The following is a 56,856-nucleotide window of genomic DNA, read 5'->3' as shown; positions in this document are numbered from 1 at the left end:
GCCTCAGGTTTGTTGCATCAACCACAGTTGCTGGTGTTGGATGAGCCCACCGTTGGTTTGGACATCGAGAGTCGTTCAGCGATTTGGCAATTGTTGCGTGAGTTGAGGGCCCAAGGCACCACCGTGCTCCTTAGTAGTCATTACCTTGAGGAGGTTGAGGCCCTTGCTGATCGGATGGCGATCATTGATGACGGGCGAGTGATCGCAGAGGGAACTCCTGATCAGCTCAAGCAGCAACTTGGAGGTGATCGGGTGACTCTGCGTGTGAAGGAATTCAGCGATGATCGTGAGGCCGAGCAGGTCAGGCAGCTTCTCCAAGGTGTGGATGGTGTGCGACAGGTGGTGGTCAATCGGGTACAGGGTTTTTCCCTCAACCTTGTTGTAGAGAATGAACAGGTTGTGCCTCGTTTGCGTGAGCAACTTGATGGTGCTCAGTTGCCTGTCTTTGCCCTCGCTCACAGTCGCCCGAGCTTGGATGATGTTTATTTGCAGGCCACTGGCCGAACCCTGATGGACGCTGAGTTAGCTGTAGCTGGTCAACGAGACTCAAAGCTGGAGCGTAAAAAAGCGATGCGTTGATCCCTTTCGTTCGTTTTATTGAGTTGGATCTGCCTTAATCCACCCTTTTCTCATTCGTTCTGCTGACAGTCACTCCATGACTAGCCCTGTTGCCGCTGTTACTACCCGTGCTGCAGAGCAGGGGCCATTGGTTGATCTTGTGCAGGAAACTTTGGCCCTCACTCGCAGACTTTTCTTGCAGCTGTTGCGACGCCCTTCGACCTTGATTGCTGGCATCCTTCAGCCCTTGATCTGGTTGGTGTTGTTTGGTGCTTTGTTCTCTAATGCTCCGGATGGTTTGTTGCCAGGAGGCATGAGCTACGGGCGGTTCTTAGGGGCTGGTGTGATTGTGTTCACCGCGTTCAGTGGTGCACTCAATGCTGGATTGCCAGTGATGTTTGATCGTGAATTTGGTTTTTTAAACCGTCTTCTGGTGGCTCCGCTGCGCAGTCGCAGCTCGATCGTGCTTGCTTCTGTGATCTACATCACATCTCTAAGTCTTCTGCAGAGCCTGGCGATCATGGCAACGGCTGCCTTGCTGGGTTACGGCTGGCCAGGTGTTTCGGGACTGGTCTTGGTGTTGTTCACCTTGTTGTTGCTGGTTTTTGCGTTCACTGCCTTGAGCCTTGGCCTGGCTTTTGCTCTGCCAGGTCACATTGAATTGATTGCGGTGATCTTTGTGGCCAATTTGCCTTTGTTGTTTGCGAGCACGGCTCTGGCGCCGCTTTCTTTTATGCCTGGTTGGCTTGGCTGGCTTGCGGCCCTAAATCCTCTTACTTTTGCGATTGAGCCCATACGAGCTGCCTATGCCGGTCCGCTTGATCTTGGTGCCGTTCTGCTTGATGCTCCTTACGGGACTGTGAGTGGTTATGGATGTTTGACCGTGTTGATGGTGGTCACCGTTGGCTTGTTCCTGATGATTCGTCCTTTGTTGAACCGTAAACTCGCCTGATTTAGTGCACCACTCCACTGCTTGCCATGCTTGACGTCCAGCAGGGGTATCGCTATTGCGTCACGACATTGCTGAGCCTTTGGCAGATGCAAGGGTTCTTTGATTTTCAGGACTGTTTAGAGGTTTTCGTTCAAGGGCAGGAGTCTCTGTCGGAGCAAGTCCCGACGGTCCTGAACTCGTTGTTAGTCCTACCTTCTCCTGCTTTTGCTCTAAACCATTTGCCGCATCATTGCTCGCCAATCACGAATGCACAGTTATTGAAAGCATCCTGAGCATGTCTTTGCCTGCTTTTGAAACTCTCAGACGGGGGTTGATTATCTCTGTTCAGGCGCCTGAGGGTTCACCGATGCGTCATCCTCAGGTGATTGCGGCCATGGCTGAAGCCAGTCTTTGCAATGGCGCGGTTGGGGTGCGTTTGGAAAGTCCGGAACACATTGGTGCTGTTCGACGCCGTTGTCCGGACGCCTTGATTATTGGGCTTTGGAAGCGTTCCTTCCCTGATAGTGCTGTCTACATCACGCCAGGATGGGAGGAGGTTCAGGCTGTCTGGTCGGCGGGAGCAGATGTCGTAGCTCTCGATGCTACGCAGCGTCATCGGCCAGGGGGGATCACTCTTGAGCAGCTGGTGAGTCGGGTTCGGGAAGATTTGGGAGCTCCTCTGATGGCAGATGTCGATACGATCGAAAATGGTTTACGTGCAGCAGAGCTTGGTTGCAGCCTGGTAGGCACCACTCTTTATGGCTATACCGAAGAAACTGCTGTTAAGCGGCCTCCAGGTTTGTGTTTGTTGGGGCCGTTGCGGCAGCAACTTGATTCAGATGTCAAGCTCATCTGCGAAGGCGGGCTTGATTCTCCTCAGATAGCACTAGAAGCACTTTCTTCAGGTGCAGACATGGTGGTAGTCGGTACAGCGATTACCGGTGTAGACCTGCAGGTGGAAAACTATTGCCGAACATTGGCGGCTTAACTTCCAAAGCTTTTTGGCATCAATCGAATTGTGGGACGTGACTTGTCCAGGTAGAGCCACAACGCATGAGACTTGTCCATGCGTTGTGACGGCGTTCTTTTTGTAGCCCTAGGGAAAGCTTTGGGCCGGACTACATCATGCCTGGCATTCCCATGCCACCCATGCCACCCATGCCACCCATGCCACCCATGCCACCCATGCCACCCATGCCACCCATTCCACCCATCGGGTCTCCACCGCCATCGCCGGCGGGAGCAGGAGGTTCGGGTTTGTCTGCAATCACGAGCTCTGTGGTCACCATCATCGAAGCTATTGAGACTGCGTCCTGAAGTGCCAGGCGCACCACTTTGGTGGCATCGAGAATACCTGCTTCCAAAAGGTCTTCGTAGGTGCTGGAGATGGCGTTAAAGCCCTTGTTAAGGCGTTGCATCTCAGAGATCACTACATCACCATTCTCGCCAGCATTGATAGCAATCTGGCGTGCAGGTGCGGAGAGTGCTCGCTGCACAATTTCTACGCCGGTGCGTTGATCGCCGTTGAGCTGTTCGGCCAGTTTGCTCAGCCCTTTGCTTAATCGCAGGAGCGTGGTGCCACCACCTGCCACAATCCCCTCTTCAACTGCAGCACGGGTGGCGTTGAGCGCATCCTCAATTCGCAGCTTGCGGTTTTTGAGTTCCGTTTCGGTAGGGGCCCCAACCTTGATGACGGCTACACCACCGGCCAGCTTGGCAATGCGTTCATTGAGTTTCTCGCGGTCGTATTCGGAGTCAGTTTCATCTAATTCTCTTTTGATAGAGGCCACGCGGGCATTCACGGCATCGCGGTTCTCATCCTTGGCGACAATGGTTGTGTTGTCTTTGCTGATTGTGATTCGTCGGACCTGCCCTAGATCGTCTTGGCTGACTTTCTCAAGGGTCATGGCGCGGTCTTCACTAATGACAGTTCCCCCAGTTAGAACTGCGATGTCGGCCAGGGCAGCTTTGCGGCGATCTCCGAAGGATGGTGCACGAACAGCTGCTACCTGCAAGACACCTCTGTTTTTGTTGACGACCAGGGTGGCAAGGGCCTCACCCTCTACCTCCTCAGCAATGATGACGAGAGGGGAGCCACTTTTCTGCAGGCTTTCCAAGATGGGCACAAGATCGGAAACTGAACTGATCTTGCGGTCTGTGAGCAACAGCAGGGCATTCTCAAATTCGCAGATCTGACGGTCTCCATCGGTAACAAAGTAAGGGGAGCTGTAACCGCGGTCGAAGGCCATGCCTTCAGTGACTTCTAGTTCAGTGGCGAGGGATTTGGATTCCTCAACGGTGATCACACCATCGGCGCTTACTTTGTCCATGGCTTCAGACACCATCCGGCCCACTTCCTGGTCTCCCCCTGAGCTGACAGTGGCGACCTGATGGATGGCATTACCTCCAACAGCTTGACTGAGCTGGGCAAGCTCTTCTACCAATTGGGCCACGGCCTTTTCCATGCCACGACGCAGTTCGATTGGGCTCGCGCCAGCGGCCACATTGCGTAAGCCTTCATGCACCATCGCTTGGGCAAGCACGGTGGCGGTTGTGGTGCCATCCCCTGCCTTGTCTTTTGTCTTGGATGCGACCTGTTGAATCAGCTTGGCACCAAGGTTTTCAAATGGATCGTCAAGTTCGATCTCTTTGGCGATGGTGACGCCGTCATTAACGATGTCTGGGGCGCCAAATTTTTTCTCAAGCACCACGTTGCGGCCACGGGGGCCGATGGTGACGCGCACGGCATCGGCTAGGGAATTGACACCGCGCTCAAGCGCACTGCGGGAGTCATCCGAAAAACTGAGGAGTTTGGCCATGGTCTGCTGGTACCCGTCCGTCAATGTCCCATAGGACGTTCACTGCGGGCGAGGGGGCATAAGTGGGGAAAGCCGAATCCTTGCTGTTATGGGTGTGCTTGCAGGGGATTGGCTGGGTATGGTCCAGCTATGAATGACACTGGGGCGCTGTTTTTCGTGATCATGGCCGGCCTGGCCGGAATCATGGCTTTGGTGTATGTGCCCTTGCGTCTCTTCCTGACAGCCACTGCCAGGAGCAGACGTTTAAGACTCCTTCAGCGCATTCGGCGCTTGCGAGATGAACTGGGACAGCCGCTGGAATCCTGAAAGTCTGATCCAGCAGTAGCTTTTCAGCCCATCAGCATGCCGCCATCAACTTGTAGCACTTGTCCAGTGATGTAAGCCGCTCCAGGGTCGGCTGCCAAGAAGCGCACAGCTGCAGCGACTTGCTCTGGGGTGCCAAAGGAGCCCAAGGGGATAGCGGCAAGAATCGGTTCTGAATCCAACTCTTTTGTCATGTCTGTTGTGATGAAACCTGGGGCTACTGCATTGACAGTGATTCCTCGGCTGGCAAATTCTTTGGCTGTACTTTTCGTGAGGCCCACCACTCCAGCTTTGGCTGCTGCGTAATTGGCTTGGCCTGCATTGCCCATCAGGCCCACCACGGAGGTGATATTGATAATTCTGCCGCTTTTTTGCTTAAGCATCGTGCGAGCAACAGCCCGCGTGCATAGAAACACTCCTGTGAGGTTGAGATTGACCACGGCTTGCCAGTCTTCTGTTTTCATTCGCATCAACAGGCCATCGCGAGTTATGCCTGCATTGTTGATCAAAATATCCAGGCTGCTGCTGCGTTCAAGCACGGTTTTGATCAGTTGGTCTACGGCGTCTTCTTCTGCCACATTGGCTTTGATGGCATAGGCAGAGCCACCGTTGCTGGTGATCGTTTGAACAACTTCTTCTGCTGCATCAGCTGAGCTTGAGTAGTTCACGACCACTTCTGCGCCTGCCTCTGCGAGGGCAAGGGCTACAGCACGACCGATCCCGCGACTGGCTCCTGTGACCAGGGCGGTTTGGCCAGTTAGTGGAGTAGGAGAGGTCATGGCGTGATTCGTTCTCGCAGGATCGTACGGACCCATTGCAGTTCTTCTCAACTAGCCATCCTTTCGATGGTGTCCAATGCTTCGCCGAGTAATTCACGTAAGCGGATGAGTTGAGCTTTGCTGCCTAGGACGACAAGTAACTGACCTGGGGCCAGTTCGACTTCGCTACTGGGGTTGGCCATCAGGGAACAGCCGTCTCGGATGGCCAGCACCATTGCTCCACTGCGTCGGCCCAGTTGAAGTTTTGCCAGGCTGCGGTGGCTCAGTTTGTTGAACTTCAGTGGGTCTTGGCTGAGTTGGAATTCTTCGATTTCATAATCCGATCCAGCCAACAGATCCATGAAGTCCACAGCTAGGGGGCGTAGCGCTGTGGCAGCCATGGTGCGGCCTGCGGCGACATAGGGGCTCACCACCACGCTGGCACCTGCCAGTTTCAGCTTGACGGCAGCTTCTTCACTATCGGCCCGTGAGATCAGTCGACAGTGGGGTCGCATGCTTTTGGCACTTAAGACCACATAGAGGTTTGCTGCATTGCTGGGTAAAGCAGCTACCAGGCTGCGGCAATGGTCTAAGCCAGCTTCAAGCAACGTTTCATCCAAGGTGGCATCAGCTTGTAAAACGTTCAGGCCTTGTTCTTCTGCTGCTTGTTTGTTGGCTGGATCTATTTCCACGACAAGCACTGGGACCTGCTCGAGTTGCAGTTTTGAGGTGATTTCTTGGCCGATGCGGCCGTAACCGCAGACAATGACGTGATCACGCATACGCCGCAAGACCCTGCGAAACCTCAGCTCCCGCAGCTGGCGGAAGTAGCCGGATTCTGTCAGCCGTAGTGCCCGTTGAATCGTGAGCTGAACCACGACCACCCCCCCGGCAATGATCAGCACAGTGACCAGTCGCCCAGCTTGCGAGAGCGGCTCCACCTCCCCATAACCGATGGTGCTGATGGTGATGAGCACCATCCAGAGACAATCTCCCCAGTCCCATCCTTCGGTGAGGCGATAGCCCAAGGCTCCTACCAATATCACCACCGCCAGGGCCAGGATTGGCCCTAGCCAGGGTTTGGCGAGTACTCGCAACGGCAGGCTTGCAAGCGGACCTCGTCTGAATGGGTACCACCAACTTTTCATTGGAAGCCAAGTGCGATGAGAACCTCCTGCTGGTTGATTGAGTTGATGTCTGCATGACTGGCACCCAGGCAACGGATTTCATCTCTTTTCGGTAAGGCGTCGGCTGGAGTGCCTAGGGCAACTAAAGGAACGCCTGTATAAACAGCAAGCAGTTGGGTGATTGGACAGCTGCTGAGTACGACATCAGCGCAGGCCACTTCAGCAGCGCGATGGATTAGGGGTGCTTTTAAAGGCAGCGTGATGCTTCTGAGATTGGGTAATTTGCCTTTGATTGTCTTTGGAAGGGTTAACCATTGCTGAGTTGGCCAGTCTCCATCGTTGCCATTTGGAGCCAGCAGTAGGAGGGGGCCCTCTCCAGTCGGGTGTTGATCCCGAACCTTCTGAAGGCTGTCGTCTGGCAGGAACAGCCGGAAGCTATCGGCGTCAAGAGTGAGGCCAATCGCTTGGAGGTAGCAGTCCAATTGTTGGGCAGGCCAACCTTTGCTGGGCTCAACGAGGACTGTGCGTGCAAAGCCTTGTTCCGCAATCCTGATAGGGATGTGGCTCATTGAGAGCATCAAATTCACTTGTTGCCCTTGGGCGAAGTTGAAGCAAACTTGAAAATCGCCTTCTCTTACAGATCCGAGCAGATTGGTCCAGTCGGCGAGGGATGGGCTGGAGTCAAAAGCGATTGGGATTACCTTTTCTATCGCTGGCAACAGACTCCACAAAGCTTGATGGGTGGGATCGCAGGCCAGCTGCAGTTTGCCTTGCAGCTGGTTGGCTGCGGCTGCTAGGGCTGGAAGCCTCTGAAGCTGTTGGATTAAAGGACCCGGACTGAGGGCGAGAACACGCATCGATCCAGAGGCAGAGGCGTTGCGAGCTGATTGTATGGAGGAGGTTTCAGCCTGCTTGCGGCAGGAGGCGCATATGCATCTGTTGATTGTCGCTGCAGGAAGCGGAAGCCGTATGGGAGCGGATCGCAACAAATTGCTTTTGCCTCTGGCAGGACGCCCTGTTCTTGCTTGGACGATTGATGCGGTGATGGAAGCCGATTCGATCACTTGGGTTGGCATTGTTGGCCAACCTGTGGACCGAGAAATGATCATGGAGTTGTTGGCTGAGGCAGCCAAACCCGTTGTTTGGATTGAGGGGGGCAGCACAAGGCAGGAATCCGTAGAGCGTGGATTACAGGCTTTGCCTTCAATTGCGCAGCATGTTCTTATTCATGATGGGGCTAGATGTTTAGCTGAAGCGGCTTTGATCAATCGCTGCGCTGAGGCGGTGGTGGCTGGCGAAGCTGTGATTGCTGCAACTCCGGTTACCGACACGATCAAGCGCGTTGATGGTCAAGGGATCATTACGGGCACACCAGATCGTGCGGAACTTTGGGCAGCCCAGACTCCGCAGGGCTTTGCTGTGGAGCAGCTCAAGCAAGGTCATGCTGAGGCTCAGGCCAAGGGTTGGACAGTGACTGACGACGCCTCTCTTTATGAACGCCTGGGATGGCCGGTGCAGGTATTGGAGGCCAGTCCTGCCAATATCAAAGTCACAACTCCGTTTGATCTCACCGTAGCCGAGGCAGTGATTGCACTGAGAGCAAAATAGGAATCTGTTTGTGATCAATAGGCGATGGCTTCAATATTGGATTGGCTGTCAATAATTTTGCTTTTATTGCCTTGAGACAGATTAAAACTGCAAAAACTTTTAATTGCTCAGCCAACTTTTCAATGGGTTGGTGTTTCACTTGATCTAAGCTCCTTGTCATTGTAAAAGCAGTTAATTCCCCACCTCTAACAAATGTCTATATCTCTTTAGTTAACCAACAAAAGCTGAACTGAAGATCACCATTTCGAATGCCATTAGCCCTGCGGAACTTGATGGCAACTTGATGCCACTCTTCTGGAATTTGATTGAGGCGAACATCCCAAGCCCATGGCAGTCACTGTTTACCTGGTGAGATCGATTACTGCAGGTGATGTGGGCTGATAGCTGAACCAAAAACATCTTAAAAAATGAGTGATCTATTAAGCGTTCAATCCCATTGCAGCGTTCGATTCGCCTCTCCTTATCGCTCACTAGTGCTGTTGCACTCGCTATAGCCAATACTCCCATCCAGCCTGTGGCTGCTCAAGAAGAAGACGGCAATGCAGATGATCTGGGGGTGATGGAGATCAGCCTCAAAGACGCTATGCGCTTCAACTGGGGCTTTCAAGGTGCATTGCAAGGAGCAGGCACACCCAATCAAGCTGGTATTGGAGCGTTTTTACAATTGCTGTTGGGGAGAACAGTGTTTGGCTTATTGATGCCTTAGCCAAAGCCAAATTCTAACTACGACGGCACCAGCAGCAGCATCAACACTGATGTGGCTGGCACAACCGTCAGCACCTCCTCACGGCTTGGTTATCGCTGGCTGAATAGCGACCGCAGCTGGATGTATGGCATCAATGCTAGCTATGACAGCCGGCCGATAAATACAGGTAATGCTGATTCAGGCGTCACTCTCTACGACAAGGAAAGTGCCTTCTTCCAGCAGATCGCAGCAGCTTTAGAAGCTGTATCCGATACCTGGAACTTCAATGCCTATGCCCTCATGCCTGTTGATTACGACTACCAGCAAGGTGATCTTGATGAGGCTGATGGTTCGGGCGTGCAAGTCGAGCTGGATTGTCTGATCGCCGATGGTTTAACCGCTGGGGTCAATCTCTCCTATGAAGAAGCCTTTGAGACCAGAGTTTCAGGGAATATCAGCTATCGACTTGGCAACAATAGCTCAGCATTTGTCAGTGAAAAGAAAGCTTGGCAAAAGTCAACAAATAAAGCGTTAAAAACAGGAATATCCGAGTTCATGATGCAGCCGGAAAGATATGCAAATGTTTCGATCCTAAGGATGGTCAAACCATCCAGACCTTCAAGTAAGCCTATAAAGGATCCCATATTTTCAATTCCATTGCCTCCATAGATTATTGTACTGGAGATCCAAGAAGTAATCCAGGTGACTGGGGTCCCGTAAATTAGCTTGAGTGTTGGGCGAATCGATTTTTTCTCTGCTCAGAATGCCCCTAAAAGCAGAGAGATGGCTATTAAATAGCTGACATATTGTTTGTCATTAGGTGCTTAGATAGGCAAGTAAATAATAGAAGCGAAGTCTGGCAATATCTGCTCTACATTGCAAGGTCAGACATCAACTTATTAGCCCTAGCCAATATTCTTACCCCCTCAATTAGCCAGCATAAGCCCAGCTCAAGATCGCAATCTTCAATGCCATTAAATTGTTTAAGGCTCATGGCATAGCGGGGCAAGCCTTGATCAATGACAGGCGCTGGTTTTCAATCTAGTTCTCATTCAATGGCTGCTTCATGCCACAACTAGAGCTGCTGCATGCCTGGCCAGTCCATCCCTTGCGGATCAATCACAGCGTGAGCGCACTACTGATTGATGGCCAGCTTTGCTTTGTTTAGCTCAGCAAGCTGAGCCGGCCATGGCTGCCGTCAAGCTGAGCTTGTCGTCCAAGCGGTAATGCAGCATTGCCGCAGCAATGACCAACTGGGAGTTGGCCGACGACAGGAATACCGAGATCACTACTGCGTTCTTTTAATACTTCCTCCAGTTGGAAGGTTTGATCCCCGGGAATCTGTTCAGGTGCTTCACACCCCTCAAAGCTGCCGAATCCGAGGCCGGCCAGTCTTTGTAGTAGGCCTGCGAGGCGCCAGTGGGTCAGCATGCGGTCGATGCGATAGGGCGCTTCCTCAACATCTTCCAGGATCAAGATTGCACCCTTGAGATCGGGTACATGGCTACTGCCTAGCAAATGGGAGGCCACAGTAAGATTGGCGACCACCAAGGGCCCGCTAGCCACTCCACCCATCCAGGACTGCCCTTCAAGGTCTGGGATGTGTTTGCCGAAGAGAAGATCATGCAGCCGGGCTTGGCTCCAGGCTGGTTCCTTGGCAAGTGTGGTGAGCAAGGGGCCATGCACGCAGCCGTCGAACCCGGCCGCCAAGCGTGCCCAGAGCAGGGCGGTGACATCTGAAAACCCCATTAGCCAGCCTGGTTGCCAGGTTTGCTTGTGTTCCAGTAAACGTGCAGCTCCCCAGCCGCCACGAGCACACGCCATCAGAGCAGCAGGGGACTCAGAATTTAGATCGCGCTGGCGGCTGGCATCTTTGCCCGCTAGGTAGCCCCAGCGGCGTTCACTCACTTGCTGAGGCCGGCTGACTAATCCCCATTCTTCAAGGACTTTGAGGCCTTCAAGCAGTGATTGTTCATCCTCCAGCGCTGAACTCGCAGCCACTGTCACCACCTCGTCGCCACGTTGAAGCGCTGGTGTGAGCAGGTCAGATCGGAGCTGCGCCATGATTCAGCTGATGCGCCCCAGGATCAAACCGAGCAGCAACATTGCGCCTAGCAGAACTTGATGCTGAAAGTGCTGCCCGTAGGTCGTCATTGGTTGATTGGAACCTCGCAGGGTCCACGTTTCTTTTTGCATGCCGATGCTGGCGATGAGCCAGAAGGGCCAAAAGGCCCAGCCCACTCCTGCGCTCACTGCTGCACTAGCCAAAAAGGTGCAGGCCAGTGCATAACTAAACGCGACAGTTTTAAGTGCATGGCTCCCCAAGCTCAAAGCACTGCTTTTTAAGGCCAGGTTGGCGTCGTCACGACGATCCGCCATGGCGTAAACCGTGTCAAAGCCGAACGTCCACATCAGAGTGGCCAACCAGCAGCCCAGCAGTGGCCAGCCTCCGTTGAGATTGGCCTGGCTTGCTGCCCAGGGGATCAGTACAGCAAACCCCCAGCAGAGGGCAAGCACCGCTTGTGGATAGGCAAACCAGCGCTTGGCCGAGGGGTAGAGCAGGATCGGTGGCAAGGCCAGGATGGCTAGGGCAAGGCATAGGCGCTGGCTTGGCGTTGGCAGGGAGGCCACGACCAAAAGACTGAGCAGCAATAACACAATCAATAAGCCCACAGCAGTGGAAATTCGAATGCTGCCTTTCGCTAGTGGCCGTTCCCTGGTGCGCTCCACCTGGCGATCAATGCGTCGATCCCAGAGATCATTGGCAATGCAACCGGCGCCGCTCACCATCAGACCTCCAACGACGATCAGACTCACAAGCCCTGCTAAAGGAGGTGCATCTGGAGTGAGCCAAAGGCTCCAACCTGCTGGCACGAGAAGGATGAGCCGACCACTGGGTTTGTGCCATCGCAGCAGCTCTAGCCATTGCCTTAAGCCATTGGAGACGGATCTGATGGTCACGGGCTTCTGGCTTTGAAGAACCCTAGTGAGGGACCTCCAGACATCGTTGACTGATGGCAAAGTGGTCTTGTTCCAGGCTCCTGTACTTCATGCCAGGTGTCGAGCCATTGCCTTTCGGTGTGGTTGATGTCGAGCAGGAGGAGGCCAGGTACGTCAGTGCTGGTCAGCTCCGTTCTGAGCGAGAGCTCCGCAACGTTGCCGCGATTGATATTGGAACCAATTCCACCCATCTCTTGGTGGCGTCGGTTGATCCTTCTCTGCACACCTTCAGCATTGATCTTGCAGAGAAATCAACCACCAGACTTGGTGAGCGAGACCCTGACTCTGGAGAGCTCACGGGTCCTGCTATGGAGCGGGTATTTGAGACACTCAAACGTTTTAAGGAGCTAGCCGCCAGCCATCAGGTGGAGCAGGTGGTTGCGTCGGCGACTAGCGCAGTACGTGAAGCTTCAAATGGGCGAGATTTTTTGCAACGAATTCAGGATCAGCTCGGCATTGAGGTGGATCTGTTGAGCGGTGCTGAGGAAGCACGACTGATCTATTTGGGTGTTTTGTCTGGCATGCCTTTTGGGGAGTGTCCCCATCTTTTGATCGATATCGGTGGCGGTTCCACAGAGCTCATCCTCGCGGATGGTCGCGATGCTCGTGCTCTGACAAGCACGCGGGTTGGTGCGGTTCGGCTACAGAGGGATTTTGTCAAGCATGAACCAATCCCCCCTCAACGGCGTTCCTTTTTGCAGACATTTATCCAGGGTTCTTTAGAGCCAGCTGTTGATAAGGTCTGCCGTCGCATCAAGCCTGGGGAGAGCCCTGTGATGGTTGCCACTAGTGGAACCGCCATGGCCATCGGTGCTTTGTTGGCTAGCGAAGACGATCGCCCTCCGTTGAGATTGCATGGCTATCGAATCACCCGGCAGCGGCTTGATGGCCTGGTTGAGAAGCTGATAGCGATGACGCCTGAGCAGCGTCGCATCCAGACGCCTATTAATGATCGCCGTGCCGAAATCATCGTTCCGGGTGCGTTGATTCTTCAAACCGCCATGCAGATGCTTGCTGCTGATGAGCTGGTGCTGAGTGAAAGGGCTCTGAGGGAGGGCTTGATCGTTGACTGGATGCTGCGACATGGCCTACTGGAGGATCGCTTTAGTTTTCAGAGCAGTATTCGTCAGCGCACCGTGATTCATCAGGTGCAGCGTTTTGCAGTGAATCACCGCCGTGCAGAGCGTGTAGCCAGCCATGCGCTCAGCCTTTACGACCACACACATGGTGTTCTTCATCAAGATGATGGAGGTGGTCGGGATCTGCTTTGGGCATCGGCAATGTTGCATGCCTGTGGTCAGCACATCAATCTCAGTGCTTATCACAAGCATTCCTGGTATCTGATTCGTCATGGCGAGTTGCTCGGCTATTCGGAAGCGGAGCATTTGATGGTTGCGGCTATTGCGCGCTATCACCGCCGCAGTCTTCCCAAGAAGCGTCATCTGGAATGGCAGGCTTTAGCCACCCGGGAGCATCGTCGTCTCGTTGCCGAGATGGCTTTGTTGCTGCGATTAGCAGCAGCCATTGATCGCCGTCCTGAGCCAGTGGTGGCTGCAATAAGAGTGGAGTCCGCTGATGATGATCAGGTTGTCTTTGAACTAGTGCCGGAAGGATTGAATCAGAATCTCAGCCTTGAACAATGGAGCTTGAAGAGCTGTGCTTCGGTTGTGAAAGAAGCAAGCGGCGTAACCATGAAAGTTGTCGTTAAGGAGTGAACTTAGTTCAGTATTAGGTTGTTGTTGGTTAATTGATGCCAGCGGATCTTTCTGATTGTGCTCAGAGTAGTAGGCGGTGTTCGATTATGAGTTATATGAATCAGATCAGGATGCCCTACATAGATTTCTAGGCCTTCCTCTAATGGATAGCTGAACGGCTGGCTAAGGGCGCCTTCAAAAATAATCTCAGCTTCACTGTTGGGGGTTGGGGTTGCCACCTGGCTGTGTTTTTGGCTGTACAGTTGAAGCTGGTTGATTATTATTTGTTTTTTTTAACCCTGATGGAGATGTTGATGGCAAATTTTGGGTAGGTGTTGCATCTGCAGGCTGAGAGATTAGCTTGGTGTCCTTAGGCTCATCTTTTACATCATTGGATCGAGTTGAAGACCCAAAGATCATGCCTTCGGCTGTGTTGTTGATGTAAATGATTGCGTTATTGACGCTTCTTTGGATGCGGGTAAAGGTGTTGGGGTTGCTGTAATAAGTGATGGCTAGTCCTGCTGCAGTCAATCCAATTAATCCTCCCAAAAAGGCCAATGCAGGTATCACTTTTAGCTTTGGACGAGACGCTTTGCTTTTTGATTCGTGTAGGGCTTCGGAGCTTGAGGGAATGAAGACCTGAATTTGCTTTACAAGAGCAGTCGCATCGAGGTTGAGTCGCTCGGCGACCCGGCGCACCATGGCTCTGATAAAAACCGGCTCAGGTAGTAGGTCTTTGTTTCCATTCTCCAGGGCTATTAGTTGCTCTTTGCCTATTCGAAGACTTCCCGCGATTTCTGCTATTGAAAACCCCCGTTTTTCGCGGGCTTCTCTAAGCAAAGCGCCAACTTGAATCAATGGTGTGGAGAGTTGCTCTGAGTGGGATTGGTCACTCAAGAAGTCCTGAGGGTGCTCCGGCATTAAGGGAGAGGAGTGTTGACCTGCATGCATTTGACCTTAGTTGGAAGCACTGAGCTTGTCAGGCATCATTTGATCCCATGTATATGTGATCAAATGGTTTTGATGATGAACAGATCAAGCAAATACTTGGCATTAACACTTATGGGCGATGGGGATTCGAGCCATCGAACCCTTCCGTGTGAAGGCAGGCTCTCGCCTGTGATTGCAACCACTTTAGCAGCTAGTGCATAAAATCTGCATAAAAGAGCATGTACAAGGCACACCCGCTCTTTTCCAGTAGCAACGAAGATCTCAGGTGCTGCCCGCAAGCACTCTTGGCCTGTTACTAAGTGGTATTTTTAGCAACGGCCTTCGGATGAACCCGCAACGCACCCTGCGATCGGATTAGGTGGAAGCAGCGCGCAGCAGAGGCCTTAGCGAGAAGCAAGTCATTATCCGCCATGCTCTACCCAATGCCCTGCTACTTGTTCTGACCATTGCAGGCATCACCGTGGCCTCGCTAATAGGCGGAGCCTTGCTGATTGAAGTCAACTTTTCATGGCCTGGTATCGCTTTACGCTTACAAGAGGCGATCAGCCAGCACGACTAACCAGTTCTGCAAGGGATTATTGTTTTTTTTGGCGCCTTAGTGGTTCTAATCAGCGTTGCGGTTGATCTTCTTGTGTGTGCACTTAATCCACGAATTAAATACTAAAGCAATTATAAAAAACAAAGCTCACATCGATTGTCGATTTCCGCAATAAAATCTTAAGAGGATCAACTGTTCACCTAGGGTACCAGCTATAAAGAAGTACGGAACAAAGTTCCGAATAAATCAGGGCCAGGAGATCCATGTCCGTACATCCCGCACCAGCAACAGTCAATGAGCTGTTTTCAGTCGAAGGAGGAGAAGGTTGGCTAGGTATCGAAAAAGCTCTGTGCAATGCGAAGTCTTCACAGGAATGCGTCGAGATCGCCAAAAAAGCTGGCTACAATTTCACAGCAGAACAGTTTGAGACATACTTCTCAGAACACATGACACCTGAACAGCTTTCGGCTGCAATGGGCGGAGGAAATGCCTGCTGTTGCTGTTGCTAATCGGCAACAAAATACTGTATTCAAGCATGATTAGATCAGTACAATAATATGCTTGAATACAGTCCAATAATAGCTTGACAACTAAAAAACAATGCGAAAATAAAAGCCAAGAAACTACCGGATAAATACAAATAGAATGAACCTACTTGCCTTAACAATCAGATCAAATACAATAAATAAATTACAATATCTCCAATATCACATCGCGAACACAACTACTGCGTGAATTCAAGGTAATAACCTCAAGAAAAGAGAAGTGTAAAAGCATCTGTTTAGATTTTTTACATAGGGACAAAGCAGGGAGAGCCGAAGTAAAAATGCTCTGCATAAATCAAAAAACTGCTTATAATCATAACAGCAATAATCTTACAGATTGGCACTAGCAGAAGAAAATTTGTATGCATTAACTCAAAATACATATGGATACGCACTTGACGAAGATGTACTCTACTTGACAACAGAAAAAGAAGAGTACATTTTCAATGATTTAGCAGCAAGATTCATAGAAGAGCTAATAAATAGCGATCTATCAATAGACAAATTAAATTGCTTGAGAGATTTCGATTATCAAGTCCAAGCATACATACTAAAAGATTGGCTAATTAAAAAGAACTTAATCGAAGGTAAGCAAAAAGCAAACAACAAAAACAAGGATCGCATAGAAGACCTGAAAACAAATGGAGGAGAAAGAAGCGCACTAAAAATCAGCTCCCACTCAAGGGAGTTGCATGAAAGCAGAAGGTTTGTTTTAGAGAACTACAGTTTCAGAATCCATGAAAAACAGGAAGAACTTGATAAGTGCGATTGGATTGCAGATACTCTGTCAACAGAACTGAGAGAAAATTGCCCAACGCTAATTCATAACAGTCACAAATCAATATGTATAGAGTTAATGGAAAGCAGACTTCAAGGGCTAGGCAAAGAATCCCTCGATATAGACAGTTTGTACATGCCAGTAATTGTAGGGAAAGACCGAATAGAAATCGGACCTATACATGACTCGAACAACAAAGAATACAGAACAATCATGAATCAAAGGCAACTAATAAGAGCTGGCGCAACACATCTAATATCAGAAAATATACCATTCACTGTGCCAAATAGAAATAAATACAACAAAACAAAATGGCAGAAAATAATGAAAGGAATAATTCACATAATAGAATACGAAATTGAGGATTTGGACAACCTAAGTGAGAGCCAGAAAATAGTTTGGACAATGATGAATAAATTGATAGATGACGAAGAAATCAATGAATCAAGTGAAATAATCAGGAAACATAAAATCCACAAGTTAACTTTAAAGGAAGAAGCCAGCAGTATGACGAACAATGAGGTTGAACAGAAGATTTCTTTTTATTCACAGCTAACGAAATCAGAAAAACAACAGAATTACCTTAAAGTCCCTATTTTGGAAAAGCTAAAAAAAGTCAGATGTCAACCAAAATGTTCAGAGAATGATGGCGGACATAGAATATGCTCAGTTAATGATACGAGAAGTAGAATCAAGCCGTTTATAGATTCAGTCACAGGAATAGTGGACAAAGTAGAGCTAACATCAATAAGTAAGGAAATTTTTGAATATCGAGCAGGGAGAGTATTTGGTGCGACAAATAAGGCTCAACGAAACACTAAGAATTCAGCTCGAGCTACTGGATATCCCGTTAGTGCGGCAGGCAAAGGTAGGACAGCATACCAATCACAAGTCAGCTGCATTGCTGAGGCAATTGAAAGGTATTCTGCTAACCATCCAGTGCTTCAGCTTCCTACTATAACCGCTAGTTACAGTGACATACAAGAAATAGCCATTGATCCAAATAAAATTAACTTATTTAGTGAATATCAGTATAACAATCGAGAAGAAATAAATGAGAATGTACTTGGTATTATGCACATGGTACCAAAGAAACTGGACCAATATGAAGCAGAGAATTGGTCTCCTATAGTAAACATGTTGGATCCCAATTGCAGCAAATTGATTCCAACATCGATGATGGGCTACAACTACAAAGAAGCATTACAAAAGGATTCGAGATTAGCCTGTAGCAATGGCTTGTCTTCTGGCAATTCAGTATCGGAATCAATAATACAAGGCATATATGAAATAATTGAGAGAGATAGCTGCGCAATGTGGTGGTATAACAAACTAATATTAAAAAAGGTTCCTATACCAAAAAGCATTAGTGAGTATGTAAGTTCAGTCAGATGTTCTCTAAATGGTATGCAAAGAACATTAGAATTATTAAAGCTGCCAACTGATCTGGATGTATCAATTATCGGAGCTATAAGCCACCGCCAGAATGGGAAGTGTATATGTGTTGGATTGGGTTGCCATGCAAGTTACACAGTTGCGGTATCGAGAGCAATTACGGAAATGTACCAGATGTTACTTAGCGAGAAATACTACCTAGCAACAGAAAAGCCAGGTGAAGGCAATGGAGGCGTTGAGAGAATCATGAAGGATTGGCTACTTACACAAAGTATTGAAGACCATAGTTACCTTAATGGTAAAGAATTAAGCGAGGACGATATCGAGAAAGAAGAGATAAAATTTAAGTACATAGAGGAAGAATTGGAATGGCTATTAAACTCTCTTAAACAAGCAGGGATGACAACTTATGCTAGTAACTATACAGTTAGTTCAATTGGTTTTCCAGTGACCAAAGTATTCGTACCAGGGATGAGACATTTTTGGCCAAGATTTGCAGAAGGAAGGCTATACGATATGCCGGTTAAGTTGGGATACATGCAAAAAAAGAAGAGAGAAAGTGAATTGAATAAAATAGGTTTTTTCTTCTAAATGGAATTGTCAATTAAAAAGCAGAAAGAGTTCACTCTCTCCTACCAAGAATCAGAAATAAAGGTAACAACAAATTCATCAGCGACAAGGTTGACTCTACCTAACTGGAGCATTGAAGAATTTAATCAACTATGCAATTTATTAGATAGAGAATCAAACTATGAAGAGATAGTTAATACCATTGAAAGTTATCCAATCATGAAGCGTTATCAATACAGAAATACAATTAACTACCTATTTGGCAATGGAGTTGTCTACATCGATCTAAGCGATAATGGTAAGAAGCTTGGGAAAATCAAGGCATCGTCAGTAAAGGGGAAATGCTTGACTGCTTCAAAGCATCCTAAATCTAAAAGCATAAACAAGACAACTACAATCAGGAAAGAAGGTGACAATTGGGTCATAGAAGATTCTCATGGCTATTTAAGATTGGAATGGGAGTCAAAAGATAAGTGTGAATTCTTCAACCTAGCATCTAGCTTACTGAATGAGGAAGAAGATTGTTTAGAGAGCAACTCATCAGGATCGTATGATTACATTTTGAGGAATTTACTGAAAGAAAATAAGTTCTTCAGCCTGGTCAATAGTGAATGGCAGAAATATTGGGATTATCATGATTTGATCTTTGATGCAATGACGAGGCATCATGCAGATCATATTAAAAGAGGAGGAGATTACAGATTTAAGCCATTAGAATGCGAAGAGAAGGCAGACATGGAAGTGCTAACAGAGACAATTGCATATCACAATCAATCGAATGCTCCTCCATATTCGCAGAGGATCACGATAAAAAGAGGGGCCATGATTAAAGAGAAAGAGTTGACTGAATTATTCAGAAGATCGTTTGTAAATATCAGAGAAGATGGTATTGGGAAAGATATTAATTATGGAATGGTACATCGCCCATATCCAAGCGCTGGAAATGTACATGAACTTAGATATTTTCTAATGCATATAGTGGATGGAATAGACAATAGGATAAAAATGAAGGAATTTTCGCCTTCAACAGGTAGCTTCAAAGATGAACAATTGATGCCAAGTGTGGCCTACGAAAATTTCGATTATATGAAAAAATGCTGGCAAGAAAGTGAAGTGCCAAGATACATGTTGATAATAGTCTCAGACTTTCCTTTAATAAGCTACAAATACAGAAGCATTGCTTACAGGCTTACATTGCTAAATACAGGTTGTGCCTTAGCTAGTTTTTATAAAGCATGCAAAAGTATGGATATAGGGTGTTGCGCAGCAGGAACAGGATTGTCAGAAAACATTGTTGGGCTACTCAATTCGGATAGATACAAGTTAGTACCAACAATGGAGGTTGGTTTTGGCAAATCAATCTAATAAAAAGAGAGATAGCCGTGAAAGAAGCTTCTGGATGGAATATGAAGGGATAGGGTGTCCAGAATTAGTGCATATAAAGGAAGAAAAACCATGTCAATTAGTAGGTATTTTAAGAAAAGAACTCCTAAATTCGAGCCTATTACCTGGTATAACAAATGAAAAGATTAAAGCATCAATAAGCAAAGTCTCAACCAAGAGAAGAAAAGAAATTGAAATACAGCCTCTATTTAATATTCTGAAAGAATCAATAATACTCTACTGGGAGCAAACTGAATGCAGTTTAAAAGAGAACATGGGCATTATGAGTAAAGAGCAAAATAATATAGAAGGACATCAAAGAAGCCTCGGTGACAAGAGGGTTCTATATTGGTCAAAATCAAGATTGAATGAATTGAATGAAATAATAAAAAAAGATATTATGAATGGGCACCTATCTACTTGCATAGAATACTGGATACTAGAAATATTAACAAGCAAATTTCATGGTCTTAAGGATATTTCCGCGAATATCGATCAGCTAAGTAACTTGCTTGTAGATGTACAAGAGTATTCGTTACTTAAGGCACTCAAAAATTATTTATATGCGAACACGCACTCATATCATACCGAGTATTTGATTGATTACGTAAATACCATAACAATAAAAGACGAGTTCAATGCATTCATGGCAATGAAGACGATCACAAAATATGTACCGCTGGCGACTACAAATACTAATGATTGGAGAAGTTTATTAATACTTAACCAAGCAGCATTTTGCTGTATGGTGTTAAATGACTCTGATAAAGCTGCAGAATATGAATCTAGAATCATGAAAGTTGCTAGCCTTAATTTTCACAAATACATTTCATGCATAAATATGGCAAGGCTATACATGAGAGGAGGCAACCATTTAGCTATTTTGCCAATATTGATAGCGATTAATTATGTGAGTGAACTGGAGAATAATGAAAGTTATCACACAATTTTACTGACATACCTTATGAATTGTTGCCCACAATGGATCTCTTCTCTGAGAGGTCTGAGAGCAAGCGTAAGAAGAAACTTGAATGAATATTATGGAAACAACTGGAGATTAGCGCAGGCTATAAAGACATTTACAGAGCATACGAACTATCTTATTCCAGATAGCCGGTGGTGCGCTTATGGCAAAGATGACGAATCTTATGAATCAATTGAATGCAAGAGAATTGATATGTATCTAGAGAAAGAAATGGACTCTATCATCCTTAAGCCATACCTAGACAAAGTATTTAATAGCAGTGGCAGTGATTATATAGCTAAAATAAAAGATGTAGAATTCAGGCTAAGTCTAATATCGGAAAATAGATTAAGTTGCAATTTAATAGTTGTATCGGGTATTTAATTAGAATAGCAGAAGCAGGCTTAATACCTGTATCTACGTTGTTAAGAATTTATTTTGCAGAGTGATAGACCTATCACAATAATCAACGATGTCGGCTCGATTGCTAACTAGAAGAATGATCGCATCATCACCTAGGTAACTTCTGATCATTTTAATACGGTTCAAATCAGTTGAGTATAAAGAATCATCTGCTATAAAAACATCAGGTTTTGATAGCAAGGAACGCGTTAACAACAAAACTTCTCTGAAATCCGATGGAAAGTTAACACCATTGAATGCTACAGGAGTATTAAGGCCTAAAGGATATTTTGAATACATTTCATAAGCTTCGATTGCTTTTAGTATCGTGATCAAATGTTGTTCTTTATATTGGCCTCCATTTAGAAGAAAGTCTTTAAGAGTGCCTGGAAGTATATCTCTAGTTTGCATTATACAACCAAATCTTGATCTGATATTATCTACATTCAGGTTGAGAATATCAATGCTATTAATTTCAAAGGATCCTAAGTGTGGTGATTGAAAACCTAAGATCAACCTTATTAAGGTAGTTTTTCCTGAAGCGGTATCACCTTTAATATTAACTGATTCACCCTTTTTGACGTCTAAATCAAATCCCTCGAAAAGATAAGTTGTTTGAGAAGGATATTTAAAATGAACATTATTTAATTTAATACTTGAAATTTTATTCTTGAACTGAAATTCATTTGATCTTGACTCATCTGACTCATGAAAAATAGGATACGCCCTTTCCCACAAAGCAAATGCTGTACTGCCATTTTTGGACAATGACCGTGTCAATTGATATAAAGAGGCAACATAAACTGAATATAGACTAATAAACCCTACAAACATTCCTGTGGAGAAAGGTATAATTTCCTTGCTTGTTGTAGTCGAACTAATTAAGGAGTGTCCAATAATGAATAGAAAAAAAAGGCCAAATGATTTAAGGATTGTATCAATAAGATCTGCTGTTTGTCCATAAAATTCTGCTCGAAATGATTTTCTAAGTTGTCTAAAAATAAGAGTAGAAAATTGTGTAAGAAGTAACGGCTGTCGCTTCTCTGATCGAAATTGCAAAACCATTTTTAAAGCGGTGAAAATATAACCTATATTTAAACCCTGTAAGCGTAATTGTTCTACTGTTTGCTTTGATTCTAGAATTCCCAAAAAGACAGTAGAAATAATATATAATAAGGTTATTATTGCCACTAGAATTGTAAGCTTCCAACTTATTATCAGCATCACAAGAAAGCTCGTAATTAGAATAGAGCTGTGGACAACCGTGTCTATAAATGATCCACTTAAGATAGCTCTTATTTGAGAAATCGCTTCGGCCCTTGCCATCAGGTCTCCACTTCGATATTGCTTAAAGAATTCAATTGGCATCTTGAATAGACGCATAAATACACTTGTTTGGAGACGAACATCTAATACCGTGTCAATGAATATAAAAGAGAACACTGCGGCAAACTCAGAGATAAGAAATGCGATTGATATTAATAGATAAAAAAGAGATAATCCTATAACTATATTTGTTAGTCCTTGAGGGATCGCTGTCTCAATAAGGGAGGATAAAATGAGGGGATAAGCAAGCCCTAGAGTCGCCGCTAGTGCAAGAGTCAAGAAGAGTATTATAAAATTAGTCTTCAGCCTGGATGAGGCAAATTTAAGAAGGCTGGTCAGGCTCTGTCCATTACTAGAATCAGAATATGATACATATAGAGCCTGAGGCTTAATATTGTAGTTTGAGACACTGCTAATTGGAGAGATAATACCTAAGTTGGGATCAAAGACTTTTGGCTGAAAGCCTGAATTATCGAATAATAGCAACGGGGTATTATCGTCTTTAAATATTACCAGCAACTGTCCATTAGACAATCGTCTATCGTTGGATTTGTAGATTGTTGGTTTTACAATAAAATTGTTCTTGCGTAAAACAGACATATAGACATCATATGGGTTTTCATCTATTGCAAGTTGCTTTAAGCAACTCTCGTCTATTTGATAATTATCAACCTTGAAGAAAAAGAATAAGTACCTAAGCGTGATATAGTCTAAAGATATTTGCCCTGTAGGTTTAATCTCTAGTTCGAGATCACTGCCCAGGAGATCAATATATTTTCGTTGGTCGATGCCAACATCTTTAGCTACGTTGTAATGGAAATTGGTCATTGGTTTATTTGGTTAATAAAATGGGTTTAAGCCTAGATGTTATGTTTTCGTTACGTGTAACGACAAGGGAAAGTGCATGAGGGGCCGCTTCGATATGGTCTAATACTTTATTGACAAAAATTTCTTCAAGATTATCTAATGCATAATCGAAAATGATTATATTAGGGTTAATAGCTAAGGCCCTAGTAATTTCAAGCATCTTCAATGTACGCGCACTTATGTTAGTTCCTGTTGCATTGAGTTCGTAACTTAGCTTCCCAGGTATATTGTCAGTCAATTTATCAAGTCCAAGAGAAGTCAAAAGTTCTGTATAATACTCGACGTTATTAATCTGAGAGAAGTAAGTTATAGAATCAGACAAAGGTCCTGGGAAAAATCCACTGGATTCATTTAAATAAGAGCAAAGCACACTATCATGAGATACTTTTTCGGATCTACCACCACCAACCAACATGAAATCTAAGCTTCCAGATATACAAGACAACTCAGATAGTAATAATTTCGCGAATGTGGTTTTGCCACAACCAGCTTCTCCAACCATTTGGTAATTAGTTCCTGAGGTTAAAGTTACCGCTTCAGGAAAAGAGAGTTTGAAGTCCAAATATTTATCATATTTGAACGTAGTGTCTTTTGATATCTTTACAATAAAATCAGTATCCTTAGCAGATTTTGGGGTATGGGCAAGGCTATCAGAACTAAGCATTGGCTCAATTCTTAGCTGTTTAACAGGCTTGTCGTAATCTGAAAGAAAGGATTTTACTTCTTGATTTGGAATCACATCATATATCCTTGCGATGTCGCCATATGCAACTGCTATTTGCCTTAAGTATGTAACTGTATTTTTGACTGTAGGACTAATTGTTTGAATAAGCATGCTTATTGCTATCAAACCACTAAGTTGAAGATGCCCCTTAATTACCATGATGCTGCCAACAGCAACAAGAGTAAGCTTTAAAATGTTATCAATAAGGTCTGATATGGAATCAATCCCCTGAGACAGTGCACTAATATCTTGACTGATTGACATTTGCTTGAAATAGCTAGTAAGCCATTGATCTAATACACCTACTTGTAGTTCCATAGACTTTACGGTAGCTATGGAATCAATAGCGAAAAGCGTTGAACCAAATGCATAACCTCTATTTACAGCAAACCTATTTGACTTATCAAGTAACTCAGGAGATAAGAATGCTATAGCAGTGAAATAAGTTATAAGAGTTGCTAGCATTAAGCCGCCAATGAGTGGGTTGATAAAGAATACAAATGTAAGGTAGAATATAAGCATCAGGAATGCAGAACAACCTTGAATAAATGATCCAGTTAATAGAAGTATTAAGCTATCCAAAGTGCGAAGCCTACCGCAGACTTCACCAGGCTGTCTTTTATCAATAAAGTCAACATTTTGATTTAATAGAGACTTTAGAAAACTTCCAAGTGCAATCCTTTGAACGGTTAGTCTTATACGTCTTTGTATATAGTATTGGTAAAATTTAATAACTATCAAAAGAATAGACATTAATAAAATTATAGATACTATTGGTTTGAACCAATACTCCCAACCATTCTGTAAAACGTTCTGAACAAATAATCCTGTAGCAAATGCGATTACAAGATTGGGAATTGCTTCTGTGCAAGAGAATATTATGGCGCGAAATATATCTCGCCAAATTGGTTTAAACATTGTTATAAAACCCTTCTGTATATACCATTTGTTACCACCTGGCTTCAGATCAGGAGTAGCTTCAGCTGTCAATGCGATTTGGGAATAGCCTCTTTGAAAATCAGCATCTTTCTCATATCGCCTGCCTGTCGCAGGATCATTAATGAAAATTCCATTTTCGTCATAGCCTTCAATGACAATCCAATGACTAAACGACCAAAATGCTATACATGGGATTGTAGATTTACTTTTGAATCTTTCAAATAGCAACCTCTTAGGTAATAGTTTCAATCCATATGACTCTGCGACGCTTATTAATGTTGAAGCCTTAGATCCATCTCTTGTTACACCACACTCTTTCGTTAGCCTCGATAGTGGCAAGAATAAGCCATGCTGGCCAAGCAACATAGACAGACAAGCAGGACCACACTCTGTCTCTTGTAATTGCGTTACAGACGGGCACTTAATATAAACTTTTTCAGATGCTTTGGTTCGGTTCGGGAAGTCAAAAATCATTTATTTACCGCCCGGGTTATCTGACAAGCCAGCAAGATTTCTTATAAATGGTATTACGACTGATATGGGCCTTCTCTCATCATAGTAAACAGTTGTTTTACCCAATAGGTTTGCATGTAGTTTGAACTGTTCTGGTGGGCCCTTACCTGAAGACCACATATAACCAGAAGGAGTAGAAGAATCTTTTTCAAGTTCGACACGAAATATATATAGTTTTTCAGATTTAACTAAGTTATCTCCAATCATTTTATTTCCTGCAATATTGACAATGTAGTTTGCTGTTGCTGGGGCCCTTTGTATGCTTTTTATATGACCAATAATTCCGCCATAACGACTCCTCTCAATATTTGCAGGTGTAAATAATACCGGGTCATTTTTACTTATCCGGTCAATATCACCAGAGCTCGTAGTAGCCATTACAAGCAAGCCACCTGCATCATTTTCCTGTAAAGTTGCCAATGGATCTGAGGTTGTAGGATATTCACCAACAAAATAATTTACATCGATAATCTTGCCCTCAAATGGAGACTTGACAACGTATTTCTCCTCTAATTCAGACTGACTTACCAGGTACTTCCCTCTCTTTTCAAGAATATCCTGATATAGCTTCTTTCTGAGGTCAATCAATGTGGACTTATTTTCCAAGTATTTGATCCTATTACTAAGATAGTCTTTTTTTGATTCTGCAAGAACATTAGCTGTAATCAATTGTCTATCAAATAATGATTGAGCACTTTTTGCGACAGGTTGATAAATAGCCTCAAGCTTATTATTAATCGATTGATTTTGCTCAAGCCTCTCTTGTATCAGTGTATCTAATGTATTATTAAACTCCAAAGCTTCATTCAGATTCATTTTATTGACTTCAACTTGATCTTTAATTGACTCTGATCTAAGCCTAGCAATAATCGAACCCTTTGTGACATTCTCACCAGGTTCAACCAAAATCTCCTCAATCCTTTCAGTACTTGGTGAATAGATCTGCTTTAAGCCCTGTTGGTATGTAACAACAGAGTTTGCTGTGATTGATTGTCTTACTGATCCAAATATTGACCATGCAAGTGTCGAACCGAGTCCTAGCAAAACCGCAACAATACCAAGCCAAGTGAATGGTTCAATGACTCTCAGTGGGGTGTAATCTTCAATGTAATATGAATCCTCCCCCTTGAGTTCTTTTGTGTTTGTGTTTGTGTTTGCCATGGTCACCCTAGATTAGTTCACTTTAAATCAGTTGAAGCCGTAATATCATCAGATAAGTCATCTTGAAGAGTCTCTACAAGTATTTCACTAATTCCAGAGTTTTCAAGTGAATGGCTTTCAAAAGCTAAATCCCTATACATCTTACTAAGATAAAATATGCTAGCATAATACTCCAACTGAGTATCGACAAGGGTGTCTACAGTCTGAATGTATGATGTGACATCTTCAAATCCTGCATAAAGCCTAATTCTTGTGCCACGCATTGCATTTGAAGCATCCAAAACCGATTTGTATTTTTGATTCATATCAGTTATTCCAAGTCTTATGTTATTAGAAGTATCAGTGATATTATTTGTCTTCTCAATCTTTAATTGCTCAAGTTTCAGAAGAGTTGCATTCATCTTCCTTTCCATTGATTCACTTTTTATCTGTGAAAGTCTGGAATCAAATATTTTCCAATTAATTCCAATCGATCCAGATAGGGAAGTTTCCCTTGATTCATCCATAAGGCCTTTGTAAAGGACGCCCGTGAACTGAGGACTATAACCAACTGAAAGGTTAACAGATGGGTATAGACCCGCTATTTGAGCATCAGATTGATACTTATAAGCTAGCGCCTCATGTTCCAATTTTTTAATATCTGGGCTACTCTTAATTGCATTCTCTAATAGAACATCTGTGTCCTGCCATTCTAAATCGTTGAAAGTATTTGAGATAAAGAGAGGATTTTCTATTTCAAAGCTAATTTTGGATAGTTTGTTATTGATTTTTGCCTTAGCCTTTGCAAGATTCGCCTCAGCAACTATAACTGCTCCTTTCGCAAGGCTAAGCTTGCTTTCAATCTTATAGAGGTCGACAATTGTTGAATAGCCTGTTTTCAATTGTTGCTTAACAATATCAAGACTGTCTTCATACAATTTCTGAGTTGCAACTCTTACAATTAAAACTTGCTCAAGTTTTATTATTTGATCATAGAGTTCAAATACATTTGCTATTTGCTTGTCATAATCTGTTAGCAGTTTAGAATCACTCATCTCGACACTTTTCGACTCAGACTTTATTATCTTGTCTTGCTTTATGTTTATAAGGTCGTAAGTCAGCGTGAAGACATTTTCATCAATACTGCCAATTTGATAATAATTAAAAGGCTTGTCAAATGGTTCCAAGCCTTGAACTGTATCACATGAAATCCCAACTTCTAAGTAGTAATTCTCAGCACATTGAAAGTAGTTCTGGCTATACATTGAGGCTGATATTGAGAAATTAAATTGAGGATTCCTTTGCGCAATAGCTTGATTGTATAAATCCCTAGCTACTTGAGCATTGATTGCGGAGGCCTTTATATTGTAACTAGATTCCAGTGAAAATCTTGCAAGATCTTTATGGCTATCAATTGATTCAAATGCAACTCTCTCACCATTTTTGTTCCTATATTTTTTTGTCATTTCAAGGTTTTTATGGCAAAAGCTCCGGACATTTTGATTTATAGTTTTTTTGTCTTTAATTGATAGAGACTGATTTTCAAATAATAGAAAAGCGTTTTTTTGCATCATTTCTAAACAGCTTATTACATTGCTTGCTTCAGGTGTTCCTTCTAAAAGATCTTGTTCTGCTGCTTTTACACCTCTAGCAGCAAAAGAGGGTGAGAATGCCAGGAACATTCCACAAAGTAGAAAAAACACCTTGAAATTGTGATTTTTTCCACTTTCCAATGTTCACACGATTTAAATAAAATCGATTAATTATAATTTAAATACTTCCTCAATGCTTACCACTTTCCTGTATTTATTCTTAATTATGCGACTCGTGCCCTCTTTGGTTTGGCTGCGACTGCCCATTTAGTTTTTCTGCCTAAATCGATGAAATCTTTTTAGTCGCATAATCTTAATTGGTAATCAAATGAGCCATTACTAAGGGATCGCTCAAGCAGTTTCTTTGAGACCCCAGCCTTGCGCCTGCCTTTTGTCGTGTCCGGTAGCGGCAAAGGGATCTTGTACTGCTTGCGCCCGGTGGTGCCGTCCTTCCTTGGCAGCGTTGCTGTCAGGTAGAGGCCGATCACCTTGGGAATAGATCGAAGCCATCTAGGCACTATGTACTTCTGGTGTATAAAACGGCGAAACCGTGGGTTTTAGTGGGCTTCCCTGCTAAAAGTTGATGATGCCTAAAACCTGTTGCTGACTTGAGAACCGAGTGGGCGATGCGGGATTCGAACCCACGACCCCTTCCGTGTGAAGGAAGTGCGCTACCACTGTGCTAATCGCCCGCACTACAGGATTTTAAAACACTCTCTTTAGCCCTTTTGGCGAAAGAGATGCTTGTGGTTTGGAGAATACAGCTTCGAACGTTGGCGTCCTGCAGCTAGGGCCGGACTGACGACATAAAGGGTGGTGCGAATAAGCTCTTGTTCACGGGAGGTCGTAGCCATTTGCTTCAAAGGCACCACGCTTAACCATTGATCGGGCCAGCTCACCCTGTAGCCGATAGCTACTGGTGTTTCAGCTGAATAGTGCTGCAGCAGTGTGTCTTGTACTTCCTCCACATGGCGTGCACTGAGGTAGAGGCATAGAGAGGCTCCAAGTGATGCCAAATGTTGGAGGTTTTCGCGCTCGGGAACACCGGTGCGTCCTCCTGCTCTGCTGAGAACAATGGTTTGGACAAGGCCAGGGATGGTGAGTTCAGCTTTTAGGGCTGCGGCCGTCGCTTGGTAAGCACTCAGACCCGGCACAACCTCTACTTCAATGCCTGCGTCAGCAAGGCCACAGATCTGTTCCGACAGGGCCCCATAAAGGCAGGGGTCTCCGTCGTGAAGACGGACCACCCGCTTGCCTGCTTGCGTCCTGTTCACCAGAAGCGGAAGAACTTCCTCGAGGGTCATTGAGCTGGTGCGGATTCGTTCACAGGATTCAGGCGCCAATGCTGCAATATCTGGTGAAACCAGTGAATCGGTCCATACAAGGACCTCAGCCTGCTTGAGATGTTCTGCGGCACGCAGGGTTAGCAGATCAGTCGCGCCTGGACCTGCACCAACGATGGAGATTCTGCTCATCAAGCGAATGACTTAGGCCTACCAGGGTCCGGTAGCTTTCGTTTGCGACCATAGAGCCACCAGAGGCCAAAACCTCCAACTGCCATCATCGCCAAACTCATCAGCTGGGCAATACGCAGGCCCCCTTCACAGGAAGGTGGTAAGGCGCCTAGGCAGAGGGGATCAGTTCGCAGTGCTTCGATCCAGACTCTGCCTAGGCTGTAAGTGATCAGGTAGAGGCAGCTCAACGCACCGGCGGGAAGCTTCAGCAGCCCTTTGCTGCTGCGTTGAAAAAGAACAATTAGCAGTATGAAGACTAGAAGATTCCAAATTGATTCGTAGAGGAATGTGGGATGGAAAAACTCGTTATTGGCATAATTAAGTGGACGATTCACGAATGGGATGAATAATTTCCAAGCAAGGTCGTCCTTGATTGGAACACCGAAGGCTTCGTTATTGAAAAAATTTCCCCAGCGTCCGATTGCCTGGCCAAGGGCAATGGATGGGACAAGCACATCAAGAACATCCCAGAAGGCTTGGCGACGCCAACGGCAGAAGATCAACACTGCAAGGGTGCCAGCAAGCAGGGCCCCATGAATAGCGATTCCTCCACCCCAAATTTCCACGGCACTTGGGATTGGTATGGCGAGTCCAAAGATATTGATTGAGCTCCAAAAATTGTCTCCGCTGTAGTTCCTCCACTCAAATGCGACGTAGTAGATGCGAGCTCCAACAACGGAAGTTAATACGAGAATGGGCAGCAGATCACTGATCAAGCCCTGCTCAAGGCCTCGTTTACGGGCCAGGCTGCTGGACAGATTGAGGCCGATCAGTACGGCGATGGCAATCAGCAATCCATACCACCGCAAGGCAAAGGGCCCGAGCTGAAAGAGCTCGGGCCCTGGAGAGGTAAAGGTCGCGATGAATGCGTCCATTGAGTTGAGATGAATGGGGATCAGATCCCCTCAGCTGCCTGAACTTTTTCGACTTGCTTCTTCTTCAATACAAGTAAGATCTGAGCGAGAGAAACTGCTACAAAGAATGCCAAGAGTCCATAGATTCGAACTGGATTCTGGAGCACAACCTCGGTATCGAGTTGTCCGAAGCCACCACTATTTGGGTCGCTAGTTAAGGGGGCGCCAGCCTCTACTTTGTCATCTACTTTTACCAGCAGGCTTGGACCAGCTGGAATGGTTTCACTGATAACTTTTCCGCTTTCAGTTTTGAGCTTGATGTCGCTTTCCCCATTTTTACCAGCCTTAATAGATGTAATCGTGCCAGCTTCAGTTGCTGTGAAAGCGTTGTTATTGGTTTTTTCACCAGTAGGTAATATTTGGCCTCGTCCACGGTTGCCTCCAACATGGATGGAATATTTGCCGAATTGAATACTGTTGTCAGTCGCAGGATCAGGTGAAAGTATTGGGAAAACAATCTCTTTGTTGTTGTCACCAGGAAGCGGGCCAACAAGGAGGATGTTCTCCTTCTCTTCGCTGTATTGAGTGAAGAAGACTCCTTTGGTTTCTTCTTTTATCTCTTCGCTCCAGCGATCCTGTGGGGCCAGCTTGAATCCATCAGGGAGCATGACAACTGCACCTACCTGGAGGGGCACATCACTGCCATCGGAGCTGATCTCTGTTGTGTCTTTCTTGTAGGGGATTTTTACCACTGCTTTGAAGACGCTGTCGGGTAGTACTGATTGAGGTACTTCTGCCTGAGTGGTTTTTTGGGCCAGATGACAGTTCGCACAGACGATCTTGCCAGTAGCTTCTCGGGGGTTGTCGTAGTTCTGTTGAGCCCAGAAGGGATAGGCCCAGCTGGCAGCTGGAGCAACAAGAATCGACAAACTAAGAACCAGTGAGCCGAGAAGGATGGGGACGAGGCGACGCATGATGCGAGGGGATAGGAGAGCTGGAACGACGATGGTGCGTTTGGTTGTCAGATTCAGGTCCACCAGGGCTTCTCGCCCGTGCGGAAGTCTGTCTCGGTCCATTGGCTTACAAAGACGTTGTCGTTCTCGACAGCGATGTTGGCCAATGCGAGAGAGAGGGGTGCCGGCCCCCTTACGACCTTTCCAGTGGAGTTGTATTGGCTGCCATGACACGGGCAGACGAATTTATTGACCCCGCTGTTCCAAGGCACCACGCAGCCGAGGTGGGTGCAGATCGCGTTGATTCCGTAACTGCCAATGGCATCATCACCTTCAACAATCAGGTAGGTGGGATCACCTTTCAGCCCTTGGACAAGGCTGCGGTCACCATCTGAATGGTTCGCAAGCCAGCCGCTTGCTGTGACCGAATTGCCAAGTTCATCCTTGGCGCTCGTGCCACCTCCGCTCCCAGAGGCACGAGGTGGAATGAAGTACTTCACCACTGGATAGAGGGATCCAAGCGCAACGCCAGTCACTGACCCGAAAGTGAGCAGGTTCATGAACTGCCGACGACCCATCCCGGGCACATCACTCGAGGTCATTTGTGTCATGACGGATGTTCGATCTGCGCAGAATGCAGACCATTATGGACTGTGAAGGGCCCGTCACGCTTTGCAAAGACTGGGCTTTTCAGTGCAATCGTCGCATCATTCTGTGCTTTGGCTAATCCTTGACGATGCTCTGTTGCCTCTAGAGCTAGGAGAGGGAATTGCTTGCTTAAGGAATTGTCGGCAACCTTCCTATGCCATGCACTTGGTGGTGTGCCGCCAGAGTCTTTACTTGCAGGTGATCTGGGCGCATTTGAGCAGCAATCTTTATGTTCTGGATCAACAGGCTTATTGCAATCATCTCGGCGAGGCGCTTTAAGCGGTCATTCGTCTGGGCTTGGTAGATGTCGTCTGAGAATTGCTGGCTCGCACAACCGAAAGATCAAGCTTCTCAATTTATGGCTGTAGGAGGCTGGTCGCTGTCGCTTAGAGGCATGTCTGGCCTGAATTGATCAGTTAGCGCCACAAGGCCTACTCCAATCAAGAAAAGGGCTGTAATGGCTCCAGCCAGCAGCAGCATGGTGATTGGATCAGTGGATGGTGTCAATACAGCTCCAGCCAAGGCGGCACCAAGCACGACCCATCTCCAGGCACTCAACATTGGTTGCCAGTGCAATAACCCCAGAATTCCTAATATCAACTGGAGCACAGGTAGCTGAAAGGCTAGGCCGGTAGCCAGCATCAGCAGAAGCACAAAATCGAGATACCGCTCAATTGACCACAGTGGTTCGACTACATCGGCGCCATAACTCACCAGAAACTTCAGAGCTGCTGGTGCTAGGGCCCACCAGGCGAAGGCAAGGCCGGCTAGAAACAAGATCGCTGATCCAGCTACTGCTGGAGCGATCAGACGTCGTTCCCGTTGAGTGAGGCCAGGCAAAACAAATCCAAGCCCTTGGTAGAGCACATAGGGCAATGCAAGTGTTAAGCCTGCGTAGCCTGCCACCTTGATTGAGACGAATAGAAACTCTCCTGGGGCCAGTTGAAGAAAGTGAATGGATCCAGCCGGAGCTTCCAACAGCCGCACGAGCGGCTTCACCATGAGCAGGCAGGCAACTGCCGCTAAAACAACAGCAAGCAGACTGCGCAGCACCCGTTGCCGTAATTCCTCCAGGTGATCAACCAGAGGCATTTCCACGTCGTGGGGTGGTTCGGTGTGCTTGATTCCCTGCTCGACGTGAATCGGGGCAGGGGGTGGAAGAACCGAACCTGTGGGCTGATCGGGACTGGTCAGAACAGGCGCCGCTTGGTTCTCATCAGACTAAGAGTTCTGAGGCAGAGAGGTGCTGAAGCCCTCGATCTGGTTCAGCCCAGCAAAGGTTTCCGTCCCGGTATCGCACGGTCCCTGGGCCTGCTCCTGGGATTCGCTGCAAGTTTCTTGTGGGCACCATTACCACGGGTACGCGTTGATTGCCTCTAGCACGACTGAAGTGAGCGGCCAGGTCTGCAGCTAGTTGCAGGTCGGCCTCCTCAGCATGGCCATTGGAGGCCTTGAGAACGACATGGCTGCCTGGACATTCCTGGGCATGAAACCAAAGATCACCAGGGCGGGCTTGGCGAAGGCTGATCCAATCGTTTTGGCGGTGGTTGCGACCAACCTGAACGACGAGTCCACCAGGACTGGTCAGTTCGAGGGGGCTTGGGGGTTGTTGATTGCGACGGCCCCGCTTCTGGCGATTGCGGGATTGAGAGATCAGCAGCTCGTCCAGCTCCTGCCGCAACTCTTGCAGCCTTATCGACCGTTCTCGCCGTCCTTCCCAGCTGGTTCCAAGCAGATCTTCCAGAAACATTTCACTGCCTTGGATCAGCTGCAGCCTTTGCTGGTGATGTTCAATCCGTGTTTTCAGCACGGGCACTGAGCGGCGGAATTTTTGAGCTTTTCGGTAGAGCTTTTGGGTTTGGTTGATCAGATCCTTGCTCGGCGAAGGCAGGCAAAGCATGGCGTCGGCTTGTTGTTGAAGAGAATTGCTTTGACTGGTTTCGTTGAGTCGACCCTGTTGTTCGCCAAGGGCCTGCTCCTCTCGTTGTCGCCACTGACAAAGTCTTTTCTGGAGGTCTTCGGCTAGTTGATTGAGAGACTGGGTTTCAAGATGCCTTCGGTAATAACTCCCGAGAGTGAGGCTGAGCCCATCGGTGAAGGAGGAGGTGGTGGTTGAGTTGTCACAGTCCCAGACGCGGTAGCTGCTTGGACCGTCAAACCTCATCGTGAAGCGCTCTTTCTCAAGGCAGTCCAGCCATCGACTCCAGCGGTGGTAAAGGTGTTGCCATTGTTCGTCGGTGATCTCAAGTACTGAAAGCTCCAGCAGGGCATGTGCTTTTTTTGCATCGTCGTCAACCAGCTGCAAAGCGAGTGCAGGACTGATGCCTTGGTAACACTGCTGCAGAGCGCTACGTAGATTGGTTGGCACAAGGCAGAGAATGTCTTTCCAGCGTTTTAGGGATTCCTTTGAGCTTGGCTCTCTGCCTTGCATCGGCGGTGGAGCTACATAGATGTCTGCAGTTCCGATTGGTCTCACTCTTGATTGATGGTTGCGTACCTGGCGTCCAAGGGTGATCACCTGGCGTTGACGATCAAGCAGAAGCAGGTTGCTGTGGCGTCCCATCAGTTCCAGCACCAGAGTGCGCTCGATAGGGCCGCCGGGGCGGTGGGCGAGGCCGCACTCCACCACGCGATCAAATCCTTTCTGTTTCAGTTCAATGAGCGCCATCTGTCGAAGGCCATGTTGAATCTGCTGGGCCAAAGTGCTTCCGCTGCCTAGGCGGGGAGGAGGGGTGATCTTGACCAATCGGGGACAATCAGCACGCCAGCTGAGTTCCAGCCACACAAGACCTTTGAGTGTGCGCAGCCCGAGTTGGAGGGTATGAGGTTCTGGTTGTTGGACCTTTTCGAAGCGGCTTGGCAGCACCTCCTGGCGGAGCTCGCTAAGTACAGCGCGCAAGCTTGAGAGGTCCATGACCTGGAGGGCAGCAGGGGCCATCGATTCAGTCGGGACCTGGATTGCACGCAGCCTTCCTACTCTGCGATCCGATTCAATGCAATGCAATGCAATCAATGGCTCCATCAGCCGCTGAAGGAAAGCTCACGGTGATTACTGGGCCCAGTGGAGTTGGCAAGGGTTCGTTGGTGAAGCAACTCCTAGAGCTCCATCCAGAGATCTGGTTGTCTATTTCGGCGACAACGCGTGAAGCAAGGCAAGGCGAGATTGAGGGTGATCATTACTTCTTCTTGAACCGTGATCGCTTTGCAGAACTGGTTCAAGCTGGCGGTTGTCTTGAATGGGCTGAATTTGCAGGCAATCGCTATGGCACCCCACGCCAACCTGTTGAGCAGCAGCTTTCATTAGGCCGTCCGGTTTTGCTTGAGATTGAACTGGAAGGGGCCCGACAGGTGCGGCGCAGTTTCCCTGAAGCTTTTCAGATTTTTTTGGCACCGCCCAGTTTTGAAGAGCTTGAACGCCGCATTCGCGGACGCGCCACTGATCCTGAAGAGGCAATTCAGCGACGTTTAGCTAGGGCGAGGGAGGAACTTATGGCTCAGCAGGAGTTTGATGCAGTGGTGATTAATGACAACCTGCAGGCTGCTGTGATTGAGCTGGAGTCTTTGATGGGTCTGAGCTGTTGATGCGAAGACTTTTTCCTGACCTTAAAGCGTATTTGACAACACAGACCAATAAAAAAAGCCCCTTTAGAGGGCTTTGTGAAGGGGTTTAGCCAAGAAGCTTATTTGTTACTTGGCTATAGTTGTTGATGCTATTCAGCTTTTCAAAGACCCATTGGGTGGAAGAGAAGGTCTGGGTAGAAGCGGTTGAATTCAACAATGATTCCCGCTGTTAGCCATACCCAGAGGACGGCAGCCATTGGCCAGCTTTCGAAGAATTTTCTCATCTTGATAAAGGGGAAATGGGGTGGTTGTTAAGAGGAGAATATTGCTCAGCGTGGTGAAACTGTGATCTTGTCGTCGCTCTCACGGAGGCTCCCATTTTGGCCTTCAATATGAGCGAGCCACGGCCAGGCGGAAGCTCTCAGCATGCAATTGAAAGCCAGGGTTATATCAAGATGGATCTCATTGTCTAAGGCTGCTTTGTGGCCTTTGGCTTTGATGGCCTGGAGATAAGAACGACCCGCCCAACCGATGATTCCAGCGATATAGATGAAAATCACCCCTGGGATCATGATTTCGCCTTCATGGCCGCGAATAAAAGACATCGCAAACGGCTCAGTTGGCGCTGGGATTAGAGCGTGTGGGAGTCCGTCATCACCGCACAAGGATTTGCTGTAGCGGTCAAAGCGGGCAATGGCCTGTGGAGTGTCTGCAGCACTGGCTCGCTGCTGAAAACGGGCACTCTCAGCGCAAGGGGTTAGGCCAGCTATGTCAGCTTTAGCAACGGGTGCAAAGCCGAGAACCAGCAGAGCCGAGAGCAGAACGGCGAAGAGACGACGCATCGGTTTCGATTCCTGTAAGACCTGCTCCGGAACGGCAGGATGTCACAAGTAAAATGTAAATGAGGCTTCCCACAACCATGCCGAAGGTGCTTGCCCTCGAAACAAGTTGTGACGAGTCGGCTGCCGCAGTCCTACGTCTAAATAACGGGTGTTTGCAGGTTGTCGCTAGCCGAATTGCTTCTCAGGTTGAGAAACATGCCCAGTGGGGAGGAGTGGTACCGGAAGTGGCCTCTCGCTTGCATGTGGAGGCTCTGCCTCATCTTGTAGAGGAGGTTTTGCAGGAGGCGGGACAGTCGATGGCTCGCTTTGATGCTGTAGCGGCAACGGTGACCCCTGGGCTGGCCGGAGCACTAATGGTCGGATCGGTGACAGGCCGATCTTTGGCTGCTCTGCATGCGCTGCCTTTTTTTGGCATTCATCACCTGGAGGGACATTTGGCTTCAGTGCGCTTGGCGGAACATCCTCCACGCCCTCCTTATCTGGTGCTACTTGTGAGCGGGGGACACACTGAGTTGATTCGGGTCGGGGCAGAGAATGAGATAGTGCGTCTTGGACGTAGCCATGATGATGCTGCTGGAGAGGCCTTTGACAAAGTTGGGCGTTTGCTCGGTTTGGCCTATCCAGGTGGCCCCGCTGTTCAGGCGCTGGCCGCGGCTGGAGACTCTGGCAGATTTTCTTTGCCCAAAGGACGGGTCTCTAAGCCTGGTGGTGGATTTCATCCCTACGATTTCTCTTTCAGCGGATTGAAAACCGCAATGCTGCGCCTGGTTCAGACTCTGTCAGAGGCTGGTGAAGACCTGCCCCGCGCAGATCTTGCTGCCAGTTTTGAGCAAGTGGTTGCAGATGTTTTGGTCGAGCGCAGCTTGCTCTGCGCTAATGACCAGGGCCTAAAAACTGTGGTGATGGTTGGAGGAGTCGCTGCTAACCGCCGCCTAAGAGAACTGATGAGCAAACGTGGACAAGAACAGGGGATTGAAGTGCACACGGCACCGCTTCGATACTGCACGGATAATGCCGCCATGATTGGAGCAGCGGCCTTGCAGCGATTGGCGTCTGGGGATGATGGCAGTTCTCTTGAGTTGGGAGTGGCAGCCCGATGGCCATTAGACAAAACCGAGGTTTTGTACCATTCACCTCCCCCATTCTGAAGAAGCGAATTAGCTTGAGCTGGTCTGCTATGCAGCGATGGCTTCTGAATCTCCACATGATTCCAACACCTCTGCTGAACCTGTCAGTAGTGAAGAGCTAAACGCTTGGCGGCGAGGGTTCACTCCACAGGCCGAGATCTGGAATGGTCGAATGGCAATGGCGGGATTGATTATTGGGATCAGCGTGTTGTTGTTGTTGCGTCTAGTCATGCCTGCTGATTGCAGAGCCTGGCTGAATTAGGTGTCGTTTAATTCCGCCCACGAATGCTTTGGGCTAGTTCATTGGGCTTGAGACTTACGGATAAAGCTTGTTCTGGCTCAACCTTGCCCTGTTCGACCAGGGCTAGAAGTGACTGATTGGCGGTCACCATGCCATCAAACCCACTCTTCTCCATGATCTCCTCCACCTCATCAAGGGCTCCTCGCTGGATGTAGTCCTTGCAAGCATCGGTGTTGATGAGGATGTCATGAAAGGCGGCTCTTTTGTTATCACTCGTGCGCAGCAATCCCTGGGCGATCACCCCCAGCAGTGATTCGGAAAGGGAACGCCTCACACTCTCTTGCTCTTCAGGTGGATACATCCCCAGAACCCGTTCCACGGTTTTTACCGCTGAATTAGTGTGCAGGGTGCCGAAGACCAGATGGCCGGTCTGAGAGGCTTCCAGGGCGGTGGCTAGGGTCTCCTGATCGCGGATCTCTCCGATCAGGATCACATCTGGGTCTTCTCTGAGGGCGGCGCGTAGGGCGTGATGAAACTTCAGGGTGTGCTGCCCCACTTCCCTGTGCCTTACAAGCGATTGCTTGCTTTCATGCACAAACTCAACGGGATCCTCAATGGTGAGGATATGGCGGTTCTCGTTGCGGTTGATCCAGTCGATCATCGCCGCCAGGGTTGTGCTTTTCCCAGAGCCTGTCGGCCCGGTCACCATGATCAGGCCCTTGGGCTTTGCCGCCATTTCCCGCAGCACATCCGGCAGATTCAGATCTTCCAGGGTCAGGATTGTCTGGGGGATCAGCCGAAGCACCATGGCTGGTCCCCGCAGGGAATCCAGCAGATTGATTCTCACCCTGACGAAAGAGAAGGTATGGGAGCCGTCGAATTCTTTGCTTCTAAAGAATTCATCGATCTGATTCGCAGAGAGGATCTCTTGCAACCAACCCTGAAATCTTTCTGGATCGGTTACAGGCCAATCTGTGCTTTGCATTTCGCCGCGGTCTCGGAAACGGGGCACTTCGCCAACGCCTAGGTGTACATCGGAATGTCCTTTTTGATAGGCGATTCGTACGATCTCCTCCAAGTTGGGAGAGACCCCAGGCGTGGCTCCAGCGAATGGCGTTAATCCCTCTGTAGATGAGGTTGATATCGGTGTCGTCGACTGAGAGGCTGACTTTGGCGCTTGGGGGGGGAAGTTGGGAGGAAAGACCGGTTGACTCACGAGGGGAAGGTGGCCGCTCTCTTTAGCTTCGTCGCGGCGATGCTCTTGGCAAGTCCGCGCGCTCTTTTGGTGATCAATAAGCACTCTTAGGATCCGTTCAAGATTTCTTTTGTTATGGCTGGCTTGCCCCGCGTCACGATCGTGTTGGGCACCCGTCCAGAGGCGATCAAGTTGGCACCGGTTATCCAGGCGTTTCAGGCCTGTGACGCTTTGACGACTCGAGTTGTGCTCACTGGCCAGCACCGCGAGATGGTTGCTCAGGTTATGGATCTATTTGGTCTTTCAGCCAATCATGATCTCGATCTGATGACCCCTCTGCAGACCCTCACTCATGTCACCTGTGGAGCATTGCAAGGCCTCAAGGATGAATTCAAGGCCTACCCCCCCCAGCTGGTGCTTGTCCAGGGAGATACCACTACAGCATTTGCAGCTGCCCTTGCTGCTTTTTATGAGCAGATCCCGGTTGGTCATGTTGAGGCTGGTTTGCGCACAGACAACCTGTTGGATCCGTTCCCTGAAGAGGCAAACCGGCGCCTGATTTCTCAGATCTCCCAGCTTCACTTTGCTCCAACGCCTCGCTCTCAGGCCAATCTGACCAGTTCAGGAGTTGTTGGTGAGATTTTTGTTACGGGCAACACCGTGATCGATGCTCTTTTGCTGATGGCTGAGCAGGCGCCGCCTCTCGAATTTGATGGTCTCGACTGGGCGCATCAGCGCGTCATTTTGGCCACCGTGCATCGACGGGAGAATTGGGGAGATCGGCTTCAAGACATTGCCGAGGGCATGAGAAGGGTTCTTGACCTTCATCCCGACACCGCTTTACTTCTGCCTCTGCATCGCAATCCAACCGTGCGAGAACCAATGCAGGCACTTTTTGGGAACCATCCCAGGGTGGTACTTACCGAGCCTCTCGATTACGACCGTTTGGTTGCTGCGATGAGGGCCTGCACGCTTTTGCTCACAGATTCCGGTGGGCTCCAAGAAGAAGCTCCTGCGCTGGGTAAGCCAGTTTTGGTTTTGAGAAGGACCACCGAGCGACCAGAGGCCATTGAGGCGGGTACGGCCAGGCTGGTTGGTACCGATCCGGAGATGATTGTGACTGAGACAGCTTCCTTGCTTGATGATTCAAGCGCCTACGAGGCGATGGCACGTGCTGTCAATCCCTTCGGCGACGGCAAGGCCAGTCGTCGCATTCTTGAGGCAAGTTGTGCATTCCTGGGCCTCTGAGGCTGCCTTTAGTTCTTGCGGCCACTATCGCTGGTGGCTGAAGCGCAGCCTGGGGCAATGCGAGCGCACATTACTTTTCATTGGCTTGAATCCCTCCACGGCTACAGCTTCAGAGGATGATCCAACCTTGCGGCGTTTGCTGGGGTTTTGCTGCTCCTGGGGTTATGGACACCTTCTTGTTGTGAATCTATTTGCCCGGATCAGTCAATCCACAGTGTTGCTTAAGCAATGTGCTGATCCGATTGGTGATGAAAATGATGATCAGCTTTTGACTCGGGCACGTCAGTGGTCTGAGAACCCTAATTGGGACCTTTGGTTTGGTTGGGGGTGTGGTGGAACTTTGCGTCGACGTGATCTTGCCTTCAAGGCTTTGTTGGAGCGTCATCGCCAGAACCGCATCAGGAACTTTCCTGCTGCTCGCGGTCCTCTCTCGCTTGGCTTGACGCGTGAGGGGCATCCCTGCCATCCCCTTTACATGCCTTGTAAAGAGGTACTTCGACCATTCAATTGGGCAAGTGGGGCAACGATCGGCCATCCTGAGTAGATGGACCTTGGCATTCCGGTTCACTGATGACACGTACCCCACGCCGCTATGCGGTGTACCTCCATCTCTCCGGGGGGCAGACCGAAAAGGTTCATTTTCCTTCTCTTGAGACGTTTCAGCAGTGGTATCAGGGAATCGTCAACGCCTCAGGCAGTGGGGGGTTCGTGAACGTACCGCTTAGCGAGCTCGAGGGCGAGTATCTGGTGGTGCGTCCAGAGGCTGTGATCGGTGTGAGAGTAGAACCTCAGTTCGCAGCCCTCGATGACACCTGAGCGGTTAGGCCTGCTTTGGGGGATCACCGTCTTCGCAGGTGCCGGAGCTCGGATGTTGTCTGCTCTCTCTGGCCTTCCTGGTGTGGTTCTGTTGTTGCTATCTGGCCTGCTGATTGGTCGCTCAGGCCTTGGTTTGGTTGAACCGCTGGATCTTGGTCAAGGACTTGAGACGATCGTTGGTCTGCTGGTGAGCCTTGTGCTCTTTGACGGTGGTCTCAATCTGCGCCTCCCTGGTGACACCATCAAGTCAACTGTGCTGCGCATCTTGCTAATCCGACTAGTGATTTCACTGGCCGCAGGTCTTCTGGCGGCGCATTGGCTGGCTGGTTTGGGTTGGTCAGTGGCAGCGGTTTACAGCGCCATCGTGCTGGCTACTGGTCCGACTGTTGTGACCCCGTTGGTGCAGCAGATCCGTTTAGCTTCTCCTCTGGGGGATGTCCTTGAGGCAGAGGGATTGGTGCTTGAGCCAGTGGGTGCTGTGCTGGCCTTGCTTTTGCTGGAGTTATTGCTGGGCGATTTGCATGGTTGGCGGGAGGTTGCCATCGGGCTGCTGGCCCGCCTGGGTGGAGGCGTGTTGATGGGGGCTGCTGCTGGTTGGCTTCTCTCAGAGGGATTGCGACGTTTAAAACCGGACCCTTCTGTAGGGCTGAGGTTGCAGCTCACCTTGGGTGTGTTATTCCTCTTGTACGCAGTTTGTGAATGGTTGTTGCCGGAGTCGGGCTTGCCGGCTTCTGTAGCAGCGGGGGTGGTGGTCGGTCGCAGGCCTGTTACCCAGTCCGATCAGCTCGATGAGTTGATCCGGGAGCTGGCCCGTCTTGCTATCACAATGTTATTTCCACTTTTGGCTGCTGATGTCTCTTGGGGTGAGCTAAGTCCGCTGGGCTGGGGGGGGGTCAGTTGTGTGCTCGTACTGATGTTGGTTGTGCGTCCTGTTGCTGTCAGCCTTGCCACTATTGGCTTGCCTCTTGATTTCAGGCAGAGATTGTTTCTTGGTTGGCTTGCACCACGTGGGATTGTTACGGCCGCAGTGGCCTCTTTGTTTGCGATTCGCCTTGAGCAGGCTGGGATTTTAGGAGCCGGTCGGTTGCAAGGTTTGGTCTTTCTCACCATCCTGATGACGGTTGGCATTCAAGGCCTCACGGCCCAGCCGCTGGCCAAGGCCCTGGGTTTAATCGCTCCTGAAGATTCAATCGAAGACCACTGCTCAGAGACAACGACGCAGCCTGTTCAAGTCTTGCCCGATCCTGGACAGTAATCCCCATGTTGTGATTAGGTCTGGCCCTTGCAGTCGGCCTAGAAGCGCAGCTCTGAGGCTCTTCATGATCACACCTTTTTTGACGTTGGCAGCCTGAGCAGCATTGGTTAGAAGTTGTTGTGCTTGCTTGACATCAAAGCCGTCCCAGGAAGTGCTATCGAGCTGATCGAGAAGATTGCTAAGGCCTGCCTTGGCTCCTTCCACGGCAAGTTGGTCCAGGCCATCAGCTTGCAGCGTTGGTTCTTCGAAAAAAGGGCGGGCTTGATCGACACCATCCTTAAGCAGTGTCAGAGATGGACCAAGCAGCTCGGCTAGATCCAAACACCAGTTTTCTTCTGGCAGAGCCCAGCCAGCCTCAGCCCACAAGGGTTTGAGTTCATGCAACAGTTGATCTTTAGGCAAGTCATGTAGCACTTGAGAGTTCAGCCAGTTGAGTTTGTCCCAGTCAAACTTTGCTCCTGCTTTATTGACTCGGTCAAAACTGAAGACGGTGGCAGCTTGCTTAAGAGTGAACCGTTCGTCAGTCCCTTCGGGGACTGACCAGCCCAGCAGGGTCATGTAGTTAGCCATAGCTTCGGCTGTGTATCCCATGGCTTGGAAGTCACTGATCGAGGTCACTCCATCCCGCTTGGAGAGCTTGCGTCCTTCGGAATTGAGAATGAGCGGGGTATGGGCGAATTGAGGTATTGGTAATCCAAGGGCCTCATAGATCAGCAGTTGTTTGGCCGTGTTTGCGATGTGATCTTCGCCGCGGATCACATGCGAGATACTCATAGCAGCATCATCAACCACCACCACAAGGTTATAGAGCGGGTCGCCAATTTCCTTGGCTGGAGCCCGACGAGAGATCACCATATCGCCGCCCAAATCTGATCCGCTCCAGTGCATTGGACCGCGCACCAGATCTTTCCAACTGATGGCCGCATCATCATCGATACGGAAGCGCACGACGGCACTTCTCCCTTCAGATTGGAAGGCGGCTTCTTGCTCGGGATTGAGATCTCGGTGACGGTTGTCGTAGCGAGGGGCCTGGCCCTGGGCCTTTTGTGTTTCTCGCATGGCCTCAAGTTCAGTCTCGCTGGCGTAGCAGCGGTAGGCCAGGCCACAATCGAGCAGCTTTTGGATTGCTGCGCGATGGTGATCCACACGCTGGCTTTGAATGATGGGCTGTTCATCCCAGTTGAGGCCAAGCCACTTCAGACCTTCGAGGATATTGGTCGTAAATTCAGGCTTGGATCGTTCTTTGTCGGTGTCCTCGATGCGCAAGAGGAATTGTCCCCCCTGATGGCGTGCAAAGAGCCAGTTGAAAACTGCCGTTCTTGCCGTGCCGATGTGAAGTGTGCCTGTTGGACTCGGGGCCAGCCGAACGCGCACCTTCACAATGACTCTCAGGATTAGGAATATGAACGGGACCGACGGGGTTCGAACCCGCAACTTCCGCCGTGACAGGGCGGTGCTCTAACCAATTGAACTACGGTCCCAGATGAGTTCAGGTCCAGTCGGGAGCTCGCCGAAGGGAAGCTGATCTGTGTCGCCTTATGCAACCAAGAAAGTATCAACCTCTGCCCTGCCTGCCGTCAACTCGCTGGCGGGCGTCTTGTGATCATTTTGAGGATTAATCGATTCGAATGAAATTGAAGACTTCGGATCTGCTTTTTGGGACGCTTGTTTTCGATGTCGAAATAAAGACATCCCTAGTGGCGTTGAAGTTAGGGAACTCAGATAGAGAGCAAATCGAAAGGTTGGAATCACCGTCCCTCTGATTAGGGATGGAATCCTGCAGGTTCGATTAGGCGCACTTGGTTCCCGCGAGCTGTGAATTCGCGTCCCTGATCGCTTTGCACGACCACACGGCCACCAGACTTGACGCGAATGACGCGTGCACGAACCCAACCAAGAGCGGCTGACTCGAGCACTTTGACGACATCACCAGGTTGAAGATCTAACTCCATTCTTGGAACGAGGAAACTGCAGGATGGGCCATCGGACGCGCCGTGGAGGACTTGAACCCCCGACATCAGGTTTTGGAGACCTGCGTTCTACCAACTGAACTAACGGCGCAAGGCGATGGACCCGTCGACCATCACAGAGGTGATGGCATTTGGATTGAACGAGGCCGAAACCTCAGCGGTCGAAGCGCTGCTTCACGCGGGTGGCCTTACCCACCCGTTCCCGCAGATAGAAAAGCTTCGCTCTACGCACTTTACCTCGCCGCTCCACCTTGATGGAGGCCACCTGAGGGCTATGCAGCATGAAAACACGCTCGACTCCGATGCCTTGAAAGATCCTGCGCACGGTGATGGTTTCATGAATTCCGCCGTGGCGCTTTGCAATAACAACACCCTCATAGGGCTGGATCCGTTCCTTATTGCCTTCACTGATGCGTACTCCTACTCGGACGGTGTCTCCCACGTAGATGTCATTTAAATCACTTTTCTGCTGTGTGGCCTCGAACTCTTGGATCAGGGCGTCAGCGCTGAGCCTGAGTTTTGTGGCACTTTTGTTTGTTACATCAGTCACAATGGCTGAGCTGTTCTCAATTGTTGTTGCCGTTTCAGTGTTGTCTTCGCTCATGGAGGTGTCTTTCGAATCCGCCGTCATCCCAGCTCCGGGTTGACTAGCCAAACTACAACTCTACCTGCTGATCATTCTTGCCTTGAGTAGTTTTGCCATTGCTTTGCGGTGAAAGCTCCTCCGTCGATGCTTGGCCATTGCGATGACTCACAAGCTTTTTGGGAATTTAACTTCGTCAGGAAGTCTTCAGCAGCATTCTTGCGCCTGTGATCAGCTTTCAGAGCAGTCAAAGGGCATTGCCTAGAACCTCCTTTGGCTCAGCGTGGGAGCAGGCCATTCACCTTCATGCAAGGTGGTCATTCTTAGCCAATGACCTTGTTTATCAGACATCTCTGGCCAGTGACGCAACAGGGGATATGTGCCTCATGAAGTCATCTTGAGATCAGCAAAGAAATCACCACTTATGGACCCAGCAAGCCAGGCTGTGGCTAACAGGGTTGTTTGAAGCGGTTCATTCGCGCCGTTCCTAGTAGAGAGATTGATAGCGTGACTAATGGAAAGATGGAAGTCGGGCAGAGCCGATAACCAATCATTTGATTTTTTCATATCAGTTTTTCTTCAGCCCTATGAACCTATTCGCTGATCTGCTGGCCTCAACTTCAGAGGCGCGCGCAACGGCTACAGGGCCTCGAATTCAACAGCGTCGAGGGGTGGAAATCAAATCGTCAAGGGAGTTGGCGATCATGCGCAAGGCAAGCCACATCGTTGCCACGGTTCTGCGCGAGATCATGGAGATGGCCGAGCCTGGTCAGACGACTGCTGATCTTGACGTTTATGCCGAGCGCAGGATTCGTGAGATGGGCGCAACCCCTAGCTTCAAGGGCTATCACGGCTTCCCTGCCTCGATCTGCGCGAGCATCAACAATGAAGTTGTGCATGGCATTCCAGGCCCTAAGCGAGTGATCAAGTCCGGTGATCTTCTCAAAGTCGACACCGGGGCTTACTACGAGGGATATCACGGTGACAGTTGCATCACCATCTGCGTTGGGGAGGTGCCTGAATCTGGGCAGAAACTTAGTCGCGTGGCCCAAGAATCCTTGATGGCAGGGCTCTCTAAGATTCGGGCCGGTAACACTCTTCTTGATATCGCAGGAGCCGTTGAGGATCATGTCAAGGCTCATGGCTACAGCGTGGTGGAGGATTACACCGGCCACGGTGTGGGTCGCAACTTGCATGAAGAGCCTTCCGTTTTCAACTTCCGCACGGATGACCTACCCAACATCACTTTGCGTTCAGGGATGACATTGGCCGTCGAGCCGATACTCAATGCTGGCAGTAAGGCTTGCCGCACACTTAAAGATCGCTGGACTGTTGTGACTCAAGACGGCAGTCTTTCGGCTCAGTGGGAGCACACCATCGTGGTCACCTCTGATGGCTGCGACATCCTCACTGATCGGGGCGACTAATGCTGGTGTTGAGTTGTTTTTGATTGTCTGTGGATCCACTTCCTAACAATCGGGAGTAAATCATTCGCCCTAGTTCGGTCAGGGGCATCAGTAGATAAGTAAGAGGGTTGGGGGTGACAATGATCAGATTGATGCCAAGGTCGGCTTGTTGAACAATTTGACTGGCTACTAGATCTGCAGACATTAGCCCGATAGGATTGAGCTCTGAGCGAAAGGGGCCAAGTACAAGCTTGCGGATTTTGAAGACTTTGCGTTGATTCGAGGTGAGGTTGTTCCAGCGCAGGCTGACCAGCTGACCGATCAACCGCTTGCTGATTTCATAGGTGGGGCTGAGGGCTGGTTGGATTTCAGCTTCTGATGTGTTCACCCATAGCTCGCGGGGGCGTATGGATGGTTCTGCGTTGAGGGCGAGGCTCTCAAAGAGTTCCATTAAGCGCCAGCTGCTCAGAGCATTCACCTCTAAGGCCGCTTTGATGTCTTTCGGTGTCTGACGTCCCTGCGGATTGATGCCGTGATTGAGCACAAGCACGTCAAGGCTCACCAGGGTGCTTTTGAGAGATGCTTCTTGGCTGCACTTCCATTGCACCCATTCCTGGGGTGCATCGTCTGATGGCTCTGTGGAGGGAATCGGTCCATGGGTCAATCCGATCACAAAAGCTCCCCGGGAGCGCAGCTTTTGGGTTAGGGCCCTTCCAAGACTTCCACTGGCTCCAGTGATTCCGATGCGGCAGTTTGACCAGCGGTTGTTGAGAGTTGTGATCTGTCCCATTTCTTCAGTTTGGGGCATCCTTTGGTGTGAGCTTCAAGTTGACTGACGTTGCCAATTCCTTCCGAAGCGGCCCAGTTGGCCTTGTTTGCACCCTATTGCGGTGGTGTTTCCAGGCAGGCTGATCTGCAGCGTGCCCTGCGGCTCTTGGCTCAGAGTTCATTGAAAGGAAAGCGACCTCTTCAAGGTGGTCGTGTTCATCGCTTCACTCTTCGTTGGCAGGGAGCTAGGTCGCCACTGGAGCTGTGTTCTTGTCAGTTGTGTTTCCCAGACATTCAAGCTTTGACCTACACCTTTGATGTGTCTACACATCAACTTGTGGATTGGTTGATGGACTGGCCTGAGTTTGATGGTCAGGGAGACCTTCCCAATCGATTCTGGAAGTGGCTGCTGTTGGGTTCTGAAGAGTCTGTGGGTGACGCCTAAATTGCTCAGCTATAGGAACAGGGAGTCCACTGATGGGCAAGACCTTGCTGATTGGATCTTGTGAGCCATTCAGTGGTAAATCGGCGTTGGTTCTTGGTCTCGCTCGCCAGTTGATCGCGGCGAATCAGCCAATTCGCTTTGGGAAGCCTCTGGCCACGAGTGTGGAATGGGATCCCGCAGTTTCCCCTCTGCCAGAACCTTTAATTGATGATGATGTTCGTTTTGTTGGTGCAACCCTGGGTTTGTCTGAGCATCAGCTGATTCCCTCTTTGCATCTCCTGGCAAAGGCAACGGCTGATCACCGTTTGGCGATGTCTCAAATGGATGCTGGCAAAGGATTCGAGGACCTATGCAAACAGCTCGATCTTCATGCTCAGGGCCTCACCATTCTTGAAGCAGCGGGTAGCTTGCATGAAGGCCTTCTTTACGGTCTCAGTCTTGGTCAGCTGGCCCATGGCTTGGATGCCCGCGTCGTACTGGTGCATCTCTGGCAGGACAGCCGCAGCGTCGATGCTTTGTTAGCAGCGAAGGAACAGCTTGGAGATCATCTGGTGGGCATCGTTTTGAATGCGGTAAAACCAGATGAAATTGATGATCTAGAAATCAATGTGGTGCCTGCCCTCGAGGCTCTTGGATTGGCGGTGTTTGGAGTGATGCCCCATTCACCACTCTTGCGCAGCGTGACTGTGGGTGAGTTGGTTAGGCGTCTAGGAGCCCGGGTGATCTGTTGCTCTGAGCGACTTGAGCTCCTGGTTGAGACTCTCAGTATTGGCGCTATGAATGTGAATTCCGCCTTGGAATTTTTCCGTCGTCGTCGCAACATGGCTGTGGTGACTGGTGCTGACCGTACTGATATTCAGTTGGCGGCCCTCGAGGCTTCGACTCAGTGCTTGATCCTCACTGGTGCAGGGCAACCTTTGCCGCAGTTGATTAGTAGGGCAGAAGAACTTGAGGTTCCCTTACTCAAGGTGGATCACGACACACTGTCTACCGTGGAAGTGATTGAGCAGGCCTTTGGTCATGTGCGACTGCATGAGGCCGTCAAAGCAACCTATTCCTTCCGATTGGTGGCAGAACACTGTGACTTGGACCGTTTGTTTGATGTTCTGGGGTTGCCTATGCAGAGTCAATGACCACTGCTAGCTTCGATCCATCGCCATGGGGATGTCCTTGAGTCAGTCTCTGGATCTCCCTGACCTTGATCGGGTCGATACCCTTGCCCAAGAGCTAGCCCTCTTGCAGGACAAGGGCAAGCGCCGCATTGCCATGCTCGGCAGTCGCCATGTGCCGGTGGTAGCGATTCATCTTGTTGAATTGATGGCGCGCTCCCTTGCTCAAGAGGGCCATTCTCTGATCACCTCCGGTTCACAGGGGGTGAATGCCGCGGTGATCCGTGGGGTATTGGAGGCGGATGCCTCTTGCCTAACTGTGTTGCTTCCCCAGAGCCTTGATCGTCAGGCCCCTGAGATTCGCGATCAGCTCGACTCTGTGCTTCATCTCATCGAAAAACCTGAGCACGATGAACTGTCGTTACCGATGGCTAGCAGTCTTTGCAATCAGGAGATCATCAGTCGTTGTGATCAATTGATCTGCTTTGCTTTCCATGACAGTGAGACGTTATTGACCAGTTGTCGCAGTGCTGAGGATATGGGCAAGGTGGTGAGTCTTTTGTTCTTTGATTGAGTTCAGCGACGCGGCAGTGGCAGAACCTGTAGTTGTGTGCCTTCACGGCCCATCACCAAGACCTGATCACCGGCATTTATTGGAGTCTCGAGGTCGATCGAACTGGCGGCCCAGCTTTGCCCATGCCAACGCACACGCCCATCTCCTCCAGCTTTGATTGGCGTCAGAACTTCGGCGATATCCTCGCGTTGGCGAAGCCCACCTGGACTGGGGTTGCGGCGGGCTGACCAACGAGTCAGCCAGAGAGTCCCTAAAACCGTGATCAGCAGGAAGAAGAGCATCTGCAAAATCAGTGTGATGGGAGTGATTGCAGTCAAAATCGATACCACTAAGGCCCCAAGCGCTGCGAACATCAGGCCATCGAAGCTCGGTTGAGCCAGCTCAATGGCTAGGAGGAGGCCAGCTACGGCGAGCCAGATCAGAGGAATCCAAGTGGGAGAAGGCAAGGGATAGGGCGCAGGGCTTTCTCTATCTACTTTGGAGAAGAGCAAGCTGTTTGGAAGGGCTTTGCCGTGGTTCGTTTACGGACCTAGGTTTTGCCTAAACAGGAAGAACATTGTGGAAGCGTTTCTTGGATTGCCAGCTCTCTTGTTAGTTGCCTTGTTGGGAAGTGGCAGTGTCAAAATTACGAGTGGTGGACGCTCGCGCTTGGTGGAGCGGCTCGGCAAGTTCGATCGTGAACTACAGCCTGGCCTTTCTTTTGTTCTCCCCATGGTTGAAAAGGTGGTCAGTTACGAGTCGTTGAAGGAGAGAGTTTTGGATATTCCTCCTCAGCAATGCATCACTCGTGACAATGTTTCGATCGAGGTGGATGCGGTGGTGTACTGGCAGCTACTTGAACACTCTCGTGCTTATTACTCGGTGGATAATCTGCAGGCGGCGATGGTGAATCTCGTTCTCACTCAGATCCGAGCTGAGATGGGCAAGCTTGACCTTGACCAGACATTTACCACCCGTACAGAAGTGAACGAATGTCTTCTTAAGGAGTTGGATGAGGCCACAGATCCCTGGGGTGTCAAAGTCACGCGAGTGGAAATGCGCGACATTGTTCCATCGCGAGGGGTGCAGCAAGCGATGGAACAACAGATGACAGCAGAGCGGGAAAAACGTGCTGCCATCCTTCGTTCCGAGGGCGAGAAAGAGGCTCAGCTCAATGAGGCTCGTGGTCATGCTGAAGCCTTGGTATTAGATGCTCGCGCCCAGCAGGAAGCCCTGTTACTAGAAGCTGAAGCCCAGGCAAAGCAGCAGTCAACCCTTGCTCGCGCCAAGGCGGAAGCCGCCCTGGAGATTGCTCGGGCGTTGGAGGCCAGCCCCAGAGCGGAGGAGGCTTTGAGGCTTTTGTTGGCTAAAGAATGGATGGCTATGGGCGAGCAGATGGCTGCTGCTCCAGCAGGAAGTGTCTTGATGGTTGATCCTCAAAGCCCAGCTGCTTTGCTTTCGGCACTCAAGGCTTTTCAGAAATCAGATAGCTGAGTTTATTGTGGCTGTTAGCTAGCTGGTTTAGCTCTCAAGCACTCGGCTAGGTCAGGGTTATTGGTCATGCGGTTCAAAGGATTCTGTTCTGTGAGTGTGCGTGCTGGTTGCCTTGAGTTTTAAGCAGAGAAGCCATCCCTTGCTGCAGGATCTAAATCATGAGAAGCAACAAAAAAACCTTGCTGATGAGGCCGGGCCTTGGCGATGGGACTTTTTCTCGTTATTGGATCGTGAGGGGCCATTCAACCCTCCCTCTTCGAGAGTTCCCACCATCTCCATATGTAGTAGTTGTTACTTGCCTTCGTAACAAAAGAAGCCCCATGAGCAGTGTTTCTGCGCATGACAGATCCCTAAATAGTCACTAATCTCTTTCCGTGGCCGGGTGATGGGGATCAATCGGTTCCAGGAGAATGGAAACAAACCTCAGGCTGATCCTGGGGGATTCAATAGCGCTTCAATTGAGTTGGCTGAAGGATGCAAAGCTGTTTTGTTGGGCTTAGTTCGCAGGCTTTCTTATTTCTGGCAGATGTTTTAAATATCGCTCTCAGCAGTAATGCGTTTCGCCTGGATGTTGGCCAATGAAACAAGCACGACTGGGTGAACGGTGAGGAGGGAGTCGCGCTAAGTAGGGCCTGAAAATGTTTAGTTCCTCAAAACAAAGGTTTTCTAGGCTGTGTCAATACCGTTAATGGGTTGATTTTAGAGAGCTCTCTGTTTAGAAGCGGACCGTGTATCAGGCAGTGGTGAAGGGATTGATCCACTTCTTGCAACGCCTGGGGCGATCGGAACTCCGCACCTCCAGCGCTTCCTTCACTTGATTTGAGATGGAGGACCCAAAGAGAGACCTGGAAAAATTCCACCAGTAGATTGATGAAGCGCAGGTCAAGGTCCGCAGGGTCAGCGAAGGAGGCTCATCTTTGATCAAGAAGCCCGCGAATTTGGATGTAATTCTCGTGGTTGCCTGCGGACTTGGCGTGATTGCAGCGGGTGTTCACTTCGTTGGCCAGATGACCGATCAATATCGTTTTGCGTTGATGACTGGGATGGGTGACGCTGGAATTGGCTTGGTTGCAGGCTTCGGTATCGTGCCAAACCGCAAAGAATCCTGAGCCTTTCGGCCATATGAGCAAGATCAGGCCGAGTTGGGCCTGGTCTTGCTGAGATGTTGGGTAGGTTGAGCTCAGAACCGTTTCTAGATATGGCGACCTATTCCTTTGATGTTGTCTCGGACTTTGATCGTCAGGAGTTGGTGAATGCGTTGGATCAGGTCCGGAGGGATGTTGGACAGCGCTACGACCTTAAGGATTCAAATACTGAGATCGAGTTAACAGAGAGCGAAGTGTTGATCACCACTGCCAGCGATATGACGTTGAAGGCGGTGGAGGACGTGCTGCGAGCTAAGGCCACCAAACGAAACCTCTCGCTCAAAATCTTCGATTTTCAGACGCCGGAGGCGGTTGGTGGCAGCCGGGTGAAGCAGGTGGTGAAGCTGCGCAAGGGTTTAAGCCAGGAGATCGCCAAGAAGTTGAGCAAGTCCGTGCGCGATGAGCTCAAGAAGGTGACCGTGGCGATTCAAGGAGAGAGTTTGCGGATTACCGGCAAAAACAAGGATGATCTGCAAGCAGCGATTCAGTTATTTAAAAGCAAAGAAGATGATTTAGAGGTGCCGCTTCAGTTTGAAAATTATCGATAACGGAATGCTCTTGTGAATGTTGCTGTGTGTATAGTAGTGGCAGTAAAATTCTTTGTTTAAGTATTAGGATTAGACATGAATCATTCGAAGGGGCCGAAGATATTTGACCAAAGCATAATGCTTGCGCTTGCTTTGAGCATGGCTTGTCTTATGGCTGAGAAGTCTATGGCCAACCAGTTTGGTAGTCAGAAATTTCGGATTAATGAGTCTACAATTGAATCCATTCATGATGCTTTTAAAGAGGGAAGGATTGATTGCAAGCAATTAATTCAGAGCTATTTGCATCGAATCAAGAAGTATAATTTCAGCCTCGAAAGAGGAGCTCCGCTTAATGCATTTGTAGCACTTAATCCGAATGCAGTCAGGCAGGCAAAGGCTCTGGATAGGCATTTTAAACAAAGCAATAAATTGATTGGCCCTTTGCATTGCATCCCGATTGCTGTTAAAGACAATATTGATACCGTTGATACTCCTTCCACTTCTGGGACGTTGGCTTTACTTGGCTCTCAGCCAGTCAGAAATGCTTTTTTGGTTAATAAATTACGAGCCGCTGGCGGCATCATTATTGGTAAAGCCGCCATGGATGAATTGGCTTCCGGCGGGGAAGGGATTAGTGGCCGCAGCGGAAGGATTGGCAATGCTTATGACCCTAATCAAAATTCAGGTGGCTCAAGCGGAGGCTCTGCAGTTGCGGTGAGTGCGAACTTTGCTGTGTTGGGTATCGGTACGGACAACAGTGGCTCGGTCAGAGTGCCTGCAGTCTTCAACGGGGTTTATGCCATTCGCCCAAGCACGGGGCTGATTAGTCATTCAGGAATTCTCCCGAGAGGCAACCTGGATGGAGTAGCAGGAGTGATGGCAAGGTCGATTCCTGATCTTGCTCTTGGCCTTGCTGTGATAGCAAACACATCTGACCCTGATGATCATTTTATGAAACAAGTACCGCGCACAGATTCTTATGCAAATAATTTAAAAAATGCTTCGCTTGATGGAAGGAGAATTGGCGTGATTCGCAGTGTTGCAGGCAATGAGGTCTTTGACGCCACCGACAAGACTTCAATGGCTATATTCAATCAGGTCAAAGCCAGGCTTGAGAGAAAGGGCGCATCACTTGTTGAAATCAATCTGCCCTTATTTGACACGAATAGAGACAATAATATGGCGGGCGAGGCGGAAGATATTGATCAATACCTAGGTTCTTTTGCCTCGACCAGAAGGAGCCTTCAGGACATATGTTTATCTGGTCGCACACGGCTAGGCGAGAAAGCCTGCATAGGATATATGCAAAGCATTGCGCCAAAGTATAGCGATCGATATGATTCTGCGTTAAAGACTTTTGAGAAGAATAGAAACTATGTAGAGGGATTGATGCGAGAAGATGGCATTGATGCTTTGCTAATGCCACTTAGTTCTTGGCAACCCCCAAGCTATTACGATGATATGTATCGCACAGCCACAACGGAATCGCCGGTTGCGTCAAACTCCGGATTGCCGGCAATTGCTTTGATTGCTGGCTGGACATCGGCAACTCCAGCAATGCCGATTGGCTTTGAGTTGATTGGTTTTCAATATGGAGAGGGGGATTTGATCGGCCTTGCGCAGGCTTATTCTTCTGGTCTTCCAGGCAGGCCTTTGCCTGAATTAAACGCAGATAATAATGACTCTCCTTTCGAGGATATTTGTGTTCAAGGAATCAATTACTTTATTACTCAGGCTGGTTGGCATAGTTATAAGCAGTTCCTAAAGGATGCTAATGGTCAGAATATTGAGCCAGCTGCTTATCAAAGGTTTTTTGAGCAGCAAACGCAAAAATTCTCTCAGGCAAATCAACAGTCTGTCCAAGCTTGTGAATAACTGCTCTGCTTATCCAGCTTTTTCCTGTTCTTGAGAGGCTTCTACTCCGCGAACACAGGCAAAATTAGGGCTTGCTAAAAAACGAGAATTGAATTAACTCTCGCCTCTCAACTTTTAGTTCTAGATGTAGCACCTTAGCTTCGGCTCGTTTGTATTTGCGCAAGAGAGCTGTAAGAACAGCTCTCTATTTTCGTTGTCTGTTCACGCCACTGCTGCAAAACTCTCGCGGAATGCCTTCAGGGTGGTTTCGATGTCTGCTTCGGAATGGGCAAGGGATGTGAAGCCTGCTTCAAAGGCACTTGGGGCTAGGTAGATTCCCCTTTCGAGCATGGCCCGATGCAGCTTGCCGAAGAGTGCGGCATCGGTTGCTTTGGCATCTTCGAAATTGCGTACTGGGCCTTCGCAAAGGAAGAAGCCGAACATCGCACCGATGCTGTTGCCCGTAATGGGAACCTCTGCTGCTTTGGCTGCTTCGAGAATGCCTTTAATTAAGCGTTCCGTTGTGCTTTCTAGGCGCTCATAAGTGCCTTCTTGTTTGAGTAGCTCAAGAGTCTTGATGCCAGCCGTCATGGCCAGCGGGTTGCCACTCAGCGTGCCGGCTTGGTACATGGGGCCTGCGGGGGCCACCATCTCCATGATCTCGGCTCTGCCGCCATAAGCACCAACGGGGAGCCCACCACCGATCACTTTCCCCATGGTGGTTAGATCAGGCGTAACGCCAAAGCGGGCCTGAGCACCTCCGTAGCTGATGCGGAAACCGCTCATGACTTCATCAAACACAAGCAAGGCTCCGTGTTCACGGGTGAGTTCTCGTAAACCTTCCAGGAAACCAGGCTCTGGAGTAATGAATCCGGCATTTCCTACGACCGGCTCAAGGATCACCCCGCTGATTGCGTCAGGATTCTCGGCAAACAGCTCTTTGACTGCCTCGAGATCGTTGTAGGGCGCAGTGAGGGTGTTACTGGTGGTGCTGCGGGGAACCCCTGGTGAGTCGGGTAGACCGAGAGTTGCCACCCCTGACCCAGCTTTCACCAAAAACATGTCGGCGTGCCCGTGATAGCAGCCTTCGAATTTGATGAGCTTGTCGCGGCCAGTGAATGCGCGCATCAGCCGCAGTACAGACATGCAGGCCTCAGTACCGCTATTCACAAAACGAACCATCTCGACGCTGGGCACGGCGTCGATCACCATTTCGGCTAGTTGATTCTCTAGCTCACATGGGGCACCAAAGCTTGTGCCCTTTTCAAGCGCATCTTGTAGAGCGACGATGACTTCTGGGTGGGCATGGCCGCAGATTGCGGGCCCCCAGCTGCCGATGTAGTCGATGAAACGATTGCCATCGACGTCCCAGGCGTAGGCACCCTTTACGCGGTCAAACACGATCGGTTGACCGCCTACGGAGCGGAATGCTCGCACTGGAGAACTAACGCCACCAGGCATTAAGCGCTGGGCGGCGCTGAAAATCGCCTGGGAGCGGCTGGTGTTCAATGCTGAAGCTGTCACAGGGACCGAAGCCAAGTGGCTGATACGAACCGTTCGCCATCTTGACCCAAAATGGTCAGAAGCGGATGAACTGTGTCAGGCCATCCGTTTACTTCAGGGTTTGCTGCCTAGGTTGTTGGACAGATGCGCGGGCATGGTGTCCCACGACTGGACTGCTCTAGACAGGGACTTAAGGCGATTTTTGCCGAAGAAGTCGGTGGTCTCCAAGCGGCAAGAGTTGCTCGTTTACGACTGTGACGGGTTAACCATCGATCGTCATTGTCCTCCTTTGGCAGTGTTGCCCGAGACCACTGAGGAGGTGTCTCAGATCTTGGCTTGTTGTCATCGCTATGGCATCCCTTTTGTCGCTAGGGGTAGTGGTACGGGGCTCTCGGGAGGTGCATTAGTGGAGCAAGAGGCGCTGTTGGTGGTGACCAGTCGCATGCGCAGGATCCTTTCGATGGACCTTGATAACCACACCATTACGGTGCAGCCAGGAGTAATCAATAGTTGGGTGACTCGGGCGGTCGCTGGGGAAGGGTTTTATTACGCCCCTGATCCATCCAGTCAGGTGGTGTGCAGCATCGGCGGCAATGTGGCCGAGAACTCCGGTGGTGTGCACTGTCTCAAATATGGCGTCACCAGTAATCATGTGCTGGGGCTTGAGGTTGTGCTTGCTGATGGCACGGTGACCCTTCTCGGTGGTGGACTGTCGGAGCATGCGGAGCTCGACCTGCGTGGGGCCTTTATTGGCAGCGAAGGCACCCTGGGGATCGCCACAGCGATCACTCTGCGGCTCTTGCGGGCGCCGCAACATGTGACTGTGCTGCTCGCAGATTTCCCCACCATGGAGTCTGCTGGCGAGGCGGTCTGCCAGGTCACCGCTGCCGGAGTTTTACCTGCGGGGATGGAGATCATGGACAACTTCATGATTAATGCAGTCAATGATCTGTTTGGCTTCGACGAATACCCTCGTGATGCCGCGGCTGTGCTGCTGATCGAGCTCGATGGTCAGGCGGCGGAAGTCACTGTGGCCGCAGACCAGGCCAGTGGACTTTGTAGCAAGGCAGGAGCGAGGACCATTCGTCGTGCAGAAGAGGCTGCTGACCGTGCCTTGCTTTGGAAGGGACGCAAG

Annotated in this window: 56 protein-coding genes, 3 tRNA genes and 2 pseudogenes (2 of these 61 cut by a window edge); 31 read left to right on the top strand and 30 right to left on the bottom strand. The window is 49.0% G+C overall.

Translation table 11 applies throughout. The features are described 5' to 3' along the window. The 4 genes from SIB66_RS06200 to SIB66_RS06185 form a co-directional block, all read left to right on the top strand. Positions 1-579: the 3' portion of an ABC transporter ATP-binding protein gene (locus SIB66_RS06200; protein ID WP_063403669.1), read on the top strand. It extends 435 nt beyond the left edge of the window; only the last 579 of its 1,014 coding nucleotides appear in the window; its start codon lies off the left edge, out of view; its stop codon occupies positions 577-579. Between the two features lie 76 nt (positions 580-655). Next, positions 656-1,510, top strand: coding sequence for an ABC transporter permease (locus SIB66_RS06195; RefSeq protein WP_063403670.1), 855 nt, complete (start codon positions 656-658; stop codon positions 1,508-1,510). 26 nt (positions 1,511-1,536) lie between these two features. Continuing rightward, a complete protein-coding gene (locus tag SIB66_RS06190) occupies positions 1,537-1,782 on the top strand; it encodes a hypothetical protein (RefSeq protein WP_063406256.1) in 246 nt (81 codons plus the stop codon). 2 nt (positions 1,783-1,784) lie between these two features. Continuing rightward, positions 1,785-2,477, top strand: a complete 693-nt coding sequence (locus tag SIB66_RS06185) for an N-acetylmannosamine-6-phosphate 2-epimerase (RefSeq protein ID WP_063406257.1) — start codon at positions 1,785-1,787, stop codon at positions 2,475-2,477. 130 nt (positions 2,478-2,607) lie between these two features. Here the strand turns inward: SIB66_RS06185 and groL are convergent, their stop codons facing one another. Next, on the bottom strand, positions 2,608-4,308 hold the full coding sequence (gene groL, locus SIB66_RS06180) for a chaperonin GroEL (RefSeq protein WP_063421598.1): 1,701 nt from the start codon (positions 4,306-4,308) through the stop codon (positions 2,608-2,610). Between the two features lie 129 nt (positions 4,309-4,437). Between groL and SIB66_RS06175 the strand changes: the two genes are divergently transcribed. Next, on the top strand, positions 4,438-4,614 hold the full coding sequence (locus SIB66_RS06175; RefSeq protein WP_011825322.1) for a hypothetical protein: 177 nt from the start codon (positions 4,438-4,440) through the stop codon (positions 4,612-4,614). Positions 4,615-4,637: 23 nt separating this feature from the next. Here the strand turns inward: SIB66_RS06175 and fabG are convergent, their stop codons facing one another. Genes fabG through SIB66_RS06160 form a run of 3 tightly spaced genes read right to left on the bottom strand, consistent with a single transcriptional unit; the run spans position 4,638 to position 7,353 of the window. Further along, positions 4,638-5,390 carry a 3-oxoacyl-[acyl-carrier-protein] reductase gene (gene fabG, locus SIB66_RS06170; RefSeq protein ID WP_063406259.1) on the bottom strand — a complete coding sequence of 251 codons (753 nt, stop codon included), beginning with the start codon at positions 5,388-5,390 and terminating at the stop codon, positions 4,638-4,640. Between the two features lie 47 nt (positions 5,391-5,437). Then, complete coding sequence (locus tag SIB66_RS06165) at positions 5,438-6,517, bottom strand: potassium channel family protein (RefSeq protein ID WP_063406260.1); 1,080 nt, start codon at positions 6,515-6,517, stop codon at positions 5,438-5,440. Further along, positions 6,514-7,353 carry a glycosyltransferase family 9 protein gene (locus SIB66_RS06160; protein ID WP_063406261.1) on the bottom strand — a complete coding sequence of 280 codons (840 nt, stop codon included), beginning with the start codon at positions 7,351-7,353 and terminating at the stop codon, positions 6,514-6,516. The genes SIB66_RS06165 and SIB66_RS06160 overlap by 4 nt, the downstream gene beginning before the upstream one ends. A 73-nt stretch (positions 7,354-7,426) precedes the next feature. On the opposite strand from SIB66_RS06160, the gene ispD reads away from it, so the two are divergent. After that, complete coding sequence (ispD, locus tag SIB66_RS06155) at positions 7,427-8,104, top strand: 2-C-methyl-D-erythritol 4-phosphate cytidylyltransferase (protein ID WP_063406371.1); 678 nt, start codon at positions 7,427-7,429, stop codon at positions 8,102-8,104. Between the two features lie 436 nt (positions 8,105-8,540). Then, positions 8,541-9,415, top strand: a pseudogene (locus tag SIB66_RS06150) (carbamoyl-phosphate synthase). Positions 9,416-9,953: 538 nt separating this feature from the next. Here the strand turns inward: SIB66_RS06150 and SIB66_RS06145 are convergent. Further along, complete coding sequence (locus SIB66_RS06145) at positions 9,954-10,853, bottom strand: S66 peptidase family protein (protein ID WP_063406263.1); 900 nt, start codon at positions 10,851-10,853, stop codon at positions 9,954-9,956. 3 nt (positions 10,854-10,856) lie between these two features. Then, the gene (locus SIB66_RS06140; protein ID WP_063406264.1) at positions 10,857-11,750 is read right to left on the bottom strand and encodes a 4-hydroxybenzoate polyprenyltransferase; all 894 of its coding nucleotides are present in this window, start codon (positions 11,748-11,750) and stop codon (positions 10,857-10,859) included. Between the two features lie 53 nt (positions 11,751-11,803). Here SIB66_RS06140 and SIB66_RS06135 point away from each other — a divergent pair, with 53 nt between their 5' ends. Continuing rightward, entirely contained in the window at positions 11,804-13,504 is a 1,701-nt protein-coding gene (locus tag SIB66_RS06135) for a Ppx/GppA phosphatase family protein (RefSeq protein WP_236070217.1), read from the top strand. Positions 13,505-13,696: 192 nt separating this feature from the next. On the opposite strand, the gene SIB66_RS06130 is transcribed toward SIB66_RS06135, so the two are convergent. Further along, on the bottom strand, positions 13,697-14,404 hold the full coding sequence (locus SIB66_RS06130) for a helix-turn-helix domain-containing protein (protein ID WP_063406266.1): 708 nt from the start codon (positions 14,402-14,404) through the stop codon (positions 13,697-13,699). A gap of 286 nt (positions 14,405-14,690) precedes the next feature. On the opposite strand from SIB66_RS06130, the pseudogene SIB66_RS06125 reads away from it, so the two are divergent. The 5 genes and pseudogenes from SIB66_RS06125 to SIB66_RS06105 form a co-directional block, all read left to right on the top strand. Next, positions 14,691-15,098: pseudogene (locus SIB66_RS06125) on the top strand (ABC transporter permease subunit); the annotation flags it as partial. Between the two features lie 137 nt (positions 15,099-15,235). Further along, on the top strand, positions 15,236-15,481 hold the full coding sequence (locus SIB66_RS06120; RefSeq protein WP_063406267.1) for a Nif11-like leader peptide family natural product precursor: 246 nt from the start codon (positions 15,236-15,238) through the stop codon (positions 15,479-15,481). 373 nt (positions 15,482-15,854) lie between these two features. After that, positions 15,855-18,281, top strand: coding sequence for a YcaO-like family protein (locus SIB66_RS06115; protein WP_063421600.1), 2,427 nt, complete (start codon positions 15,855-15,857; stop codon positions 18,279-18,281). Further along, on the top strand, positions 18,282-19,625 hold the full coding sequence (locus SIB66_RS06110) for a nitroreductase family protein (RefSeq protein ID WP_063406269.1): 1,344 nt from the start codon (positions 18,282-18,284) through the stop codon (positions 19,623-19,625). After that, positions 19,609-20,991: a hypothetical protein gene (locus SIB66_RS06105; RefSeq protein ID WP_063421602.1), complete on the top strand. Its 1,383-nt coding sequence runs from the start codon at positions 19,609-19,611 to the stop codon at positions 20,989-20,991. Before SIB66_RS06110 ends, SIB66_RS06105 begins: the two co-directional genes overlap by 17 nt. A gap of 33 nt (positions 20,992-21,024) precedes the next feature. On the opposite strand, the gene SIB66_RS06100 is transcribed toward SIB66_RS06105, so the two are convergent. The 10 genes from SIB66_RS06100 to petC all read right to left on the bottom strand — a co-directional run bounded on the left by SIB66_RS06100 (position 21,025) and on the right by petC (position 32,042). After that, positions 21,025-23,163, bottom strand: coding sequence for an ABC transporter ATP-binding protein (locus tag SIB66_RS06100; protein WP_063421604.1), 2,139 nt, complete (start codon positions 23,161-23,163; stop codon positions 21,025-21,027). Positions 23,164-23,167: 4 nt separating this feature from the next. Beyond that, complete coding sequence (locus SIB66_RS06095; RefSeq protein ID WP_063421606.1) at positions 23,168-25,339, bottom strand: cysteine peptidase family C39 domain-containing protein; 2,172 nt, start codon at positions 25,337-25,339, stop codon at positions 23,168-23,170. Beyond that, positions 25,340-26,539 carry an HlyD family efflux transporter periplasmic adaptor subunit gene (locus tag SIB66_RS06090; protein WP_063421608.1) on the bottom strand — a complete coding sequence of 400 codons (1,200 nt, stop codon included), beginning with the start codon at positions 26,537-26,539 and terminating at the stop codon, positions 25,340-25,342. It lies immediately after the preceding gene. A gap of 17 nt (positions 26,540-26,556) precedes the next feature. Continuing rightward, entirely contained in the window at positions 26,557-28,200 is a 1,644-nt protein-coding gene (locus SIB66_RS06085) for a TolC family protein (protein WP_063406274.1), read from the bottom strand. A 261-nt stretch (positions 28,201-28,461) separates the two neighbouring features. Next, positions 28,462-28,620 (bottom strand): hypothetical protein, encoded by a 159-nt coding sequence (locus SIB66_RS06080; RefSeq protein WP_236070219.1) that lies wholly within the window; start codon positions 28,618-28,620, stop codon positions 28,462-28,464. A 110-nt stretch (positions 28,621-28,730) separates the two neighbouring features. Beyond that, a tRNA-Val gene (locus SIB66_RS06075) sits at positions 28,731-28,802 on the bottom strand. Positions 28,803-28,829: 27 nt separating this feature from the next. Next, complete coding sequence (cobM, locus tag SIB66_RS06070; protein WP_063406275.1) at positions 28,830-29,585, bottom strand: precorrin-4 C(11)-methyltransferase; 756 nt, start codon at positions 29,583-29,585, stop codon at positions 28,830-28,832. Next, positions 29,585-30,499: a prolipoprotein diacylglyceryl transferase gene (lgt, locus tag SIB66_RS06065; protein ID WP_063406276.1), complete on the bottom strand. Its 915-nt coding sequence runs from the start codon at positions 30,497-30,499 to the stop codon at positions 29,585-29,587. Before lgt ends, cobM begins: the two co-directional genes overlap by 1 nt. Positions 30,500-30,519: 20 nt before the next feature. Continuing rightward, a complete protein-coding gene (petA, locus tag SIB66_RS06060) occupies positions 30,520-31,452 on the bottom strand; it encodes a cytochrome f (RefSeq protein WP_063406373.1) in 933 nt (310 codons plus the stop codon). 53 nt (positions 31,453-31,505) lie between these two features. Beyond that, positions 31,506-32,042, bottom strand: coding sequence for a cytochrome b6-f complex iron-sulfur subunit (gene petC / locus SIB66_RS06055; RefSeq protein ID WP_011825335.1), 537 nt, complete (start codon positions 32,040-32,042; stop codon positions 31,506-31,508). A gap of 82 nt (positions 32,043-32,124) precedes the next feature. Here petC and SIB66_RS06050 point away from each other — a divergent pair, with 82 nt between their 5' ends. Then, positions 32,125-32,358 carry a hypothetical protein gene (locus SIB66_RS06050; RefSeq protein ID WP_236070220.1) on the top strand — a complete coding sequence of 78 codons (234 nt, stop codon included), beginning with the start codon at positions 32,125-32,127 and terminating at the stop codon, positions 32,356-32,358. A 72-nt stretch (positions 32,359-32,430) separates the two neighbouring features. Here SIB66_RS06050 and tatC read toward each other — a convergent pair whose 3' ends face one another. Both tatC and SIB66_RS06040 read right to left on the bottom strand, forming a co-directional pair. Beyond that, a complete protein-coding gene (gene tatC, locus SIB66_RS06045; RefSeq protein ID WP_074164560.1) occupies positions 32,431-33,171 on the bottom strand; it encodes a twin-arginine translocase subunit TatC in 741 nt (246 codons plus the stop codon). Between the two features lie 124 nt (positions 33,172-33,295). Continuing rightward, entirely contained in the window at positions 33,296-35,017 is a 1,722-nt protein-coding gene (locus SIB66_RS06040; protein ID WP_063406374.1) for an NFACT RNA binding domain-containing protein, read from the bottom strand. 74 nt (positions 35,018-35,091) lie between these two features. Here SIB66_RS06040 and gmk point away from each other — a divergent pair, with 74 nt between their 5' ends. After that, positions 35,092-35,661: a guanylate kinase gene (gmk, locus tag SIB66_RS06035; RefSeq protein WP_063421612.1), complete on the top strand. Its 570-nt coding sequence runs from the start codon at positions 35,092-35,094 to the stop codon at positions 35,659-35,661. 140 nt (positions 35,662-35,801) lie between these two features. On the opposite strand, the gene psaJ is transcribed toward gmk, so the two are convergent. After that, positions 35,802-35,924, bottom strand: a complete 123-nt coding sequence (gene psaJ, locus SIB66_RS06030; protein ID WP_011130685.1) for a photosystem I reaction center subunit IX — start codon at positions 35,922-35,924, stop codon at positions 35,802-35,804. A gap of 45 nt (positions 35,925-35,969) precedes the next feature. Then, positions 35,970-36,482 (bottom strand): Photosystem I reaction center subunit III, encoded by a 513-nt coding sequence (locus SIB66_RS06025; protein WP_063406280.1) that lies wholly within the window; start codon positions 36,480-36,482, stop codon positions 35,970-35,972. 77 nt (positions 36,483-36,559) lie between these two features. Here SIB66_RS06025 and tsaD point away from each other — a divergent pair, with 77 nt between their 5' ends. Both tsaD and SIB66_RS06015 read left to right on the top strand, forming a co-directional pair. Beyond that, complete coding sequence (gene tsaD / locus SIB66_RS06020) at positions 36,560-37,630, top strand: tRNA (adenosine(37)-N6)-threonylcarbamoyltransferase complex transferase subunit TsaD (protein ID WP_063421632.1); 1,071 nt, start codon at positions 36,560-36,562, stop codon at positions 37,628-37,630. Positions 37,631-37,667: 37 nt separating this feature from the next. After that, on the top strand, positions 37,668-37,871 hold the full coding sequence (locus tag SIB66_RS06015) for a hypothetical protein (RefSeq protein ID WP_063406282.1): 204 nt from the start codon (positions 37,668-37,670) through the stop codon (positions 37,869-37,871). A gap of 7 nt (positions 37,872-37,878) precedes the next feature. On the opposite strand, the gene SIB66_RS06010 is transcribed toward SIB66_RS06015, so the two are convergent. Beyond that, positions 37,879-39,066 carry a type IV pilus twitching motility protein PilT gene (locus SIB66_RS06010; RefSeq protein ID WP_328586383.1) on the bottom strand — a complete coding sequence of 396 codons (1,188 nt, stop codon included), beginning with the start codon at positions 39,064-39,066 and terminating at the stop codon, positions 37,879-37,881. Between the two features lie 114 nt (positions 39,067-39,180). On the opposite strand from SIB66_RS06010, the gene wecB reads away from it, so the two are divergent. From wecB to SIB66_RS05990, 4 genes are read left to right on the top strand one after another with little or no spacing between them, the layout of a single operon-like run. Further along, entirely contained in the window at positions 39,181-40,293 is a 1,113-nt protein-coding gene (wecB, locus tag SIB66_RS06005; RefSeq protein WP_063406284.1) for a non-hydrolyzing UDP-N-acetylglucosamine 2-epimerase, read from the top strand. After that, the gene (locus SIB66_RS06000) at positions 40,217-40,837 is read left to right on the top strand and encodes a DUF1643 domain-containing protein (protein ID WP_063406285.1); all 621 of its coding nucleotides are present in this window, start codon (positions 40,217-40,219) and stop codon (positions 40,835-40,837) included. Before wecB ends, SIB66_RS06000 begins: the two co-directional genes overlap by 77 nt. Before the next feature lie 26 nt (positions 40,838-40,863). Continuing rightward, on the top strand, positions 40,864-41,109 hold the full coding sequence (locus tag SIB66_RS05995; protein WP_063406286.1) for a hypothetical protein: 246 nt from the start codon (positions 40,864-40,866) through the stop codon (positions 41,107-41,109). Further along, positions 41,099-42,364, top strand: coding sequence for a cation:proton antiporter (locus tag SIB66_RS05990; protein ID WP_063406287.1), 1,266 nt, complete (start codon positions 41,099-41,101; stop codon positions 42,362-42,364). Before SIB66_RS05995 ends, SIB66_RS05990 begins: the two co-directional genes overlap by 11 nt. On the opposite strand, the gene gltX is transcribed toward SIB66_RS05990, so the two are convergent. From gltX to rplS, 5 genes are all read right to left on the bottom strand, one after another. Next, entirely contained in the window at positions 42,314-43,744 is a 1,431-nt protein-coding gene (gene gltX / locus SIB66_RS05985) for a glutamate--tRNA ligase (RefSeq protein WP_063406288.1), read from the bottom strand. The genes SIB66_RS05990 and gltX overlap by 51 nt on opposite strands. A 27-nt stretch (positions 43,745-43,771) precedes the next feature. Then, positions 43,772-43,845, bottom strand: a tRNA-Asp gene (locus SIB66_RS05980). A 282-nt stretch (positions 43,846-44,127) separates the two neighbouring features. Beyond that, entirely contained in the window at positions 44,128-44,316 is a 189-nt protein-coding gene (locus tag SIB66_RS05975; protein ID WP_063406289.1) for a hypothetical protein, read from the bottom strand. A gap of 36 nt (positions 44,317-44,352) precedes the next feature. Next, positions 44,353-44,425 (bottom strand) — tRNA-Trp (locus SIB66_RS05970). A 63-nt stretch (positions 44,426-44,488) separates the two neighbouring features. Continuing rightward, on the bottom strand, positions 44,489-44,965 hold the full coding sequence (gene rplS / locus SIB66_RS05965) for a 50S ribosomal protein L19 (RefSeq protein ID WP_063421634.1): 477 nt from the start codon (positions 44,963-44,965) through the stop codon (positions 44,489-44,491). 539 nt (positions 44,966-45,504) lie between these two features. Here rplS and map point away from each other — a divergent pair. Then, entirely contained in the window at positions 45,505-46,344 is an 840-nt protein-coding gene (gene map / locus SIB66_RS05960) for a type I methionyl aminopeptidase (RefSeq protein ID WP_011130674.1), read from the top strand. Here map and SIB66_RS05955 read toward each other — a convergent pair. After that, positions 46,325-47,131: an SDR family oxidoreductase gene (locus tag SIB66_RS05955; protein ID WP_063406291.1), complete on the bottom strand. Its 807-nt coding sequence runs from the start codon at positions 47,129-47,131 to the stop codon at positions 46,325-46,327. The genes map and SIB66_RS05955 overlap by 20 nt on opposite strands. A 30-nt stretch (positions 47,132-47,161) precedes the next feature. Between SIB66_RS05955 and ebsA the strand changes: the two genes are divergently transcribed. The 3 genes from ebsA to SIB66_RS05940 are packed head-to-tail and all read left to right on the top strand — an operon-like array spanning position 47,162 to position 49,219. Further along, a complete protein-coding gene (ebsA, locus tag SIB66_RS05950) occupies positions 47,162-47,536 on the top strand; it encodes a type IV pilus biogenesis protein EbsA (protein WP_236070221.1) in 375 nt (124 codons plus the stop codon). Between the two features lie 32 nt (positions 47,537-47,568). Continuing rightward, positions 47,569-48,669 (top strand): phosphotransacetylase family protein, encoded by a 1,101-nt coding sequence (locus SIB66_RS05945; protein ID WP_063406293.1) that lies wholly within the window; start codon positions 47,569-47,571, stop codon positions 48,667-48,669. Between the two features lie 31 nt (positions 48,670-48,700). Next, positions 48,701-49,219 carry a DNA recombination-mediator protein A gene (locus SIB66_RS05940; protein WP_041374719.1) on the top strand — a complete coding sequence of 173 codons (519 nt, stop codon included), beginning with the start codon at positions 48,701-48,703 and terminating at the stop codon, positions 49,217-49,219. A 2-nt stretch (positions 49,220-49,221) separates the two neighbouring features. Here SIB66_RS05940 and SIB66_RS05935 read toward each other — a convergent pair whose 3' ends face one another. Continuing rightward, positions 49,222-49,665: an NfeD family protein gene (locus SIB66_RS05935; RefSeq protein ID WP_063406376.1), complete on the bottom strand. Its 444-nt coding sequence runs from the start codon at positions 49,663-49,665 to the stop codon at positions 49,222-49,224. 112 nt (positions 49,666-49,777) lie between these two features. On the opposite strand from SIB66_RS05935, the gene SIB66_RS05930 reads away from it, so the two are divergent. The 5 genes from SIB66_RS05930 to SIB66_RS05910 all read left to right on the top strand — a co-directional run bounded on the left by SIB66_RS05930 (position 49,778) and on the right by SIB66_RS05910 (position 54,239). Further along, positions 49,778-50,692, top strand: a complete 915-nt coding sequence (locus tag SIB66_RS05930; RefSeq protein ID WP_063406294.1) for an SPFH domain-containing protein — start codon at positions 49,778-49,780, stop codon at positions 50,690-50,692. A gap of 385 nt (positions 50,693-51,077) precedes the next feature. Next, positions 51,078-51,227, top strand: a complete 150-nt coding sequence (locus SIB66_RS05925) for a hypothetical protein (RefSeq protein ID WP_413410278.1) — start codon at positions 51,078-51,080, stop codon at positions 51,225-51,227. Positions 51,228-51,609: 382 nt separating this feature from the next. Then, a complete protein-coding gene (locus SIB66_RS05920; RefSeq protein WP_236070222.1) occupies positions 51,610-51,801 on the top strand; it encodes a hypothetical protein in 192 nt (63 codons plus the stop codon). A gap of 89 nt (positions 51,802-51,890) precedes the next feature. Then, a complete protein-coding gene (locus SIB66_RS05915; RefSeq protein ID WP_063406295.1) occupies positions 51,891-52,385 on the top strand; it encodes a YajQ family cyclic di-GMP-binding protein in 495 nt (164 codons plus the stop codon). 75 nt (positions 52,386-52,460) lie between these two features. After that, a complete protein-coding gene (locus tag SIB66_RS05910) occupies positions 52,461-54,239 on the top strand; it encodes an amidase (protein WP_063406296.1) in 1,779 nt (592 codons plus the stop codon). Positions 54,240-54,440: 201 nt separating this feature from the next. Here the strand turns inward: SIB66_RS05910 and hemL are convergent, their stop codons facing one another. Then, the gene (hemL, locus tag SIB66_RS05905; RefSeq protein ID WP_236070248.1) at positions 54,441-55,742 is read right to left on the bottom strand and encodes a glutamate-1-semialdehyde 2,1-aminomutase; all 1,302 of its coding nucleotides are present in this window, start codon (positions 55,740-55,742) and stop codon (positions 54,441-54,443) included. A 133-nt stretch (positions 55,743-55,875) separates the two neighbouring features. Between hemL and SIB66_RS05900 the strand changes: the two genes are divergently transcribed. Beyond that, on the top strand, positions 55,876-56,856 hold the 5' portion of the coding sequence (locus SIB66_RS05900; protein WP_236070249.1) for an FAD-linked oxidase C-terminal domain-containing protein. The gene runs 495 nt beyond the window's last position; the window shows 981 of its 1,476 coding nt (coding positions 1-981); it begins with the start codon at positions 55,876-55,878; its stop codon lies off the right edge, out of view.

The organism is Prochlorococcus sp. MIT 1318 (assembly GCF_047304505.1).
Lineage (GTDB): Bacteria > Cyanobacteriota > Cyanobacteriia > PCC-6307 > Cyanobiaceae > Prochlorococcus > Prochlorococcus marinus_D.
Note: the sequence above shows the minus strand (reverse complement) of the source record. Positions and strands in the feature narration are given on the sequence as shown.

Bases quoted from the DNA above. Each gene is read 5' to 3' on its own strand.
- SIB66_RS06195 (WP_063403670.1), top strand. From the start codon at position 656: ATGACTAGCCCTGTTGCCGCTGTTACTACCCGTGCTGCAGAGCAGGGG.
- SIB66_RS06190 (WP_063406256.1), top strand. From the start codon at position 1,537: ATGCTTGACGTCCAGCAGGGGTATCGCTATTGCGTCACGACATTGCTG.
- SIB66_RS06185 (WP_063406257.1), top strand. From the start codon at position 1,785: ATGTCTTTGCCTGCTTTTGAAACTCTCAGACGGGGGTTGATTATCTCT.
- groL (WP_063421598.1), bottom strand. From the start codon at position 4,308: ATGGCCAAACTCCTCAGTTTTTCGGATGACTCCCGCAGTGCGCTTGAG.
- SIB66_RS06175 (WP_011825322.1), top strand. From the start codon at position 4,438: ATGAATGACACTGGGGCGCTGTTTTTCGTGATCATGGCCGGCCTGGCC.
- fabG (WP_063406259.1), bottom strand. From the start codon at position 5,390: ATGACCTCTCCTACTCCACTAACTGGCCAAACCGCCCTGGTCACAGGA.
- SIB66_RS06165 (WP_063406260.1), bottom strand. From the start codon at position 6,517: ATGAAAAGTTGGTGGTACCCATTCAGACGAGGTCCGCTTGCAAGCCTG.
- SIB66_RS06160 (WP_063406261.1), bottom strand. From the start codon at position 7,353: ATGCGTGTTCTCGCCCTCAGTCCGGGTCCTTTAATCCAACAGCTTCAG.
- ispD (WP_063406371.1), top strand. From the start codon at position 7,427: ATGCATCTGTTGATTGTCGCTGCAGGAAGCGGAAGCCGTATGGGAGCG.
- SIB66_RS06145 (WP_063406263.1), bottom strand. From the start codon at position 10,853: ATGGCGCAGCTCCGATCTGACCTGCTCACACCAGCGCTTCAACGTGGC.
- SIB66_RS06135 (WP_236070217.1), top strand. From the start codon at position 11,804: ATGGCAAAGTGGTCTTGTTCCAGGCTCCTGTACTTCATGCCAGGTGTC.
- SIB66_RS06130 (WP_063406266.1), bottom strand. From the start codon at position 14,404: ATGCCGGAGCACCCTCAGGACTTCTTGAGTGACCAATCCCACTCAGAG.
- SIB66_RS06120 (WP_063406267.1), top strand. From the start codon at position 15,236: ATGTCCGTACATCCCGCACCAGCAACAGTCAATGAGCTGTTTTCAGTC.
- SIB66_RS06110 (WP_063406269.1), top strand. From the start codon at position 18,282: ATGGAATTGTCAATTAAAAAGCAGAAAGAGTTCACTCTCTCCTACCAA.
- SIB66_RS06100 (WP_063421604.1), bottom strand. From the start codon at position 23,163: ATGACCAATTTCCATTACAACGTAGCTAAAGATGTTGGCATCGACCAA.
- SIB66_RS06095 (WP_063421606.1), bottom strand. From the start codon at position 25,339: ATGATTTTTGACTTCCCGAACCGAACCAAAGCATCTGAAAAAGTTTAT.
- SIB66_RS06090 (WP_063421608.1), bottom strand. From the start codon at position 26,539: ATGGCAAACACAAACACAAACACAAAAGAACTCAAGGGGGAGGATTCA.
- SIB66_RS06085 (WP_063406274.1), bottom strand. From the start codon at position 28,200: ATGTTCCTGGCATTCTCACCCTCTTTTGCTGCTAGAGGTGTAAAAGCA.
- SIB66_RS06080 (WP_236070219.1), bottom strand. From the start codon at position 28,620: ATGGCTTCGATCTATTCCCAAGGTGATCGGCCTCTACCTGACAGCAAC.
- cobM (WP_063406275.1), bottom strand. From the start codon at position 29,585: ATGAGCAGAATCTCCATCGTTGGTGCAGGTCCAGGCGCGACTGATCTG.
- lgt (WP_063406276.1), bottom strand. From the start codon at position 30,499: ATGGACGCATTCATCGCGACCTTTACCTCTCCAGGGCCCGAGCTCTTT.
- petA (WP_063406373.1), bottom strand. From the start codon at position 31,452: ATGCGTCGCCTCGTCCCCATCCTTCTCGGCTCACTGGTTCTTAGTTTG.
- petC (WP_011825335.1), bottom strand. From the start codon at position 32,042: ATGACACAAATGACCTCGAGTGATGTGCCCGGGATGGGTCGTCGGCAG.
- tatC (WP_074164560.1), bottom strand. From the start codon at position 33,171: ATGCCTCTGGTTGATCACCTGGAGGAATTACGGCAACGGGTGCTGCGC.
- SIB66_RS06040 (WP_063406374.1), bottom strand. From the start codon at position 35,017: ATGGCCCCTGCTGCCCTCCAGGTCATGGACCTCTCAAGCTTGCGCGCT.
- gmk (WP_063421612.1), top strand. From the start codon at position 35,092: ATGGCTCCATCAGCCGCTGAAGGAAAGCTCACGGTGATTACTGGGCCC.
- psaJ (WP_011130685.1), bottom strand. From the start codon at position 35,924: ATGAGAAAATTCTTCGAAAGCTGGCCAATGGCTGCCGTCCTCTGGGTA.
- SIB66_RS06025 (WP_063406280.1), bottom strand. From the start codon at position 36,482: ATGCGTCGTCTCTTCGCCGTTCTGCTCTCGGCTCTGCTGGTTCTCGGC.
- tsaD (WP_063421632.1), top strand. From the start codon at position 36,560: ATGCCGAAGGTGCTTGCCCTCGAAACAAGTTGTGACGAGTCGGCTGCC.
- SIB66_RS06015 (WP_063406282.1), top strand. From the start codon at position 37,668: ATGGCTTCTGAATCTCCACATGATTCCAACACCTCTGCTGAACCTGTC.
- wecB (WP_063406284.1), top strand. From the start codon at position 39,181: ATGGCTGGCTTGCCCCGCGTCACGATCGTGTTGGGCACCCGTCCAGAG.
- SIB66_RS05995 (WP_063406286.1), top strand. From the start codon at position 40,864: ATGACACGTACCCCACGCCGCTATGCGGTGTACCTCCATCTCTCCGGG.
- SIB66_RS05990 (WP_063406287.1), top strand. From the start codon at position 41,099: ATGACACCTGAGCGGTTAGGCCTGCTTTGGGGGATCACCGTCTTCGCA.
- SIB66_RS05975 (WP_063406289.1), bottom strand. From the start codon at position 44,316: ATGGAGTTAGATCTTCAACCTGGTGATGTCGTCAAAGTGCTCGAGTCA.
- rplS (WP_063421634.1), bottom strand. From the start codon at position 44,965: ATGACGGCGGATTCGAAAGACACCTCCATGAGCGAAGACAACACTGAA.
- map (WP_011130674.1), top strand. From the start codon at position 45,505: ATGAACCTATTCGCTGATCTGCTGGCCTCAACTTCAGAGGCGCGCGCA.
- SIB66_RS05955 (WP_063406291.1), bottom strand. From the start codon at position 47,131: ATGCCCCAAACTGAAGAAATGGGACAGATCACAACTCTCAACAACCGC.
- SIB66_RS05945 (WP_063406293.1), top strand. From the start codon at position 47,569: ATGGGCAAGACCTTGCTGATTGGATCTTGTGAGCCATTCAGTGGTAAA.
- SIB66_RS05940 (WP_041374719.1), top strand. From the start codon at position 48,701: ATGTCCTTGAGTCAGTCTCTGGATCTCCCTGACCTTGATCGGGTCGAT.
- SIB66_RS05925 (WP_413410278.1), top strand. From the start codon at position 51,078: ATGGGGATCAATCGGTTCCAGGAGAATGGAAACAAACCTCAGGCTGAT.
- SIB66_RS05915 (WP_063406295.1), top strand. From the start codon at position 51,891: ATGGCGACCTATTCCTTTGATGTTGTCTCGGACTTTGATCGTCAGGAG.
- SIB66_RS05910 (WP_063406296.1), top strand. From the start codon at position 52,461: ATGAATCATTCGAAGGGGCCGAAGATATTTGACCAAAGCATAATGCTT.